At 60.5% G+C, this 57671-nt stretch carries 51 protein-coding genes and 1 other RNA gene (1 of these 52 running past the window's edge); 39 read left to right on the top strand and 13 right to left on the bottom strand.

Features of this window, described 5'->3' with window-relative positions; genetic code table 11:
- Together ldhH and RCH91_RS05240 are read right to left on the bottom strand one after the other, a co-directional pair.
- Positions 1 to 298 carry the beginning of an L-lactate dehydrogenase (quinone) large subunit LdhH gene (gene ldhH / locus RCH91_RS05245; RefSeq protein ID WP_306533530.1) on the bottom strand. 1826 nt of this gene lie to the left of the window's left edge, so 298 of the gene's 2124 nt are visible here — the first part of the coding sequence; it begins with the start codon at positions 296 to 298; its stop codon lies beyond the left edge, outside the window.
- 2 nt (positions 299 to 300) lie between these two features.
- Complete coding sequence (locus tag RCH91_RS05240; protein ID WP_306533529.1) at positions 301 to 804, bottom strand: lactate utilization protein; 504 nt, start codon at positions 802 to 804, stop codon at positions 301 to 303.
- A 187-nt stretch (positions 805 to 991) separates the two neighbouring features.
- On the opposite strand from RCH91_RS05240, the gene RCH91_RS05235 reads away from it, so the two are divergent.
- The 10 genes from RCH91_RS05235 (at position 992) to RCH91_RS05190 (ending at position 14751) form a co-directional block, all read left to right on the top strand.
- Complete coding sequence (locus RCH91_RS05235; protein WP_306533528.1) at positions 992 to 3007, top strand: L-lactate permease; 2016 nt, start codon at positions 992 to 994, stop codon at positions 3005 to 3007.
- 21 nt (positions 3008 to 3028) lie between these two features.
- The gene (locus RCH91_RS05230; RefSeq protein WP_306533526.1) at positions 3029 to 4402 is read left to right on the top strand and encodes an FAD-binding oxidoreductase; all 1374 of its coding nucleotides are present in this window, start codon (positions 3029 to 3031) and stop codon (positions 4400 to 4402) included.
- A 10-nt stretch (positions 4403 to 4412) separates the two neighbouring features.
- On the top strand, positions 4413 to 5660 hold the full coding sequence (locus tag RCH91_RS05225) for a (Fe-S)-binding protein (protein ID WP_306533525.1): 1248 nt from the start codon (positions 4413 to 4415) through the stop codon (positions 5658 to 5660).
- 74 nt (positions 5661 to 5734) lie between these two features.
- Positions 5735 to 6460, top strand: a complete 726-nt coding sequence (locus tag RCH91_RS05220; protein ID WP_306533523.1) for a FadR/GntR family transcriptional regulator — start codon at positions 5735 to 5737, stop codon at positions 6458 to 6460.
- Positions 6461 to 6727: 267 nt separating this feature from the next.
- On the top strand, positions 6728 to 7018 hold the full coding sequence (locus RCH91_RS05215; RefSeq protein ID WP_306533522.1) for an HU family DNA-binding protein: 291 nt from the start codon (positions 6728 to 6730) through the stop codon (positions 7016 to 7018).
- A 401-nt stretch (positions 7019 to 7419) separates the two neighbouring features.
- Positions 7420 to 8025: a transcriptional repressor LexA gene (gene lexA, locus RCH91_RS05210; protein WP_306533521.1), complete on the top strand. Its 606-nt coding sequence runs from the start codon at positions 7420 to 7422 to the stop codon at positions 8023 to 8025.
- A 6-nt stretch (positions 8026 to 8031) separates the two neighbouring features.
- Entirely contained in the window at positions 8032 to 9267 is a 1236-nt protein-coding gene (gene dinB, locus RCH91_RS05205; RefSeq protein WP_306533520.1) for a DNA polymerase IV, read from the top strand.
- A gap of 96 nt (positions 9268 to 9363) precedes the next feature.
- Complete coding sequence (locus tag RCH91_RS05200) at positions 9364 to 9699, top strand: TSCPD domain-containing protein (RefSeq protein ID WP_306533518.1); 336 nt, start codon at positions 9364 to 9366, stop codon at positions 9697 to 9699.
- Between the two features lie 76 nt (positions 9700 to 9775).
- Complete coding sequence (locus RCH91_RS05195; RefSeq protein ID WP_306533516.1) at positions 9776 to 11023, top strand: exonuclease SbcCD subunit D C-terminal domain-containing protein; 1248 nt, start codon at positions 9776 to 9778, stop codon at positions 11021 to 11023.
- Positions 11020 to 14751 carry an AAA family ATPase gene (locus RCH91_RS05190; protein ID WP_306533514.1) on the top strand — a complete coding sequence of 1244 codons (3732 nt, stop codon included), beginning with the start codon at positions 11020 to 11022 and terminating at the stop codon, positions 14749 to 14751. Before RCH91_RS05195 ends, RCH91_RS05190 begins: the two co-directional genes overlap by 4 nt.
- 9 nt (positions 14752 to 14760) lie before the next feature.
- Here the strand turns inward: RCH91_RS05190 and RCH91_RS05185 are convergent, their stop codons facing one another.
- Together RCH91_RS05185 and RCH91_RS05180 are read right to left on the bottom strand one after the other, a co-directional pair.
- A complete protein-coding gene (locus RCH91_RS05185; RefSeq protein WP_306533513.1) occupies positions 14761 to 15900 on the bottom strand; it encodes an HD-GYP domain-containing protein in 1140 nt (379 codons plus the stop codon).
- A complete protein-coding gene (locus tag RCH91_RS05180) occupies positions 15897 to 18101 on the bottom strand; it encodes a HEAT repeat domain-containing protein (protein ID WP_306533512.1) in 2205 nt (734 codons plus the stop codon). The genes RCH91_RS05185 and RCH91_RS05180 overlap by 4 nt, the downstream gene beginning before the upstream one ends.
- Before the next feature lie 166 nt (positions 18102 to 18267).
- On the opposite strand from RCH91_RS05180, the gene RCH91_RS05175 reads away from it, so the two are divergent.
- Entirely contained in the window at positions 18268 to 18699 is a 432-nt protein-coding gene (locus RCH91_RS05175) for a DUF1653 domain-containing protein (protein WP_306533511.1), read from the top strand.
- A 155-nt stretch (positions 18700 to 18854) separates the two neighbouring features.
- Here the strand turns inward: RCH91_RS05175 and RCH91_RS05170 are convergent, their stop codons facing one another.
- Positions 18855 to 19004: a hypothetical protein gene (locus tag RCH91_RS05170; RefSeq protein ID WP_306533509.1), complete on the bottom strand. Its 150-nt coding sequence runs from the start codon at positions 19002 to 19004 to the stop codon at positions 18855 to 18857.
- A 255-nt stretch (positions 19005 to 19259) separates the two neighbouring features.
- Between RCH91_RS05170 and RCH91_RS05165 the strand changes: the two genes are divergently transcribed.
- The 3 genes from RCH91_RS05165 to RCH91_RS05155 all read left to right on the top strand — a co-directional run bounded on the left by RCH91_RS05165 (position 19260) and on the right by RCH91_RS05155 (position 25044).
- Positions 19260 to 19724: a hypothetical protein gene (locus RCH91_RS05165; protein ID WP_306533508.1), complete on the top strand. Its 465-nt coding sequence runs from the start codon at positions 19260 to 19262 to the stop codon at positions 19722 to 19724.
- Between the two features lie 226 nt (positions 19725 to 19950).
- On the top strand, positions 19951 to 22425 hold the full coding sequence (locus RCH91_RS05160) for an AMP-binding protein (RefSeq protein WP_306533507.1): 2475 nt from the start codon (positions 19951 to 19953) through the stop codon (positions 22423 to 22425).
- Between the two features lie 3 nt (positions 22426 to 22428).
- Entirely contained in the window at positions 22429 to 25044 is a 2616-nt protein-coding gene (locus RCH91_RS05155; protein WP_306533506.1) for a cation-translocating P-type ATPase, read from the top strand.
- Between the two features lies 1 nt (position 25045).
- On the opposite strand, the gene RCH91_RS05150 is transcribed toward RCH91_RS05155, so the two are convergent.
- Positions 25046 to 25477, bottom strand: coding sequence for an archease (locus RCH91_RS05150; protein WP_306533504.1), 432 nt, complete (start codon positions 25475 to 25477; stop codon positions 25046 to 25048).
- A 20-nt stretch (positions 25478 to 25497) separates the two neighbouring features.
- Positions 25498 to 26589, bottom strand: coding sequence for a phosphotransacetylase family protein (locus tag RCH91_RS05145; RefSeq protein ID WP_306533503.1), 1092 nt, complete (start codon positions 26587 to 26589; stop codon positions 25498 to 25500).
- 235 nt (positions 26590 to 26824) lie between these two features.
- Here RCH91_RS05145 and RCH91_RS05140 point away from each other — a divergent pair, with 235 nt between their 5' ends.
- Both RCH91_RS05140 and RCH91_RS05135 read left to right on the top strand, forming a co-directional pair.
- Positions 26825 to 27172, top strand: coding sequence for a hypothetical protein (locus tag RCH91_RS05140; protein WP_306533502.1), 348 nt, complete (start codon positions 26825 to 26827; stop codon positions 27170 to 27172).
- A gap of 3 nt (positions 27173 to 27175) precedes the next feature.
- Complete coding sequence (locus RCH91_RS05135) at positions 27176 to 27631, top strand: YaaR family protein (protein ID WP_306533501.1); 456 nt, start codon at positions 27176 to 27178, stop codon at positions 27629 to 27631.
- Positions 27632 to 27646: 15 nt separating this feature from the next.
- Here RCH91_RS05135 and RCH91_RS05130 read toward each other — a convergent pair whose 3' ends face one another.
- Positions 27647 to 29104 carry an RtcB family protein gene (locus RCH91_RS05130; protein ID WP_306533500.1) on the bottom strand — a complete coding sequence of 486 codons (1458 nt, stop codon included), beginning with the start codon at positions 29102 to 29104 and terminating at the stop codon, positions 27647 to 27649.
- A gap of 96 nt (positions 29105 to 29200) precedes the next feature.
- Positions 29201 to 29746 (bottom strand): HD domain-containing protein, encoded by a 546-nt coding sequence (locus tag RCH91_RS05125; RefSeq protein WP_306533499.1) that lies wholly within the window; start codon positions 29744 to 29746, stop codon positions 29201 to 29203.
- Between the two features lie 110 nt (positions 29747 to 29856).
- On the opposite strand from RCH91_RS05125, the gene RCH91_RS05120 reads away from it, so the two are divergent.
- From RCH91_RS05120 to RCH91_RS05080, 9 genes are all read left to right on the top strand, one after another.
- The gene (locus tag RCH91_RS05120) at positions 29857 to 30180 is read left to right on the top strand and encodes a peptide chain release factor-like protein (protein ID WP_306533498.1); all 324 of its coding nucleotides are present in this window, start codon (positions 29857 to 29859) and stop codon (positions 30178 to 30180) included.
- 77 nt (positions 30181 to 30257) lie between these two features.
- Entirely contained in the window at positions 30258 to 30722 is a 465-nt protein-coding gene (locus RCH91_RS05115) for a cytidine/deoxycytidylate deaminase family protein (protein ID WP_306533496.1), read from the top strand.
- On the top strand, positions 30719 to 31171 hold the full coding sequence (gene nrdR, locus RCH91_RS05110; protein WP_306533495.1) for a transcriptional regulator NrdR: 453 nt from the start codon (positions 30719 to 30721) through the stop codon (positions 31169 to 31171). The genes RCH91_RS05115 and nrdR overlap by 4 nt, the downstream gene beginning before the upstream one ends.
- Positions 31172 to 31174: 3 nt before the next feature.
- Complete coding sequence (ribD, locus tag RCH91_RS05105; protein ID WP_306533494.1) at positions 31175 to 32287, top strand: bifunctional diaminohydroxyphosphoribosylaminopyrimidine deaminase/5-amino-6-(5-phosphoribosylamino)uracil reductase RibD; 1113 nt, start codon at positions 31175 to 31177, stop codon at positions 32285 to 32287.
- A complete protein-coding gene (locus RCH91_RS05100; RefSeq protein ID WP_306533492.1) occupies positions 32269 to 32919 on the top strand; it encodes a riboflavin synthase in 651 nt (216 codons plus the stop codon). The genes ribD and RCH91_RS05100 overlap by 19 nt, the downstream gene beginning before the upstream one ends.
- Positions 32920 to 32962: 43 nt before the next feature.
- A complete protein-coding gene (locus tag RCH91_RS05095; RefSeq protein ID WP_306533491.1) occupies positions 32963 to 34165 on the top strand; it encodes a bifunctional 3,4-dihydroxy-2-butanone-4-phosphate synthase/GTP cyclohydrolase II in 1203 nt (400 codons plus the stop codon).
- A 91-nt stretch (positions 34166 to 34256) separates the two neighbouring features.
- Positions 34257 to 34724 (top strand): 6,7-dimethyl-8-ribityllumazine synthase, encoded by a 468-nt coding sequence (ribE, locus tag RCH91_RS05090; protein ID WP_306533490.1) that lies wholly within the window; start codon positions 34257 to 34259, stop codon positions 34722 to 34724.
- The gene (nusB, locus tag RCH91_RS05085) at positions 34724 to 35140 is read left to right on the top strand and encodes a transcription antitermination factor NusB (RefSeq protein WP_306533489.1); all 417 of its coding nucleotides are present in this window, start codon (positions 34724 to 34726) and stop codon (positions 35138 to 35140) included. The genes ribE and nusB overlap by 1 nt, the downstream gene beginning before the upstream one ends.
- Positions 35141 to 35188: 48 nt before the next feature.
- Complete coding sequence (locus RCH91_RS05080) at positions 35189 to 36499, top strand: homoserine dehydrogenase (protein WP_306533488.1); 1311 nt, start codon at positions 35189 to 35191, stop codon at positions 36497 to 36499.
- 54 nt (positions 36500 to 36553) lie between these two features.
- Here the strand turns inward: RCH91_RS05080 and yrfG are convergent, their stop codons facing one another.
- Together yrfG and thrC are read right to left on the bottom strand one after the other, a co-directional pair.
- Positions 36554 to 37240 carry a GMP/IMP nucleotidase gene (gene yrfG, locus RCH91_RS05075; RefSeq protein WP_306533486.1) on the bottom strand — a complete coding sequence of 229 codons (687 nt, stop codon included), beginning with the start codon at positions 37238 to 37240 and terminating at the stop codon, positions 36554 to 36556.
- A 29-nt stretch (positions 37241 to 37269) separates the two neighbouring features.
- Positions 37270 to 38655: a threonine synthase gene (gene thrC / locus RCH91_RS05070; RefSeq protein ID WP_306533485.1), complete on the bottom strand. Its 1386-nt coding sequence runs from the start codon at positions 38653 to 38655 to the stop codon at positions 37270 to 37272.
- A 166-nt stretch (positions 38656 to 38821) separates the two neighbouring features.
- Here thrC and RCH91_RS05065 point away from each other — a divergent pair, with 166 nt between their 5' ends.
- The 4 genes from RCH91_RS05065 to RCH91_RS05050 all read left to right on the top strand — a co-directional run bounded on the left by RCH91_RS05065 (position 38822) and on the right by RCH91_RS05050 (position 44668).
- Positions 38822 to 39763 (top strand): MoxR family ATPase, encoded by a 942-nt coding sequence (locus tag RCH91_RS05065; protein ID WP_306533484.1) that lies wholly within the window; start codon positions 38822 to 38824, stop codon positions 39761 to 39763.
- Positions 39764 to 39876: 113 nt separating this feature from the next.
- Positions 39877 to 40626: a DUF58 domain-containing protein gene (locus RCH91_RS05060; protein ID WP_306533482.1), complete on the top strand. Its 750-nt coding sequence runs from the start codon at positions 39877 to 39879 to the stop codon at positions 40624 to 40626.
- Entirely contained in the window at positions 40613 to 42547 is a 1935-nt protein-coding gene (locus tag RCH91_RS05055) for a DUF3488 and transglutaminase-like domain-containing protein (protein ID WP_306533481.1), read from the top strand. The genes RCH91_RS05060 and RCH91_RS05055 overlap by 14 nt, the downstream gene beginning before the upstream one ends.
- A gap of 111 nt (positions 42548 to 42658) precedes the next feature.
- The gene (locus RCH91_RS05050; protein WP_306533479.1) at positions 42659 to 44668 is read left to right on the top strand and encodes a tetratricopeptide repeat protein; all 2010 of its coding nucleotides are present in this window, start codon (positions 42659 to 42661) and stop codon (positions 44666 to 44668) included.
- Between the two features lie 43 nt (positions 44669 to 44711).
- Here RCH91_RS05050 and RCH91_RS05045 read toward each other — a convergent pair whose 3' ends face one another.
- Both RCH91_RS05045 and RCH91_RS05040 read right to left on the bottom strand, forming a co-directional pair.
- Positions 44712 to 45419, bottom strand: coding sequence for an energy transducer TonB (locus tag RCH91_RS05045; protein WP_306533477.1), 708 nt, complete (start codon positions 45417 to 45419; stop codon positions 44712 to 44714).
- 140 nt (positions 45420 to 45559) lie between these two features.
- Positions 45560 to 47818 (bottom strand): NADP-dependent malic enzyme, encoded by a 2259-nt coding sequence (locus tag RCH91_RS05040; RefSeq protein ID WP_306533475.1) that lies wholly within the window; start codon positions 47816 to 47818, stop codon positions 45560 to 45562.
- Positions 47819 to 48107: 289 nt separating this feature from the next.
- Here RCH91_RS05040 and RCH91_RS05035 point away from each other — a divergent pair, with 289 nt between their 5' ends.
- The 10 genes from RCH91_RS05035 to ssrA all read left to right on the top strand — a co-directional run bounded on the left by RCH91_RS05035 (position 48108) and on the right by ssrA (position 57394).
- Entirely contained in the window at positions 48108 to 48623 is a 516-nt protein-coding gene (locus tag RCH91_RS05035) for an HIT domain-containing protein (protein ID WP_306533474.1), read from the top strand.
- Positions 48616 to 49593, top strand: coding sequence for an ROK family protein (locus RCH91_RS05030; protein ID WP_306533472.1), 978 nt, complete (start codon positions 48616 to 48618; stop codon positions 49591 to 49593). Before RCH91_RS05035 ends, RCH91_RS05030 begins: the two co-directional genes overlap by 8 nt.
- The gene (locus RCH91_RS05025) at positions 49590 to 50681 is read left to right on the top strand and encodes a 6-phosphofructokinase (RefSeq protein ID WP_306533470.1); all 1092 of its coding nucleotides are present in this window, start codon (positions 49590 to 49592) and stop codon (positions 50679 to 50681) included. The genes RCH91_RS05030 and RCH91_RS05025 overlap by 4 nt, the downstream gene beginning before the upstream one ends.
- Before the next feature lie 125 nt (positions 50682 to 50806).
- Positions 50807 to 52798, top strand: a complete 1992-nt coding sequence (locus RCH91_RS05020; protein WP_306533469.1) for a methyl-accepting chemotaxis protein — start codon at positions 50807 to 50809, stop codon at positions 52796 to 52798.
- A gap of 274 nt (positions 52799 to 53072) precedes the next feature.
- On the top strand, positions 53073 to 53876 hold the full coding sequence (gene panB / locus RCH91_RS05015) for a 3-methyl-2-oxobutanoate hydroxymethyltransferase (protein WP_306533467.1): 804 nt from the start codon (positions 53073 to 53075) through the stop codon (positions 53874 to 53876).
- 1 nt (position 53877) lies between these two features.
- Complete coding sequence (gene panC / locus RCH91_RS05010) at positions 53878 to 54729, top strand: pantoate--beta-alanine ligase (protein WP_306533465.1); 852 nt, start codon at positions 53878 to 53880, stop codon at positions 54727 to 54729.
- A 1-nt stretch (position 54730) separates the two neighbouring features.
- Positions 54731 to 55129, top strand: coding sequence for an aspartate 1-decarboxylase (gene panD / locus RCH91_RS05005; protein WP_306533463.1), 399 nt, complete (start codon positions 54731 to 54733; stop codon positions 55127 to 55129).
- Positions 55130 to 55211: 82 nt separating this feature from the next.
- Complete coding sequence (locus tag RCH91_RS05000; RefSeq protein WP_306533461.1) at positions 55212 to 56477, top strand: amidohydrolase family protein; 1266 nt, start codon at positions 55212 to 55214, stop codon at positions 56475 to 56477.
- An 85-nt stretch (positions 56478 to 56562) separates the two neighbouring features.
- The gene (gene smpB, locus RCH91_RS04995) at positions 56563 to 57024 is read left to right on the top strand and encodes an SsrA-binding protein SmpB (protein ID WP_306533460.1); all 462 of its coding nucleotides are present in this window, start codon (positions 56563 to 56565) and stop codon (positions 57022 to 57024) included.
- Positions 57025 to 57038: 14 nt separating this feature from the next.
- Positions 57039 to 57394: a transfer-messenger RNA gene (gene ssrA / locus RCH91_RS04990) on the top strand.
- Positions 57395 to 57671 lie beyond the last annotated feature (277 nt).

Genomic DNA, 57671 nt, shown 5'->3' with positions numbered 1-57671 from the left:
GAAAATCTGCCCCTTTTCCCTTGATGATATCGTGGATGGTCCGGTTCGCCTCCTCCGGTGTGCTGCAGAGGTGGACCGTGGCGCCGGCCTTCTCGGCGCTGGCGGTGAACTGCCGCACCAGTTCCGGCAGCTTCTTCAGTCCCTCCTGCTTGAATGCGGAAATTCTTTCCCGCAGTTCCTCAAAATCAATCCCTTCGAACGCCTTGGCCCGGGCCACCGGGTAGGCAGCCGCGAAGTTTTTCAGGGCCCGGCGGAGAAACGCGTCGTTGATCTTCTGGCTTATTTCTTTCTTCGCCATGGCTATTCACCCTCCAGGATAAGGATATGGAGTTCCTTCGGCCCGTGGACGCCGATGGTGAGGACCCGCTCGATGTCCGCCGTTCGGCTCGGTCCGGTGATGAGGGAGAGGTAGGCCGCGTTGGCCGAAGAGAGGAGCGTGCTCAGGGTTGGGCCCAGGGCTGAGAGTTCGGGCACGATGGTTGAGGCTTTGAGTAGCACCGCATGGACAGGGGGGAGGGCGGTGGCGCTGCGGTCGACGGGGTCTGCGAGCGCCAGGAGAAGGGTGCCGGTCTGGGCAATGCCGGCTTGGGCGAAGCTGATACCAATCTCCGCCGTTTCCATGGCGCCGGCGGGAACGAAGGAAAGCCCTTCGAGGGCGCCGCTCACGCTGGCGGGTAGTGCGGATGCCGCAACTGATCTGCCGGCGGCATGAGATTGAATCGCGGCAATGGCTTCGTTCAGGGTGGGAAAGCGTTTTACCTCTGCACCGACCGCCTCGGCAGCCGCTGTAAACTGCTCGACCATGGGGCACCTCTAAACATGTAATACCAACTGATGTTTTGAGGATAGTTGAAGCTAAAGCATTGTGTCAAGGCAATTTGCATGAAAATAAAAAATCGGGTTGACATAAAATTGGCAATTTGATAATTGGTAAGACAACAAGCTAAAACTGCATTTTATTTACAGCGTCAGCAGCGAAAGGAGTCTCTGTATGCCATGGATCCAGACCTACACCCCGGTCGGAGGGAGTCTCGGACTTTCGGCCCTGGTCGCCGCCGTTCCCCTCGTCGTCATCTTTATCTGTCTTGCCCTTCTCCGGATGAAGGCCCACAAGGCAGGACTTCTCGCCGTCGGCTCCGCCGTGACCCTTGCCGTCGGCGTCTGGGGAATGCCGGCGAAGCTTGCCGGGCTTGCCACCCTCCAGGGGGCGGGCTTCGGCCTCTTTCCGGTCTTCTACATTGTTATCACGACACTCTTTCTCTACAACATCACGGTGAAGGGGGGGCAGTTCGAGATTATCCGCGCTTCGCTGGCGGGTGTCACTGGTGACCGTCGGCTCCAGGCTCTGCTGATCGCCTTCTGTTTCGGAGCCTTCATCGAGGGAGCCGCTGGTTTCGGAACGCCGGTAGCTATTGCGGGTGCGACCCTGGTGGGGCTCGGATTTCGCCCTCTGTATGCCGCTGGCGTCTGCCTGGTGGCCAATACTGCCCCCGTCGCCTTCGGCGCCATCGGCATCCCGGTGGTTGCATTGGCCGGAGTCATGGGGTACGGCGATGACGGCATGATGAAACTCTCTACCATGGTTGGTCGCCAGCTCCCCTTCATCTCGGTATTCATCCCGTTCTACGTCATCATGATCATGGTTGGCTGGAAGAAGACCATCGAGGTCCTGCCGGCCATCGTGGTCTGCGGGGTGACCTTTGCCGTTGCCCAGTGGGCGACAGCCAGCTACCTCGGCCCCTATCTCCCCGATGTTACTGCGTCGCTTCTCTCCATCGTTACCCTTGTGCTCCTGCTCCGCGTCTGGCAACCAAAGACGGTCTGGACCTTCGATCACGAGCCCGATTTTGCCGGCAAGGAGCAGCACGACTATACAACGGGGGAGGTTGTCCGCGCGTGGACCCCCTATCTGGCACTTACCGTCATGGTGCTGCTCTGGGGCATCCCCTCCATTAAGACGTCCCTCGACAAGAGCACCGTTGAAATCCCGGTGGCCGGTCTCCACAATGCCATTGTAAAGAAGGTCTCGAACCCTGAGGCGGGGATAAAAAAACTCGTCAAGGTCACTGAGGAGATCGACAGGCAACTGGCGATCCTTTCGCCGGCGGACCCGAAGCTGGCCGCCCTGACTGTGAAACTTCAGGAGTTGAAGGGGGCCGAGGCACAGCTTCTTGACATCGAGCAGGCCCTTGTCGGCACAGAAGCGGTGCTGACCCCAGAGCGGCTAAAGGCCTTCGACGCGGTAGCCAAGAAGAAAGATGACCTGCAAAAACTTGCCAAGGAAGCCTTGCAGGGTAGCAGTGCGGCGGTGGGTGGATCTTCGGTCGCTTCCGGTGTTGCTCTGGCTGCAAATGCTCCGTTGCCGTCCCTTGCCAAAGACCAGTTCAAGCCCCTCGACAAAGTTCTGGCCGACCAACTTCCAGCCAAGGTTGCCGCCAAGTACAAGTTCAACTTCATGTCAGCCGCCGGCACCGCCATACTCATTGCCGCTTTCCTCTCCGCTCTGCTCTGCGGGGTCGGGATGGGAGATACGCTCAAAATCCTCGGCAAAACCCTCTTTGATATGCGCTACCCGGCCCTCACCGTCGCGTCAGTGCTCGGCCTCGCCTACGTCATGAACGCCTCCGGCATGACCAACTGCCTCGGCCTCATTTTCACCAAGACCGGTCACTGGTTTCCCTTCCTCGCCCCCGTCCTTGGTTGGCTCGGCGTCTTCCTCACCGGTTCCGATACCTCGTCCAACGTCCTCTTTGGGGGCCTTCAGAAGGCCACCGCCGAGCAGTTGGGGATCAGCCCGATCCTGACCGGCGCTGCCAACACAAGCGGAGGCGTCATGGGGAAGATGATCTCGCCCCAGTCCCTGGCCGTGGCCACCGCCGCCACCGGCATGGTGGGAGAGGAGGGGACCCTGTTCCGGTTCACCCTGAAGCACTCCATCTTCCTGACCATTATCGTGGGGATCATCGTCTATCTCCAGGCATACGTCGTGCCGTGGATGATTCCGTAGGGACAGACCGGAGGTAACGCCATGAAAAAAAGCTTTGTCAAGGAACTGGCTGCCATCGTTGGCGCCGAATATACCCTCATCGACCGGGAGAGTCTCGCCTGCTACGGCTATGATTCGACCCCCGAGCATGAAAGCCGCCCCGGTGCCGTGGTGGTGCCGGCCCGGGAGGAGGAGATCTGCCGGGTTATGGCCCTGTGCCACCGGGAAGGGGTGCCGGTGACCCCCCGAGGGTCGGGAACCAACCTCTCCGGCGGCTCCCTGGGCCGCCCCGAGGGGATCGTCATCCAGACGAGCCGTCTGAACGGCATCGTGGAGATCGACGAGGAGAACCTGACCGCCACCGTTCAGCCGGGTGTCATTACCAGCACCCTTCATCGTGCGGTGGAGGCCAAGGGGCTCTTCTATCCCCCGGACCCCGGCAGCATGAACATCTCAACCATGGGGGGGAACGTGGCCGAGAATGCCGGAGGACTTCGCGGCCTCAAGTACGGCGTCACGGCCGATTACGTCATGGGGCTCCGTACGGCGCTCCCCGACGGAACCCTCCTCAGGACCGGCGGTAAGGTGGTGAAGGATGTGGCGGGCTACAACCTGAATCAGCTCCTTGTCTCCTCCGAGGGGACCCTGGGACTCTTCACGGAGATCACCGTAAAGCTTATTCCCAAGCCCCGCACCAAGAAGACCATGCTCGCCCACTTCCCGGAGCTGGAACAGGCGGCTCTGGCTGTTTCCCACATCATCTCCGCCAAGGTGATTCCCGCCACCCTCGAATTCATGGACCGGGTCACGATCCGGTGCATCGAAGAGTACGCGAAGGTGGGGCTTCCCCTCGATGTGGATGCGGTGCTCCTCATTGAGGTGGACGGACACCCCGCCCAGGTTGAGGAGGAGGCCGCCGAGGTCAGGCGGATCTGCGCGGAGCACTGCTGTTCCTCCTTCCAGACAGCCGCCGATGCCGACGAGGCCCTGAAGCTCGCCACCGCACGCCGGGTGGCGCTGTCGTCCCTGGCCCGGATGAAGCCGACCACCATCCTGGAAGACGCCACTGTCCCCCGCAGCTGCATCGCCCCCATGGTCACGCTCATCCAGGAAACAGCACAGAAATACAACCTCACCATAGGCACCTTCGGCCACGCCGGCGACGGCAATCTTCACCCCACTTGTCTCACCGACGAGCGGGACAAGGACGAAATCGGCCGGGCCCACCGGGCCTTCGAGGAGATCTTCGACGCTGCCATCGCCATGGGGGGGACCATCACCGGCGAACACGGGGTCGGCCTCGCCAAGAAGAAGTATCTGCCGCGTCTCGTGGGGGAGCCGGGGCTCAAGGTGATGCGGGGGATCAAGCAGGCCTTTGACCCGGCGGGGATATTGAATCCCGGCAAGGTATTCTAGGGGGAGCCCCATGGACTACGTCAAACTGATCAACTGCATGCGCTGCGGCATGTGCCTCCCCGCCTGTCCCACCTACAAGGAGACGTTTCTGGAGACCGCCTCTCCCCGGGGGAGGGTGGCCCTTATGCGGAAGCTGTCGGAAGGCGACCTGGAGGTGAGCGAGCGGCTCCTGGAATACCTCTCCCTCTGCCTCGACTGCCAGGCATGCGCGTCGGCCTGTCCCAGCGGCGTGAACGCCGGCGAGATGGTTGCCGATTTCCGGTGTGAGCAGAAGGAAGGGAAGGGGCTCTCGGTGATGGAGGACCTCATCCTGCGCAGACTCCTGCCACACCCGGACCGTCTCGAGACGGCGGTGGCTCCCATGCGGGCCTACCAGCGGAGCGGTCTCCAGAAGGTTGTCCGGAAGCTGGGGCTGCTCAAGATGTTCCCCCCCCAGTTCGAGCGGATGGAAGGACTTCTGCCGGAGCTTCCCGAACGCCCCCTGCGCCAGACCATCGACGAAGTAACGCCGGCGGTTGGGGATGAGCGGGGTACTGTCGGCTTCTTCCTGGGGTGCGTCATGAGCCTCGTCTTCTCCGAGGCGAGTCGTGCCACGGTGCGGCTCCTGTCGGCCCTTGGCTACCGGGTGATCACCCCCCGGGAGCAGAAGTGCTGCGGCGCACCCAACGTTCTTGCTTCCGACCGGCAGGGGCTTCTGGATGCGGCCCGCTTCAACGTGGATCTCTTCGGCGGCCACGACGTGGACTTCATCGTCACCGACTGCGGCGGCTGCGGCGCCGAGCTGAAAAAATACGGTCACCATCTGGATGGCGACAGCAATGCCACCGTTTTCAGCACCAAGGTGCGAGACATATCACAGATCCTTGCCACCCACGCGGATGAGTTGCAGCAGAAACTCAGGCCGCTTCCGCTCGCGGTTACATACCACGACCCGTGCCACATCGCCCATTGCCAGGGGATACGCCAGGAGCCGCGACGGTTGCTCAAGCTTGTCCCGGAGCTCGATTTCCGCGAACTTCCCGAGGCCGACGCCTGCTGCGGCAGCGCCGGCACCTACAACATCGAGAAGCCCGGGATGTCCGATCGGGTGCTTCGGCGCAAGGTGGAGAACGTGAAGTCCACCGGCGCCCAGGTGCTCGTTACCTCCAACCCGGGCTGCCTCATCCAGCTCAAAAAGGCCCTGGCTGAGGACAATCCGCCGGTCAGGGTCATGCATCTGACCGAGGTTTTAAACAAGAGTCTTGCTGGTGAGGAGTAACTAATCCGTTTGCCTTCCGGGGGGATATGGTGTATTCATAATGGGATTTTTTTACCACCTCACCCGGATGGACCATGAATTTCAAGCCGATCAAACCCAAGAAAATCTCGGTGCAGATTTCCGAACAGATCCGTTCTTCGATTCTTGCCGGAGAATTTGCCCCCGGCGACAAGCTCCCCCCCGAGCGGGAGTTGGCCGAGATGTTCGGCGTCTCCCGCCCCTCCGTCCGGGAGGCCCTCAACATGCTCGCCGCTGCCGGACTCGTGGAGTCCTACCAGGGGGGCGGCACCGTAGTGAAATCCCTCGTCGAAACGACCACCGGCTCCCCCCTCTCCGAGCTGATCAAGGCGGAAAGCGAGCGTGCCCTCGACGTTATCGAGGTCCGCAAGGGGATGGAAGCGTGGACCGCCTACTATGCGGCCCAGCGTGCGCTTCCCGACGATATCCGGAAGCTTGAGACGATCATCGGGAGCATGGAGAAGAATCTCGAAGAGCTGAAATCGTCCGAAGACATGGACGCCAACTTCCATATCCTGGTGGCCCGTGCCACCCACAACGTCGTCTGGCTTCACCTCATGCAGACCATCTTCGACGCCATGAAGGAGTTTCAGCGAGGGGTCTGGCGGGCAGTCTACCTCACCGACGAGGATCATCGAATCCTCTTTGCCCATCACAAAGCGGTTTTCGAGGCGATACGTGACCGAGATTCAGACCGTGCCAGGGAAGCGATGCTTGCCCATCTCACCTTTGCCGAAAAGCGGAGCATTGCCTATGTGAGCCAGGTCAGAAAAGGAGAGTAACAGTTTCGCTCTTCGGTTGAGACTCCGTAAAAACCCGCGCCATGGTTATCCTGGTGCGGGTTTTTTGTGGGCATTCTCCGGAGGTGCAGCCGTAACGCGACAACGTGCAGCACCAGGTATAACCAGCAATTTAAGGTAGTTACCACTGTCTGCCTGTCTTGTCTTTGCGCAAATAAAGGATTCTGCTTAGAGACGATCATAAAATCCCTTGCAAAATGGACAGTTGCCGTTATAGTAGCCGTAGAATCCCATAAACAGGAGGGCTATATGACTAAAGCAGAACTCGTGGACGCCGTAGCAAAATCCGCAGAACTCACCAAGGCCGCTGCCGACAAGGCAGTCAACGGGGTGATCGAGGCAGTGACCGCTGCTCTCAAGAAGGGTGAAAAAGTGACGCTGGTTGGTTTCGGCAGCTTTGAAGTCACCACCCGTAAGGCCCGTACCGGTCGCAACCCCCAGACCGGCAAAGAGATCAAGATCGCGGCCTCCAAGGTCCCCAAGTTCCGTCCGGGCAAGGCCCTCAAGGATGCCGTGGCCGGCCCCAAGAAAAAGAAGTAACCTGTTTCTTCAGGAACAGCAGCAAGAAGGCCCCGCGTGTCATGCACGAGGGGCCTTCTTATTGTATTACCGTACCGTAACAGATATGTGTATTCTGAAAAAACAACCTTTCCACGGGGGGTGTGGATAAGTGCCCCGTTGCTGTGGATATGTTTCGGAATTCCTATGTATCCTTCGGCACTTTTTCAGCTTGCACAATGAATAGGCAGTGTTTGTAACATGCTGTAATTGCGTGTCAATGATTATTTTGCCGGTCATTGGAGCCCGTGCTTTTACGGTTGCTGGATGACGGGTCGCAGGAAGGTTGCGTAAAGTGGATAAGTGCCACTCCTTGACAGAGGTCCTCTGGAGTGGTAGGTTGTCAAAAGACAACTATTTCATTTGGCAACCTGGAGGGCGCCATGCAGCCGATTACCACCCGTCAACGGGAAGTCCTGGACTATATCGCCGGTTTCGTCAACTGCAATGGCTACCCCCCGACCCTCAGGGAGATCGCCGGACATCTGAAGATAAGCGGTACCCTTGGCGTCATGAAGCATCTGGACGCCCTGGAGCACAAGGGCTACCTCAGGCGGGATGCCGGCAGCTCCCGGGGGATCGTCCTTGCCGGAAGAACTGCCCCGACCGCATCGCTCCCCGTCGTGGGGGTGGTTCGAGCCGGTCTGCCGCAGCCGGCCATGGAGGATATCGAGGACCATCTGTCCATCGACCGCTCACTGGTGAGGGGGGGGACCTTCTTCCTTCGGGTGAGGGGGGATTCCATGATCAATGCCGCCATCGTGGATGGCGATCTGGCCCTCATCCGCCCCCAGGCCACGGCCGAGAACCGGGACATTGTGGTGGCCATGATTGAGGGGGAGGCAACCCTCAAGCGCTTCTACCGGGGGAACGACCACATCCGCCTCCAGCCTGAAAACCCCAACCTGGAACCGATCATCGTCCGCAAAGGGGAGGGGGAGGTAACCATTGTCGGCAAGGTGGTGGGAATCTACCGCCCTCTGGAGTAAGGCGCCATGGAACCCGTGAACGGGCGCACCATCCTCCATGTGGACCAGAACGCCTTCTTCGCATCGGTGGAGCAGCAATCGAATCCAGAGTTGCGCGACAGGCCCATCGCAGTTATCGGCAGGGGACGCACGGTGGTAACAACCGCTTCCTACGAGGCCAGGGCCTTTGGCGTCAAAACAGGCATGACCACGTGGGAGGCGAAGCGGGCCTGCCCCCCGATCATTCTCGTCGTTGGCAACAACGCCGCGTACACCAGGATCTCCACCCAGATCAAGAGAATTTTCCTCGACTACACTCCCCTGGTGGAGACGTTTTCCATCGACGAGGCGTTTCTCGATGTGACCGGCTCCCTCCGGCTCTTCGGCTCCCCGGAGCGGATCGCCCACCTGATCAAGGCCCGGATCCGACACCACTTCGGGCTTACCTGCTCCATCGGCATTGCTCCCAACAAACTCCTCGCCAAGCTTGCTTCGGAAATGAAGAAGCCCGACGGGCTGACCATTATCAGGCCGGAAGAAACGGCCGGAGTCCTGGAGACTGTTCCCATCGAAGACCTCTGCGGGATTGGCCGGAAGACCCACCGCCAGTTGGCGCTTCTGGGCATCCGGACCTGCGGCGACCTGGGGCGCTTCCCCGTGGAGATTCTCCGGCGCAGGTTCGGGGTGATCGGCGAGCGGCTGGTGACGATGGGGCAGGGTAGTGACGACTCTCCGGTGGTTCCCGATGAGGAGGCCGAGGAGGTGAAGAGCGTCGGCCACAGCGCGACCCTGGATCGGGACATCACCGACCGGCACGAAATCCTCAGGTATCTCCTCCAGCTTTCCGAAATGGTGGGACGACGGGCCCGACGCTATGGCGTGGCGGGAAAAACGGTTCATCTGACCGTCCGCTATCAGGACTTCACCACCTTCGGCCGACAGCAGACGCGGCCACGGCCCACCAACGCCAGCGAGGAGATCTACGGGGAGGCGGTGCGAATTCTCGATACCTTCGTTCTGGAGCAGCCGGTGCGGCTTCTGGGGGTGAGGATCACGAACCTCTCCTACCAGCGGGAACAATTGCCCCTCTTTGCCGAGGAAAGACGCAGGGCGCTGGCAACGGGGGCCATGGATGCGGTGAACGACCGGTACGGCGACTTCTCGGTCACCTTCGGCAGCCTCCTGGACAGCGAGGAGAAGGGGTCCTTCGTTATCTCGCCGGCCTGGAGGCCCGAGGGGATCAGGAATGTGGACGTGAAGTGAAAAAAATGTCAGGCTACCAGCTTGGCAAGATTTTGTGACACATGGTGTCGCATTACGTTGGTAGGCTGCACGCACCGTGTCTGGAAGGGTGCCCTTATGAATGCTCGATCGGAACGACCCCATGCCCTGCCGGGCAAAACCCTCGCCCTTACTACCAACTGCGGCAAGCTCTATGTCACGGTGAATTGCGACCCCGTGAGCGGCCTGCCGGTGGAGGTCTTCTGCCGCTTCGGCAAGGCGGGCGGCTGCGGCAGCGCCGTTATGGACGGAATGACGCGGATGATCTCCTGCGGACTTCGGGCCGGCATGTCACCGGAAGAAGTGGTGGCCCATCTGCGGGGCATATCGTGCCATCGAGGGCCGGGCACCTGCATGGACGCTGTCGCCCTGGCAGTGGAGTCGGCATTGGAGAAAGAGGATGAGGAATCCTGATCAAACAGAATTATGTGCTTAGGTAAGTATGTATTGTTGCGGGCAATGGCAGCGAATCTGCGAGGGAGCTACTCTGATGCGCATCATCCATACTTCTGACTGGCACCTGGGGCACACTCTCCACGAGGTTTCCCGCGAGAAGGAACAACAGTCCTTTCTGGACTGGCTCCTGGATACCATTGGTGAACACCTGGCCGATGCGCTGCTGATCTGCGGCGACATCTTCGACAGCGCCAACCCGCCGGCCAGCGCCCAGCGGCTCTGGTACGGTTTCCTTGCCGGGGCGCGCCGCCGTTTTCCCCGGCTTGCCATCGTGGCAATGGGGGGGAACCACGACTCGGCCGCCCGGCTCGACGCCCCCGACCCGGTGCTGGGCGAGTTCGGCATCCGGGTAGTGGGTGGGGTTCCCTACGGTGAAGACGGCACCGTCCTCTGGGACCAGTTGGTGATACCCCTTCACGACGCAGGTGGCGCCGTCAGTGCCTGGATCGCCGCAGTGCCGTACCTGCGCCCGGCCGACCTGCCGCCGGTCCCGGAAGGGGAAGGGGACCCCCTCGTGGAAGGGGTGCGCCGCTTCTATGTCCAGGCCATTGCCGCAGCCAGCAGACACCGGCAGCCCGGCCAGCCCCTCATCGTCACCGGCCACTGCTACATGACCGGCGGCACCCTCTCCGAGCTTTCCGAGCGGAAGATCCTCGGCGGCAACCAGCACGCGCTGCCGGCCGATCTCTTCGGCGAGGGGGTCGCCTACGGGGCCCTCGGCCATCTCCATCTCCCCCAGACCGTCGGCGGTCGCCCGCACATCCGCTACAGCGGTGCTCCGATCCCCCTCTCCCTCGGGGAGGCGGACTACCCCAGCCAGGTGGTGCTTGTGGAACTTCATGGCGAAGCCTGCACCGCCGTCCAGCCGATCCGGGTCCCCCGCACCGTGGAGATGCTCCGAATCCCCGCACGGGGCGCGCTCCCCCTTGACGAGCTCCTCCCCCTTCTGGTTGTCCTGCCGGAAAGTAATGGTAATGACATCGCCACTGCCCCCTATCTGGAGGTGAGCGTTGCCCTCGACCGTCCCGATCCGTCCCTGCGGCAGCGTCTCGCCGCCGTCCTTGCGGGCAAGGCAATCCGCCTCATGAAGATTACCCCCGTCTACCCGGGGAGCGCCGGTCCCCTGGCCTCCGCAGCCCCGGAGCGGAGCCTCCGGGACTTCACCCCCGAAGAGGTTTTTGTCCAGCGTTACCGAAGCACCTATGATGATGATCCGCCACCGGAACTCCTGGCGGCCTTCCATACCCTGGTTGAGGACGTGACCCGGGAGGTAACGCCGTGAGGATCATCTCTATTTTCGGCAAAAACCTGGCGAGCCTCGAAGGGGAGTTCCACATCGATTTCGAAACGGGACCGCTGGCAGGCACGGGGCTTTTTGCCCTCACGGGCCCCACCGGCTCCGGCAAGAGCACCATTCTCGATGCCCTCTGCGTGGCCCTCTACGACAGGACACCCCGGCTGAGTCAGCGGGGCGGACCGCTCATCGGCGGCGGTGACGACGACAGCGGCAAACTCGCCGCCTGGGACGTGCGGAGCCTCCTGCGGCGCGGCACCGGTTCAGGCTACGCCGAAGTGGTCTTTGCCGGCCGCAACGGCCAGCGCTACCAGGCCCGCTGGGAGGTGCGCCGGGCCCGGGAGTCGGCCACCGGCAAATTCCAGAACCAGAGCATCACCTTTCGCAACCTCACCACCGGCCAACTCCTCGGCGGCTCCAAAACAGAAACCCTGACACTCATCCAGGAGACGGTGGGGCTCACCTACGAGCAGTTCTGCCGCTCGGTCCTCCTTGCCCAGGGGGAGTTCGCCGCTTTCCTCAAGGCCGATGGAAGGGAACGGGCCGAGCTCCTCGAGCGGATCACCGGCACCGGCATTTACAGCCGGATCTCCGTGGCCGCCTTTCGCCGGATGACCGACGAGAAAGGGCGCCTCGACAACCTCCTCCGCCAGCAGGGGGATATCGTCATCCTTACCGATGAGGAGCGGCGCGGAACCGAAGGAGAGGTCACGGAGGTCATCAGGGAACTGGAAGCCTGTCGGGAGCGCCTCCGGGCCGCAGAGCAGGCCGAGTCATGGTACGGCCGCCGGGCAGCTCTCCGGCAGGAGGCGGATGGGGCACGGCAAGCACTGGCCGAGGCCGAGGCCGCCAGCGCGGCGGCGGAATCCCTTCGACGGGAGGTTTCCGCAGTCGAGGCTGCCCTGCCGCTTCGGCCCCTGCTGGAAGGGGCCGACCGGACAAGGAGGGAGCACGGGGAGGCATTGCGCATCCTCCATGAACTCATCACCCAGTTGGAGGGCGTCAATCAGGCGGTTGCCCGGGATGAGGCAGCAGTTGCCTCTGCCCGGGAAGCAAAACAACGGGCTGAGGAGAGGAGGGATGCAGCGCGCCCCCTCCTGGACCGGGCCCGGGAGCTGGATACCCGGCTCGCCGATGGGCGGCTGCGCCTGGCAAGTGTCGAAGAGAGCGTCGCAACGGCCCGTATTGCCCATGTTGATGGTGCCGCGGCCCTGACTCTCTGCCGGCAGGAGGCCGGGGTGGTGGCCGGAGAGCTGGCTGATGCCGGGGGCTGGCTTGACGCACACCGGCACCTGGAGCCCCTGGCCGGGGAGTGGAACCTCTGCCGGCTGGAGCTTGAGCGTTACGTTGCGGCCCACGGCGCCCTGCAACAGACAGGCGTCGAGCAGGACCGACTGGCGGGTGTGGAGCTAATGGCCCGACAGGCGTGCGCCGACGCACGGGAGCGTCTCGCCATTGCCGATGAAGTTATCGCCGTTCGCCGTCAGGAATTGGCGCTGGCCGACGAACGCCTTCGGCTCTACGACGGCCCCGGACTGCGCGAAGACCGGCTTGCGCTTGAAGTGCGCCGGGAAATCGTGCGGGAGATGCTTGCCGCGGCCCGGTTCGCCGCCGATGCTGCCAGGGACGCCGCCGACGCCGGTGCTGCCGCCGCAGCGGCCCGGCAGGAGGCAGCCATTGCCGAACAGACGGTGCGCGCGGGTGCGGACGAAAAGATCCGGCTCGACGCAGCCCTTACGGAGGCAGAGTTGGCCCTCCGGATGGCCCGCTCCGCCCTCGATCTGGAGCAGTACCGCCCCGGCCTGGTTGCTGGGGAGCCCTGTCCCCTGTGCGGCTCCCCCGACCATCCCTGGGCCGGGGAGCTTCCCCCCGCCGTTGCCCTTATTGGCGAGCAGGAGGCTCGGGTCGCGCTGCTTCGTGGTGACAAGGAGGAGCTCGATCGACGGATCGCCGCCGCCGGGGTGACGACGACTGCCGCAACCGCCCGGGCCGAGCGGGAAGAGGAGCGTGCCCGGGATGCCGCGGCCCGCCTCGATCAGTGCCGGGAGGGGTGGGAACGACTCAGGGCCGAGAGCGCCTGTCCGGAGCTGCCGACTGAGGTGGCCGAACCATCGGCCACCGGATGCGTCGAGGGGATTCTCCTGACCATGGGTAAGGGTCTCGAGGCCATTGGCCGACAGGAGCGGGAGCTGACCGAGGCACAGCAGGCCGAGCGGGCCGCACGGGAGGCCTTCGAAGCCGCCCGATCGGAACGGGAACGAACTGCCGAGGCCCTGACCCGTGCCGAGGAAACGCGCCGGACGGCGCTCCAGGCGCTGGAGGCGGCGGACCGCTCCAGAAGCCAGGTCGCAACGGAACTCGAACGGATCACCGGGATCATCGCTCCCTTTCTGGCGGGGATCGACGGCTGGGAAACGAAATTGGGCCAAGATCCGGCCCAATTACTGGTGTTCTGTACCACGACTGTTGCCGCATGGGGCGACTGTACCACCCGCCGTGACGGGGCAGCCCGCCGCGCGGCGGCCCTTGAGGTGCGCCTTGCCGAACTGTGGACCCGATGCGATGGGTTTGACGCGGCGCTACGCCAGCGAGAGGAGGAGCTGACCCAGCATCGTGAGGCTGTGCAGCGGCTCCAGAAGGAGCGCCATGGCGTCCTTGGGGGGCGGACAGTGCAGGAAGTGGAAGAGGAGCTTCGCAGCGCGGTCCAGACTGCCGAGGGCCTTCTGGACGCTGCCCAGAAGGCCCTCGGTGCCGCTCTTTCCCGTCAGGCCGACCTGAACGGTCGTGTCGGGGAGGCCCGACGGCTCATCGTGGAGCGCGAACAGGCCATGACGATGGCTGCTGCCACTCTCGCCGAGGCTCTGGCACGACGCGGCGCGGAGGAGGATGAACTGCGGGCGCTGATTTCCCAGGGCAGCTGCTGGCTGGGAGAGACGCGGGAAACGCTTCGACTCCTGGACGAAGGACTTCAGCATGCACGTATCCTGGTGGCAGAGCGGGACCGGGTTCTGGCGGACCATGAGGCCGCAGGCGCTCCCGGTATCGCCGAGCCGGAACTCCCGGCGGTCAAAGCCGAGCGGTCCCGGCAGGTCTCGGTGCTGGAGGAAAGACAGTTCGCGCTCCGGCACCGCATCGAGACCGACGATGGCGCCCGCCGCAAACATGTTGAAATCCTCCCCCGGATCACCGTTCAGCGTGCCACCACCGAACTCTGGCAGGGTCTCTCCGAGCTCATCGGTTCGGCCGACGGCAAAAAATTCCGCACCTACGCCCAGAGCCTCACCCTCGACGTGCTCCTGGGCTACGCCAACGAACACCTCTTCTCCCTGGCCCCCCGCTACGGGGTCATGCGGGTCCCCCAGGCGGAGATGGAGCTCCAGATGGTGGACCGGGATATGGGGGACGAGGTCAGAAGCGTCAACAGCCTCTCCGGCGGCGAGAGCTTCCTGGTCTCCCTGGCCCTGGCCCTGGGGCTCTCCTCCCTCTCGGCCCACATGACACCGGTGGAGTCGCTCTTTGTGGACGAAGGGTTTGGCACCCTCGACCAGGAGACCCTTGAAGTGGCCCTGGCCACCCTCGACTCCCTCCAGGCCTCGGGCCGCAAGGTTGGGATCATTTCCCACGTCCCCGGCCTGGCCGAGCGGATCGGCGCTCGGGTAGAGGTGGTTCCCCGGGGCGGGGGACGGAGCATCGTGCGGGTGGCGGGGGCGGCATAATTGCTCCCTTTACCCGGTCCGTCGAAGCATCCCGACAAAATTCCGTGCGAGGAGCGGATGGAGCTCGGTTCCCGCGGCGTCGAGCAGATACGACGTGACTACGTCAAAATCGATACTTTCCTGGTAGGCACGGTGTGTGCGGGTCGCATCGAAGAAATCTGAGATGGCCGTCATCTGGCTCACGGGATGCTGTCGCCACCCCTTCCGTACCTGGGGGTACCCCTCTTGGTTATACTTCATGTGGTGTTCGAAGGCGACGACCGCCGCCAGGTGAGGTACCCCCGGCGTGTTAAGGAGGTACTGGGCCCCCTTCAGGGGGTGCTGGCGCACGATGTCCCACTCCTGTTCGGTGAGCTTACCGGGTTTGGTGATGATCTCCTCGGGGATGAAGAGTTTGCCGATGTCATGCATCATCCCTGCGACGCCGATCTCGTGGAGCAGCTGTCCGTCCATTCCGAGGGACATGGCCTGGGAGACGTTGAGGAGGCAGACGTTGGTCGAATGGGTAAAGGTATACTCGTCGATAGCCTTTAGGGGCGAGATGGTCATGAGAGGATCGAGCTTGTCTTTGAAGATTTTGATAAAGGAGGTCACGACTTCGTTGATGCCCGACATCTTCAGTTTGCGGTACCGTCGGACCCCCTCGTAGATCTCCACAAGCCTCAGCAACTCCTCCTTGGGCATGGCGGCGAAGGAGGGGTGTGCCCGAAGCCCCTCCATGCTGTCTTTGCCGTCCTCAGCCCCGACGAAGCGGACTTCCACGGAGCCGAAGCGGATGTGTTCGGTGGAACGAAGCTCTTCCCTGGCGAGGGCACGCTTTGTCATCCCCGCGATGAATGAGTTCAATTCCTCGGCGGCAACGCCGGGGAGCAGTCTGATATGACCGATTCCCCGTGCCCGGAGCCCCTGGGCGAAACGTTCCAGCCCCAACCCCACCTCGAGCGGTGTCCCGTCGACGATGATCTCGCCATCAAGGATGAGCATGTTCGTTTCTCTTCCCTCAGAAAGGGCGGTCGAGACGCTTTCAAGGGCATCGGCGCAGCGTCTCTGGGTCTGGTCGTGGCCCAGGCCATAGAGATCCGCATGGGTGGCAGCGGTGACCACATGTTTGACGAACGCGAGGAGATGCTGGTAGTTGTCTGATTTCATGGAGATTTTCTCTTCATGCGCACCCGGGTAATGGCTGCCTGCCGTGCCAGCTCGACACCGCCCCGTTCCGCCGCCTGGAGGATAGCCCCGACCGAGCCGTTCGGATACCGGTCAAGGGTCTGGAGGATCTCTTCCTTGATGCGCTTCAGCGGCAGGGAAAGGAGTAGGGTCCGTTGCCCCATGAGCCGCTCCAGAGCCGGGAGCACCGTTGGGTCTGCAATGTCCGCAAGAGCTCGCACCGCAGCACAGCGCACCTCCACGGGGGCTTTCACGCTCACCCCCCCCACAAGCTCCGCCAGCCGTGTGAGGACGGCAGGCCCAGGGTGGATGACCGCCAGCTGGATGGCCAGCATTTGTGACTCCGGGTCCGCGTCTGTAAGCTCCCGGCAGAGGACCTCTTCGGCATCCGACGTGCGCAGCTCCAGAAGTGCCTTGATCACTTCGTGCCTGACCCGGTGATGGGGATGACGGGCCACACGTCGCAGATGGGTTGCCACGGCCGGATTCTTCATGGCGCGCAGGACGACGACCATGTTGCGCACCATGAACCATCGCGGGTCGCGCAGCCGTGCCGCAACGCCGTCGATGGCCGCCTCGCCGATGCCCGAGAGGCAGTCGATGTAAAAGCGCCTCAGGGCCATGCGGCTTTCCGTGGCAAGGCGTTCCAGAACGGGTTCCACGAAGGGTTTGCCTACGCTCGTGATGAGTCCGCCGATCTCGGCAAACCTGTCCTTTCCCCATACATCCAGCTCATCGAGCACTGCCGCCACGGAGGCAGGATCGGCAAAGGCCCCCAACAACGCTTCGTGGACCGGCATCAGCCCCATTGAAGGTCCGCTGCACCGCCGACTCAACTCGGTATGCATCAGGGTAAGGGAGCGAAAGTCGGACGTATCCCTGAAAAAGGTATAGAGATCGAAGAGATGGCGCTGCATGGTCTCGGGATCGTAATCATCGGACAGCTTTTCCATGATCTCGAGGATAATCTCCGACATCCGGGATTCGATGGTCAAAGCCGAGATTTCAGCATGAATGGCGTGGAGTTCTTTTTCCTCCAGCACGGACGCTATGTCGTCCTGGGCGAGCCGTCGCAGGGTCTGCTGGTAACCCGAGGGGAGAAAGCTGTCGGGCTCATCCTCGCGGAAAATCACCCGAAGCCGCTGACCAAGCTCCCGTTCGGTCAGCGTATCGAGCAGCGTCGACGGTTCCTCGGTGGCTAATCCCTGGCGGTTGCGGGAAAAGGCCTGAAGGATGTTGAGGACCCCGGGGGAAAGGTATGAGCGCCGGGTGCTCACATCATCGAGGGCCTCAAGGATCATCTCATCGGGGTAGCTTGAGAGGAGCTTTTCAGCGGCGGTCTGCCGCTGCGGGAGATTTTCGAAGGTGCTCTGGAGGAATTGACTCCTGAGTTCAGGGCTGAGGTATTTGACAAAGAAGCCGATTTTTTTGAACGAATCGGCGTCGTGCTGCTCGGCACGCTCATCCTTGTCGAGCTCACTCAGGAAACGCGAGATGGCCTTGTCGTAACTCTCCTTGAGGCGTCCCCCAAGCCGCGCCTCATTCTTTTTGATGAAGGCGGCCAGTTTTTCGGGGGGAATCTCTTCGTCGGCAATGACGCGCGTCCCCTGGGGAGAGAGGGTTCCTTCGAGGAGACCCTGGACGAAACGCCCCCAGAGTGCGCCACCGCTCTTCGCCAGCTCCGTGGTGAGGGGTTGTGCCTGGGCCTCCTCTGTGATGCGGAAGGCGGCGTAATCGATCCTGTTCACGGTAATGTGGCGAATCTCTTCTTTCTCCAGTACCGCCTGCATCCCACCCTGGGCGGCAATGTGGTCGCGGGGTGTGCAGAGCAGGCCGAGGAACCGGCTCAGCTCTTCCCGGGATAGCTCCCGGTGAAATGTCACCGTGGCCATGCCCCGGCCGAAGAGAACGCCGGCCATGTCGCGGTACACGGGGTTCTGGCGGTCGAGATGTCCTTGCCCGATGAGCAGGGTGTCACGGGCGATTCCCACGGTGACTTCCGGAAGAGTGGCGACGAGGCCGTCGAAACGTTGCACGGCAAGATCCACTGCTGCCTCTACCGAGGGGTGCTGCGTGGGATAGGCAATCATCTGCCTGCGTGCGATGTTCAAGGCATAGATGAACTGGGAAAGCTGTTTGAGGTCAACGGCAGGGTTGTTCTCGCCGGTATGAGATGGCTCCACGCAGGGACTCCGTAGGCAGACATGGGTGTTCTACGGGGATACAGCACGATTAGTGCCAATGACTCTTTCTGGAAAGAATCGTTCTGTTGCGACGGTAATAAAGTTCATGGAAGCCGGCAGCTTCATGGTAGTATTTGACGCCGACCGAACAGAGGGAGTGAGATGCATGGAAGAACGGATTCGCCCCGGATTGTACCGGCATTATAAGGGAAATTTCTACAGGGTGATTGGCGTGGCCCGCCACAGTGAAACCAGGGAGGAGGTGGTGGTCTACCTCTGTCTGTACGACGACTGTTCCCTGTGGGTTCGTCCCCTGTCGATGTTCGTGGAGACGGTCACTGTCGAGGGAAGAGATGTGTCGAGATTCGAATGGTATGACGGGAATAAAGCCATGCTCGAGGTGGATCGGGAACGCTGCAAGGGGTGCGGACGCTGCGTTTCGGCCTGCGGGGGGCGGCTCATCAGCCTGGAAACATTCGAGGGGAAGAAGATTGCGGTGATTGGGAGGCCCCAACAGTGCGATCTGTGCGGTCGGTGCATCGCGGAATGCCCGTTCGGAGCCATCTCGCCCCGCGCGGTGCCATCGGAAAGCCGCTGATCTCACTCAGCGCGCGGGAGCTTTCCACGAGGCCTGTGGATAACCTCCGCGCAGCTGTGGGTATGTCCCGGGATTTCCGTGTATCCTTCAGTACTTTTTCAGTTTGCACAACGGATAGGCATGAGTTGCAACCCATTGAAATGCTGTGTCAACAACTATTTCATGTTTTCGTAGAACAGAAACACCAGGAGTACAACGAGCGCCGAAGCGACGATCATCAGCACGAAGGCAATGATGGTGTTTATGGTGTCCTGGACCTTTTCCTTCGGTGTCCTGGTTTCCCTGATATATCGGCCCATCGGCATCCTCTGGCTCGGCACGGTATTTCAGCCTGTTCATCCACTATGTACCCATATATGTTTCCACAGTATCGGAAAATATCCCCAAGATCAAGTTCCCATGTCGTTATCCGAACCAGGATTCCCCGGAGGTTTTTTGTTTTTCATTAGCTTCTGCTTTTAAAATATTGCAAGGCTGGGGACTCAGGTATAAACTGTTTTTGATTTCGAATCATCAAGGCCCAAGCGATCGTGAAACTATCGGCGACGTACGGAGTTGGCATGGCGTGCGTTTCACTGGAAAAGTTCATAATTGCGGAGAGTCAGCTCGCCCATGTCCATTTCCTTCTCAAGACGAAGGCGCAACGTGGTGATCGTTCCGCCTTCATCTATAATGCCGAACGCTTCTTTGATCTCCACGAGACGAATAACCTCTCCGATCTCATCACCACCCGCACGGATCACCTTGAAAATGCCATGTCCCGCGGGCTCATCCGGCTTGGGGCTCTCATTTTGATGGGCGGGTTCGCCGCCCTTGCGAAACCTCCCCTGAGTCTCTGTACGCTCCCCTTTGCTCTGTATCTGATCTGGGAAGAAATCGGACTGATCCGGCATGCCTATCTTCTCGACCGCTCTCTTAAGGAGTACGTCAGGACGCTGCGGGAGACTATGCCCACAAGAAAAAATGAGTTCGTGAGGGAAATGATTGAAAAGACCGATGCCGTAGCGTCGTGCATCCGCACCTGACCCGATTCCCCGGGGCATCCTGAGCGAAATGACCGATCCGGCCACGGCCGGTTTTTTTGTGTCTTTCTTACCCCAACGTCCCCCATGTCCCGTACCCTTTACATGCATTCAGGGTTGCATCGGCCCGTTGCATCCTTATACTTGTTTTCTACCGTTCGCCGGCAAACGCTTTGAGAACACAAGCGCAACGGCGGCGGAATCTACACTACAGGTTGGCCGGAACCCGATGGAAAACCTTGCCGATATCTTCGCCACCTTTGCCCAGCGCGGGAATACGACCGCTTTCGTCTACCGGACGGGGGTGCGGCGCCATACCTTTACCTACCGTGAGGTGCATGATCTCTCGCTTCGCATGAACCGCTGGCTGGCCGAGCAGGGGGTAGGTGAGGGGGACCGGGTGCTCATCTGGGCGCCCAATTCCCCCTGGTGGGCGGTGGCTTTCTGGGGAATCGTGACCCGGGGGGCAGTAGCCGTGCCGGTTGACTTCATGTCGGGGACCGAGCGGGCCGAGACCATTGCCGGCCTTACGGAGGCGAAACTCGTCATCCAGAGCAGGGACAAGCTCGACCGGATTACGGGTCGGCCGTCGGTGTTGCTGGAGGAACTTGGCTTTCTCCTCGAAGGGGTAGAGCCCCTCGCTACCATCCACCGGCCGGCCCCCGGCGACATGGCCGAACTGATCTACACCTCCGGCACCACCGGCAACCCCAAGGGAGTGATCCTCACCCACCGGAACCTGGTTGCCAACCTGCTTCAGGTGAACGGTCACATTCCGGTCGTCACCACCGATTTCACCTTTCTGTCGCTCCTCCCCCTTTCGCACATGTTCGAGCAGATGGGGGGCTTCTTCACCCCTCTCTACCGGGGGGCAACCATCACCTACATCCGTACCCTCAAACCATCGGCGATCATGGAGGCATTGGATGAAGAGGATATCTACGCCATCATCGCCGTGCCGCGGCTCCTCCAACTCCTCAAGGGGTCCGTTGAGCGGGAGCTGGAGGCCAAGGGGCTTGGTTCGATCTTCCGGCGGCTCCTGAAGGCGGGGGAGCGGATGCCCCGAGGACAGCGCTCGATCCTCTTCTGGCCGATATCACGGAAGTTCGGCCGCAACTTCGCCCTGTTCGTTTCGGGCGGCGCTCCCCTTGACCCGGAAGTTTTCCGTTTCTGGGACACCCTCGGATTCACAGTAGTCGAGGGGTACGGCCTTACCGAGTGTGCGCCGGTCCTGACCGCCAATACCGTGGAGCACCAGGTGATGGGCTCTGTGGGACTCCCCCTTGCCGGGGTGGAGTTGCGGCTCGAGGGGGGTGAAATCCTTGCCCGGGGCGATAACATCTTTCCCGGCTACTATCGCAACGACGAGGCGACTCGCGGGGCCTTCGCCGACGGCTGGTTCCGGACCGGCGACCTGGGGGAGTTGGACCAGGACGGCTGGCTCCGGATCAAGGGGAGGAGCAAGGAACTCATCGTCACCGGAGCCGGGGTAAACGTCTACCCTGACGAGATCGAGGCGATCCTCAACCGGACCCCCGGGGTGCGGGAGGCGTGCGTCATCGGACTTGACCGGGGAATGGGTGAGGAGGTCCACGGGGTCCTTATTCCGGACGACAGCGGCCGGCCGTTGGAAGAGATCATCCGGGAAGTGAACGGACAGCTCGACCAACTGCATCAGATCACCGGCTTTACCGTGTGGCCCGATGGGGAGTTCCCCAAAACAACCACCCTGAAGATCCGCAAATTCCAGGTGAAGGAACGGGTTGAACAGGGTGGGGGCGCCGCGGGAAGCGGCCGTGGTGCCGACCGGCTCGCGGCCCTCATCGCATCAATAACCGGCTCTCCCCCGGAGCGGGTCACGGAGCAGGCGCTGCTGGTCGCCGACCTGGGGCTCACCTCCATTGCCCGGCTCGAACTCGTGAACGCTCTGGAGATGGAATTCCGCCTCGACCTGGAGGATTCGTCCATCGGTCCCCAGACCCGCGTGTCTGATCTTCGGGAGATCATCCGGCGGCGTGAAAAGATCAGCACCCGCGAGCATTTCAGACCCCGGGCAACCAGGGGGCTGGCGCTCGCGGTGCGGCGCCTTCTCGATACGGTGCTCCACGGCCCACTCCTGCGTGCCTTTGTCGCCCTCGATGTCGTGGGGACCGAGAACCTTGGCCATGTGGATGGACCGGTCATGTTCGTTTCAAACCACCTAAGCTACCTGGACCAGCCGGCCATCATGTTCGCACTCCCCGAGGCGTGGCGCTACAATACGGCCAGCGCCGCCTGGGAGGAGTTCTTCTTCCGCAATTTCAGGAACCTCCCCCAGCGACTCTGGAAGCGGTTCACCTACGAGTACGCCAGCGTGGCCTTCACAGCCTTTCCGCTTCCCCAGACCCGGGGATTTCGAGGGGCGCTCCGTTTCATGGGCACACTGGTCGACCGCGGCATGAACATCCTTCTCTTCCCCGAGGGGGAGCGCTCCCGGCACGGCGCACTACTGCCGTTCCAACAGGGGCTTGGGATCATGATTCGCGAACTGGGGGTGCCGGTGGTGCCGGTCAAGATCAGCGGGCTCGAGGCGGTTTTACCCCGGGGGGCCCGGTGGCCGAAGCGGGGCAGAGTTACTGTGACTTTTGGCAGACCGGTTCACTTCCGGGGAGAAACGCCGGCCGAGATTGTGGATATCGCACGGCGCGCTGTGGAGGAACTGTAGCTCATGGGATGGCACCTGAAAACCATCGAAGAAACCATCGCAGAGCTTGGCACCTCCCCGCAAGGGCTTTCAGCTGATGCGGCTCGGCAACGACTCGTCGAGAACGGTCCCAACGAGCTCCAGGAACAGGCCCGCCGGACCCCGGTCGCCATGCTCCTTTCCCAGTTCACCGATTTCATGATTCTCATCCTCATGGGGGCGGCAGTGCTGGCAGCGGTGATCGGCGATCTGGGCGACGCCATGCCGATCATTGCCATTGTCATCCTCAATGCCGTGATCGGTTTCGTCCAGGAGTTTCGGGCCGAGCGGGCCATGGCGGCCCTGCGGGAAATGGCGGGGAACAGCGCCACCGTGATGCGGGACGGGAGCCCCGTTGCCATCCCTGCCCGGGAGATCGTGCCGGGGGATCTGGTGCTGCTAGAGGCGGGAAACGTGGTACCGGCCGACCTTCGGTTGGTGGAGGCAGCCCAACTGAAGGCGGTGGAAGCGGCCCTCACGGGGGAGTCGCTGCCGGTGGAGAAGGTGACGGAGCCCTTCGCCGATCCGGACCTCCCCCTGGGGGACCGGCGGAATATGGCCTACAAGGGGACCGTGATCTCCTACGGGCGCGGCGCGGGGATTGCCGTGACGACGGGCATGGGCACGGAGCTGGGCCGCATCGCCATCATGCTCCAGAACGAGGAGGAGACCAGGACCCCGCTCCAGAAGCGGCTCGCGGTCTTCGGCCAGCGTCTTGCGGTGGCGATCCTCATTGTCTGCGCCATCATCTTCACCCTCGGCTTTTTACGGGGAGAGCCACTGCTCCTCATGCTCCTCACCGCCATTTCCCTTGCGGTGGCCGCCATTCCCGAGGCGCTCCCCGCGGTGGTCACCATCACCCTCGCCCTGGGCGCCCGGAAGATGGTCAGGCAGAACGCCCTCATCCGGCGGCTTCCGGCGGTGGAGACCCTCGGCTCGGTCACCTACATCTGTTCGGACAAGACCGGAACCCTAACCCTTAACCGGATGACCGTGGAGAAGGTCGCGGTCAACGGCGGCGAACTGCCGCTGGAGGATATCTGCGGTGCCGGCGGTGGCGAGGCGGGCCGTCACTTCATGATGGCCCTCGCCCTCTGCAGCGACGCACGGCTCGACGGCAAGGGGAACCTTATGGGCGACCCCACCGAAACGGCCTTGTCAGCCGCAGCCCTTTCCTGCGGGTACGACCGCAAGGAGCTCGAGGGAGATCACCCGCGCGTGGCCGAACTCCCCTTCGACTCCGAACGCAAGCTCATGACCACCTTCCACCGGCAGGAGGACGGGTTTATCTCCTACACCAAGGGGGCAGTGGAGTCGATTGTCGACAGGTCGTCGGCAATGCTCGCGATGGAAAAAGAGAGTCCCCCCGACAGTGAGGGAATCGTCCGATTGAGCGAGGAGATGGCGGCGGAGGGGCTACGGGTCCTGGCCGTGGCCATGCGGCGCTGGGAGGAAATTCCCCAGCGCCTGGAAAGCGACCTCGTGGAGGAGGAACTCGTTTTTCTCGGCCTGGTGGGGATGATGGATCCGCCGCGGGAGGAGGCGGCTGAGGCGGTGGCCAACTGCAGGAGTGCCGGCATCACGCCGGTCATGATCACCGGCGATCACCCCCTTACGGCCCGGATCATCGCACGGCGCCTTTCGCTCATCGAAGATGACGACAGCGCGGTCATAACCGGTCGAGAACTCGCCGACCTCCCCCTGGAGGAATTCGAGCAGCGGGTGGAGGATATCCGGGTCTACGCCCGGGTGGCGCCTGAGCAGAAGCTGAAGATCGTCAAGGCCCTCCAGGACCGGGGGCATTTCGTCGCCATGACCGGTGACGGCGTTAACGACGCCCCGGCCCTCAAGCGGGCAGACATCGGCATTGCCATGGGGATCACCGGCACCGACGTGTCCAAGGAGGCGTCTGCCATGATCCTCCTGGACGACAATTTCGCCACCATCGTCAAGGCGGTGCGGGAAGGGCGCCGGATCTACGCCAACATCCTGAAGTTCATCATCTACTCCATCACCTCCAACGCCGGAACCCTGGTGGCCATAACCCTTGCCCCCTTCTTCGGGTTGCCGCTGCCGCTCCTGCCGATCCAGATCCTCTGGCTGAACCTTTTGACCGACTCCCTGCCGGGACTGGCCCTGGCGGCCGAACGGGCCGAGCATGACGTCATGAACCGCCCCCCGGTGGACCCAAAAGAGGGGATATTCTCCGGCGGCCGGGGGTATTACGTGGTCGGTTTCGGCATCCTCATCGGCGCCGTCGCCCTGGCGTTCCAGGCCTTTGCCCTGCGTCGGGGACTTCCCTGGCAGACCATGGTCTTCACCTTCCTCGTCCTGAACCGGATGGCGGTGGCCCTGGCGGTCCGCTCCGACCGGCAGTCGCTCTTCCGGATCGGCCTTCTCTCGAACCGCCCCCTCTGTGGGGCGATCGTCATTACCTTCCTTCTGCAGCTGATGGTCGTCTATACGCCGGTGCTCAACCCGGTTTTCTCCACGACGCCCCTCTCCGGAGAAGCCCTTGCCCTGACGGTGGGACTGGCGCTCGGGATGATCCTGGTCTCGGAACTTCACAAAGTAATCAAGCGGATGGTGCGACGGGGCTGAATCAGATGTCGAGGACGACCGTTGCCCGCCATGTCCCGTCCCGATGTTCGACGGCGAATCGGTGGAGGGTGACGGCCTTCACGTCCACGATCATGGAATGCCGGCCGGGGTCGATCTCTTCGCCCCGGGCCGTGGCCCGGAGCTTCAGGACGGACCCCGTGTCGGCAATGGTGAGGGATGATGCCCGGAGAAGGAGTCTCCGGGCATCCTTGTAATAGATGAGTTCCTGCAGGAAAGCGAAGAGGAGGAGGTCAAGGTCCTCGTGTTCGAGGATGATCTCAATCTCCTGACGGGGATGGACGGTGGCGAGATCCTCCACCATCACATTCGTCAGGGCGTCGGCAGCCGCAACGAACATCTCCTCGCGGGTGGCGCCGGTGGCCTCGAAGGCGGCGTCGGCGGTGGCAATGTCGGGCAGGTAGCGGTAGGGCATGGTTGATAGGGGAAGGCGCGTCAGAGAAGCGCGTCGATTGCCTCGAAGTCGATCTCGTTCTCCGCATTGGCCCTGATCCAGTTGAGCTTTTCCTGGTCCTCGGAGGTAATTTTTGCCACGTCCTCCATGAGGGTGGTGAAGACGCTGGCCGTGGAATCGTGAACCCTGATGTAGGGGATATTGCTGTCGTCGAGGATCTGCTGGCTGATCTCCGAAGCCGGCACATGGCCTGCGATGACGAGCCCCACGATTTTCTCCCGGTAGGCGGGGATGTGGTAGAGGGAGGAGAGGGTGACGATCAGTTCGTCGCGGGAGCTGGTGATGACGATGAGCGTCGACTCTTCCAGGGCGTCCACCACCCGCTGGGCCGAGGCGGCCCCCAGGTGGATGTGGTGGATGATGCGGCTTTGCCCGTCGGGATCACCGTGGACCGGAAGAGTGAGAAGCTTGCCGATGTGGGAAAGGGTGGGGTTCGCCAGGATAGGGGAGTAGTTGAAGCCTCCGCTGATCTTGAGGGACCGTCCCGGAAAGCCTCTGCCGAGGAAACTGATGATCGACTCCCGTTTGTCGGCCCGGAGCTTGTTGACAATCACCATCCGGACGTCGGCTTCCTCTTTCTCGTAGAGCGCCAGGTTCAGGTGAACCGCGTCGATGGAGCTGCCGATGCCGCTGTCGGTTACGATGATGACCGGAGCGTTCAGGGTATGAGCCACGCACGCATTGCTGAGGCCGATGACCGAACCGACACCGCCGTGTCCAGCCCCTTCGATGATGAGAAAGTCGTACTTTTTATCGAGGATTTCGAAGGATTCGAGGATCTTTGTCCTAAGGGAGCCGCAGTCGATCTTACCGCTCAGGTAGTCGCGGGTGAAGTTCTTGTGGAGCGAAACCGGGTTCATGAGGGGAAGATCCTCCTCAAGCCCGAAGGTTCGCGCCATGAGGATTGCATCCATATCGACGGAGAGGCCGTTGTATCCTTCGATCTTGGGGCCGATGGGCTTGATAAAGCCGACTTTGCGGTACTTCTGCCGTGCCAGATGCATGAGTGAAACGCTCATGGTGGTCTTGCCACAGTTCTGTCCCGTTGCGCCGATGAAGACTCTCTTCGCCATGCGTTCCCCCCCCGCGGTATATGGATTCAGTCAAAACTGCAAGGCACAGCTCCTGCCTACGGTTTGTGTCACGGAAACTGAAATGAGTATACACCATTGATTTCAGGGGGCGAGTGAAAAAACACCCCCTGTTGCGGGACAACACAGCGCATCCCACCAGTCGCCCTGCTCCATACAATGTCTTTGGCCCGCTTTGTGCTTGAAGCCCAGTAACATCACTCCCGAAAGGTGACCCGTGAAATTTCTCCGATTGCTTCTTCCCGTCGTCATGGTTGTGGCGGGGTGTTCACCGGTTCGCGAACAACTGAACGCCTGGCAGGGTGCCCGGCTCGACCAACTGATCGAGCAGGCCGGTCCGCCGTCATCCGTTTCGGCTGATATGGCCGGAAACAGATTCTACCACTGGCATGAAGACCGGGGCGGAGTCTACACCTACAGTGGTCCGGTCAACCTCAAGTGCGAGCGGGTATTCGGCGTTGACGACCAGGAGATCATCACCTCATTCACCTGGTCCGGCAACTGTGTCGCCATCCCCGACTCCCCCTGGCAGCGCCTGCCGCAGGGCAAAGAACAGGGGGAATGACCCATGCGGATCAATGACAAAATTTCGTCACGGGATGTCGAGAAGAAGGCAGGGAAGGGAACGCTCGTAAGATCGGGTGGCGGAGAAGGCAACTCACCCTTCGTGCGGGCGCTGTCATTGCGCCGGACTGAGATTGACACTTATGAGCAGCAACTTCTGGACCTGAAGGATGAGATTGACCGGGCCGGCACGGAACTCGAGCGCGAACCGACCATCGCCAACTTCAGAAGCTTTCGCGACCTCATTGCCACCCTCGCCAAAACGGTGACCTCCAACGCCTACCGCCTCGAGCGCGTGGGAGGAACAACCATCAATCCCCGTTGCTTCGAGATCGTCACGGTGATCGACCGGGAGGCGGACAGCCTCCTGCGCCTCATCATGACGGAAAACAAAGACCGTCTGGCGATCACCAACAAGATCATGGAACTCAAGGGGCTGATCGTCGACTTCCTCACCTGATCGCCCGACAGCATCCTATCCCTTGACGTTGCCGATGGGGAGCAGCCTCACCACCCGCCTGCTCAGGTGGGCCCGCTCCGTCGCCTCGGCCACGTCGTCGATATCCTTGTAGGCCCGACCCGCCTCTTCGGCAAGCCCGCCCCACGAGGCGGTCCGCACGTAGATACCCCGCTCCTCCATGTCCCGCTGCAGTTTCTGTCCCTTCACCATCTTCTTGGCCTGGTGCCTGCTCATGGTTCGTCCGCTACCGTGGGCGGTGGTAAAGAAGGTTTCACTACCTCCCGACTCTCCCGCCAGGAGGTAGGAGCCGGTCTCCATGCTCCCGCCGATGATGACCGGCTGACCGGTTTCCCGGTAGCGCTCGGGCAGCCCCTCCATGCCGGGACCGAAGGCCCGTGTCGCCCCCTTGCGGTGGACGAGGAGCTCCCGCCTCTGCCCGTCAACCGTGTGGGTCTCCAGCTTTGCAGTGTTGTGGGCCACGTCGTAGACCATCTCCATTCCCAAGTCGTTGGGGGAGCGGCCGAAGATGTCAGAGAAGACCTCGCGGATGCGATGGAGGATCACCTGTCGGTTGGCAAAGGCCATGTTCACGGCGCACTTCATGGCGGCGAAGTAGTCCTGCCCTTCGCGGGAACGGAACGGCGCGCAGGCCAGTTCCCGGTCGTTGACGGAGATGCCGTACTTCCGTTCCATGACCGAGAGGAAGAGCTGCAGGTAGTCGGTGGCCACCTGGTGGCCGAATCCCCGGCTGCCGCAGTGGAACATGACCACCACCTGGTTCGGGATAGTTATGCCGAAGGCGCGGGCAAGTTCTTCATTATAGATGTTCTCGGGCCGTGCTACCTGAATTTCCAGATAGTGGTTTCCCGAGCCGAGGGTGCCGATCTGGTTGTAGCCACGGTCGATGGCTTTCTGGCTGATGGTGGCGGCGTCGGCTCCGGCGAAGCATCCCCCCTCTTCAGTCATCTCCAGGTCTTCGGGCCAGGCGAACCCTCTCTTGATGCACCAGCGTGACCCCTGTTCGGCCACATTGCAGAACTCGTCATGGGAAAGCCGCACGAAACCGTGGCTCCCGACCCCCGCAGGCACCTGGTAGAACAGGGAGTCCACCAGCTCCTTGAGGCGCGGTTTGACCTCAGCTTCGGTGAGGTTGGTAAGGACGAGCCGCATGCCGCAGTTTATGTCGAAGCCGATTCCGCCGGGGGAGATGACGCCGGTTTCCGGATCCATGGCGGCCAGGCCACCGATGGGGAAACCGTACCCCCAATGGCCGTCGGGCATGCAGAAGGCGTATTTCTGGATGCCGGGAAGGCAGGCCACGTTCGACACCTGGTCGAAGACCCCCGCGTCCATGGCATTGATCAATTTCTCCGTGGCGAAGATCCGGGCTGGAACGAGCATCCCTGGCTTGTAAGAGGTGGGAAGCTCCCAGATCGTTTCGGTTATCCTCTTGAGGGCCGAAGGCACTGGCATACGTGATCCTCCTTTCGCGGACTTACTACACTATACCACGGGGATCACTATTCGCTGAAGAAGAATGAAGTGTTTAGGTAAGTATATGAATACGTACTACAGGCCGAATTCCACCAGCCATCTGTCGAAGATCTCTACGCGATGCTCCCCATGCCTGCTGAGACCCCTGCGGATTTCGTGGGGGGCTTTTTCATGACGAAGTGAATTCCCCTTCTTGGAGAAGAAGAGATCGGCGTAGCAGACGATCCTTTCCTCCCGCGTGACGGGCACCATATCCCGCAGGGGAAGGGGAAGCCCTTGGCGGACGATATCGTCAATGGTGAGACCGACGCCGATATGACGTTCGCAGACCAGCGCGTGCCGGGGCAGCCCCTCAGCTTCAAGTATCTCACGGCCGATGATGCCGTGGAGGATGTAGGGTGCGTCGCCGGAACAGCCGATGCCTGGCGAGTCGGTACGGCAGACGCCGATGTCGTGCAGGAGCGCTGCCTCTTCGATGAACAGGAGGTCGAGGGTCGGATCATCAAGGGCGCGGGCGATGCGCAGCGACATGTCCGCCACCATACGGCTATGCTCGAGCACAATTGCACAGGCCGCCGTATCGCCGCCGAAATGTCGGGTAAGTATGTTTTCAACATCCATCTGTTTGCCTCCGCAGGGTTATATGGTTATTATTGATTTTCGTATCATTGCCTGTCAACCTTGGTTAACCACGAATCCAATCCTTGTTCACCTGTCCGGAGAGGACCGCTATGATCGAGATCAAGGAAGCCGATCTGAAATTCGAGTTTTACCGCGGCTCGGGCCCCGGCGGTCAGCACCGTAACGTCACCGAAAGCGGCGTCCGCATCCGTCACATCCCCACCGGCATCGTGGTACAGGCATGCGAAAACCGCTCCCAGGCCCGCAATCGCGAGATTGCCCTGGAGCGCCTGCGTCAGGTCCTGGAACGCCGTGCCCGCCGTGAGAAAAAGCGGGTGGCAACCTCTATTCCCCGCAGCCAGAAAGAGAAGCGGGTCGACGAGAAAAAACGCCGCTCCCAGACCAAGCGCCTGCGCACCTCGCCCGAAGATTAGCCGAAGCCGGCTAATCCCTTGACGTTGCGGCACTCCTCGGGTATTCTGACCCACCACTTTACCCCACGGAGCTCCCCATGACCCGACCCACCTGGGACGAATATTTCATGGAAATCACCCACCTGGTTGCCAAGCGCTCCACCTGTCTGCGTCGGCAAGTTGGTGCGGTGATCGTGAAGGACAAGAATATTCTGGCCACGGGCTACAACGGGGCTCCTTCGGGAGTTGCCCACTGTCTCGATGTGGGATGTCTGCGGGCGAAGCTCGGCATTCCATCGGGGGAGCGTCACGAGCTCTGCCGGGGCCTGCACGCCGAGCAGAACGCCATCATCCAGGCGGCCAAGCACGGCACCAACATCGACGGGGGTACTCTTTACTGCACCACCATGCCGTGCATTATCTGTTCGAAGATGCTCATCAACGCCGGCATCCGGCGGGTCGTCTACGAAGAGGGGTACTCGGACGAACTGGCCCGGGAGATGATCGGTGAATCGGGGATCGTGGTGGAAAAATTCAGCGACTTGAAGGGCGAAACTCCGTGAAATGTCCGTTCTGCGCCCATCCAGACAGCAAGGTTGTCGACTCCCGTCCCGACAAGGGGGGCGCCGCCATCCGCCGGCGGCGGGAGTGCGAATCGTGTGCCAAGCGCTTCACTACCCACGAACGGATAGAGGAAACCCTTCCTTTGGTCCTGAAAAAAGATGGCCGCCGGGAACCCTTTGACCGGATGAAGATTATCGGTGGCATTCTGAAGGCATGTGAGAAGCGCCAGGTGTCGCGCGAAACCATTGACCGGCTCGTGGACCGCCTCGAAGGACGGCTCCAGGAGTGGAGCGAAAAGGAAGTGCCGAGCACCACCATCGGCGAATGGGTCATGACCGAGATCCATGACATTGACGAAGTTGCCTATGTGCGCTTTGCCTCTGTCTATCGCTCCTTCAAGGACGTGAACGAGTTCATGGTCGAGTTGCAGGATCTCTTGAAGAAATAGAACATGGATCTTTTACACGGAAAAATGATGCGTCGCGCCCTCGTCCTGGCGCGGCGGGGCGTCGGCAAGACGTCGCCGAACCCGACGGTCGGATGTGTGGTCGTGCGGGGAGGAGCCATCGTCGGTGAAGGATGGCACCGCCGGGCCGGCACCCCTCATGCCGAGGTTCACGCCCTGCGGCAGGCCGGCGATCTGGCCCGTGGCGCCGATGTCTACGTGACACTGGAACCCTGCTCCCATTTCGGCAAGACCCCCCCGTGCGCCGACGCCCTCGTCAAGGCTGGCGTGGGACGGGTCTTCGTCGGCATGGTGGACCCGAACCCCAAGGTTTGCGGACGTGGCATCGAGCGGCTCCGCTCTGCCGGAATCGAGGTGGCCGCGGGTATCCTGGAAGCGGAGTGTCGCAGACTCAACGAGCCCTTTGTGAAGCACGTGACTACCGGCCTCCCCTTTGTGATTCTCAAGTCTGCCATGACCATGGACGGCAAGACCGCCACCGCCACGGGGGATTCCCGCTGGATAACCAACGAAAAATCGAGGCAGTACGTCCACAAACTTCGGTCAATGGTTGATGCGGTGATGGTCGGTGTCGGCACCGTCATGGCCGATAATCCGCAGCTGACGGCGCGTACGCCACGGGGGAGGGATCCCCTCCGGGTCGTGGTGGACAGTTCCCTCAGAACCCCACCCGATGCCCAAATGCTTCACCAGGAGTCAACGGCAGCAACTCTCATCGCCACCGTATCGGCAGACGTGAAGCTTATCACAAGCCTGGAATCCCGTGGTGCCGAGATTCTCCGTTGCCGCGAGCGCCAAGGGCGCGTTGACCTGCGCGATCTCCTTGCCCAACTCGGCTCCCGGGGGGTGCAGTCGGTCCTCCTCGAGGGGGGGAGTGAACTCGCCGGCGAGGCGCTTCGCGCGGGCCTCATCGACAAATTCGTTCTTTTCTACGCCCCCAAGGTTTTGGGCGGAGCCGATGGTTTCGGACTCTTCGCCGGCCCATCGGCCTCACGGATGGACGAGTGCCACAGGTTTGAGAGGGTAAGTGTTCGGCGCTTCGGCGATGACGTGATGATCGAGGCCTATCCGGAGGGATCATGTTTACCGGGCTCATAGAAGACGTGGGATCTGTCAGAAATCTTGCGCGGGAGGGCGCTGCGGCGCGGCTCACCGTCGTCACCAGTCTTCCTCTGGAGTCCATTGTTCTCGGCGACTCTGTGGCGGTGAACGGTGCCTGCCTGACGGTTGTGGCAAAGGGGGGAGGGGAACTTACCTTCGATGCCTCCCCCGAGACCCTGGAGCGAACCACCCTTGGTACTCTGGGCAGCGGCGCCCCGGTGAATCTGGAGCGGGCCCTGCGTCTCGGCGACCGGCTTGGTGGGCACATCGTCACCGGGCACGTGGATTTTATCGCCCACGTCTCTGAACGGCGCGAGACTTCAGGAAACATCGTCTTTGGCTTCCGCATTCCCGGCCAGTTCGCCCGGTATCTCGTTGCCAAGGGTTCGGTCACCATTGACGGAATCAGCCTCACGGTCAATACCGTCTCCGATGACGGTTTCTCGGTCAACATCATCCCCCACACTGCCGCCAAGACCACCCTCAACGGCATGAGGCCGGGGGGGCGGGTCAACATCGAAACAGACATTCTGGGCAAATATGTCGAGCGCCTCCTTGCCTTCGGTTCCGCCGGGCAGAAGGAGGGTGGCCTTACCCTTGAACTGCTTGCAAAGAGCGGCTTTCTGTGAGATATACGATTTTTGTCACATTATAGAAACGGAGTTAACGACAATGCCCGTTGCAAAGATAGAAGAGGCCATAGAGGACATCAAACAGGGGAAAATGGTCATTCTCGTGGATGACGAGGACCGCGAGAACGAAGGTGACCTCACCATGGCAGCCGAGATGATCACCCCCGAGGCGATAAACTTCATGGCCAAGTTCGGCCGCGGCCTCATCTGCCTCACCATGACCTCCGACCGGTGCGATTATCTGCGACTCCCCCTGATGGTTTCCGACAACACCTCTTCCTTCGGCACCGCCTTCACTGTTTCCATAGAGGCAAAGCGGGGTGTTACCACCGGCATCTCCGCCGCCGACCGTGCCCATACGATCCTCACCGCCGTGGCCGATACCACGAAGCCCGAAGACCTTGCCCGCCCCGGCCACATTTTCCCGCTGCGGGCCCGCAATGGCGGCGTGCTCGTTCGCGCCGGACAGACCGAAGGGTCCGTTGATTTGGCGCGGCTGGCGGGGCTCAAGCCTTCCGGTGTCATCTGCGAAATCATGAACGACGACGGCACCATGTCCCGGATGCCGCAGCTCAAGAAATTTGCCAAGGAGCACGGGATCAAGATCTGCACCATCGCCGATCTGGTCGCCTACCGGCTCAAGCACGAGTCCCTGGTCCGCCGGGCCGCCGACGTTCTGCTTCCCACGGAGTTCGGCGATTTCCGCGCCATCGCCTTTGAAAACGACGTGGACAAGCTGGAGCACCTTGCACTGGTGAAGGGAGATATAAAAGGAGATGAACCTGTGCTCGTGCGGGTCCACTCGGAATGCATGACCGGTGACGTCTTCGGGAGCCTGCGTTGCGACTGTGGCGGGCAACTCCACCGGGCCATGGAGATGATCGAGGCCGAAGGGCGAGGGGTTATCCTGTATATGCGCCAGGAGGGGCGGGGGATCGGCCTTTTCAATAAGCTCAAGGCTTACGCCCTCCAGGACCAGGGGAAGGATACCGTAGAGGCGAACCTGGAGCTCGGTTTCAAGCCCGATATGCGCGACTATGGCATCGGGGCCCAGATCCTTGTGGACCTCGGAGTCAAGAACATGCGCCTCATGACCAACAATCCCCGAAAGCTGATCGGCCTCCAGGGATATGGGATCAATATCGTCGATCGGGTATCCATCGAGATTCCCGCCACTGATTCCAACCTCGGCTACCTGAAGACTAAGCGCGAAAAACTGGGACACCTGCTGGAAAATATCTGAGGCACGGAGTGTAGAACCACGGGCACACGGCAGTTACGTGTGGTGAACCCGTTCATTCTCGCCCGTTGCCCTTTTTGGGGAGGAATTCATCATGCCGCGATTCATTGAAGGAAAACTGGATGCCACGGGGATCAAGTTCGGTATCATCGTGAGCCGTTTCAACAGCTTTATTGCCGAGCGCCTCCTGGAGGGGGCCATCGACGCCCTGGTCCGCCATGGGGCAGACGAGGCGGCCATCGACGTGGCACGGGTGCCCGGGGCATTCGAGATTCCGCTCACCACCAAGAAAATGGCCCAGTCAGGGAGCTATGACGCCATTATCTGTCTTGGCGCCGTGATCCGGGGGGCAACCCCCCACTTCGATTTCGTGGCATCCGAGGTTTCCAAGGGAGTTGCCCACGTGTCGCTGGAAACCGGCGTACCGGTCGCCTTCGGCGTGCTCACCACCGACACCATCGAGCAGGCTGTGGAGCGGGCGGGCACCAAAGCCGGCAACAAAGGTTTCGACGCCGCCATGACAGCCATAGAAACTGCCCGCCTCTTCCGGGAGTTCCGCTAGTGGGAGCCCGACGCCTGGGGAGAGAGATCGCCCTCCAGCTTCTCTATTCCCGCGATTACGCCATCGGCGAGGCATCATCCATCATGGAGATGGTCTTTGACGAGGCCGAACCGGGGACCGCTGCGGGGCGCGCCTTTTCCGACGAGCTGGTTCGAGGAGTTCTGGAGCACCGTGAGGCAATCGACTCAAAGATTTCCGAGAAGTCGAAGAACTGGACCATCTCCCGCATGGCCAAGGTGGACCTGAACATTCTCCGGCTAGCAGTTTTCGAGCTCCTCTATCGGGACGACATCCCCAAGAACGTCACCATCAACGAGGCAATCGAGGTGGCGAAGAAATTTGGCACCGAGGAGTCGCCGGCTTTCATCAACGGCATCCTTGACGAAGTCGCCTCGGCCCTTCCCGACAAGGGGTAGGGCATCCTATCCATTGCGTCGATTCATTTCCACACTGAGCGAGGACGTATGAACGAGATCAAGGTAGGCCTTCTCGGCCTGGGGACCATCGGCACCGGAGTCGCCAAGCTGCTCATGAATAATGCCGATCTGATTGCCGCCAAGGTGGGTGCCCGGATTACCCTGAAAAAGATCGCCGACCTGGATATAACCACCGACCGGGGCATCACCCTTCCCGCAGGCATTCTCACCACCAACGCCGACGAAGTGCTCACCGATCCGGAGATCAGCGTGGTGATCGAGCTGATCGGCGGATACGAACCTGCCAAGCGCTTCGTACTCAAGGCCATCGAAAACGGCAAGCATGTGGTTACCGCCAACAAGGCGCTTCTGGCGCTTCACGGCGACGAGATTTACCCGGCCGCGGCCCGCAAGGGGGTCGAGGTGCTCTTCGAAGCAGCGGTTGGAGGGGGCATCCCGGTGATTTCCGCCATCCGGGGTAATATGGCCGCCAACAACTTCTCTACTATTTTTGGTATCTTGAATGGCACCTGCAATTACATACTTACCCGAATGACCAAGGAGGGGGCCGACTTCGCCGAGGTGCTCAGGAACGCCCAGGAGCTTGGCTACGCCGAGGCAGACCCCACTTTCGACATCGAAGGGGTGGACACGGCCCACAAGCTGGCCCTCCTCGTTTCCCTCTGCTTCGGTACCCGCGTCACCTTCGGCGACATCCACACCGAGGGGATCAGTTCCCTGTCGTCGGTGGACATCAAGTTTGCCCGGGACTTCGGGTACAAGATCAAGCTTCTGGCCATCGGCAAGCGCGACGGCGACCGGGTTGAAGCCCGGGTTCATCCCACCATGATCCCGGTCAACAATCCCCTGGCCGACGTGGACGGGGTCTTCAACGCCATTCGCTTCACCGGTGACTTCATCGGCCCGGTCATGTTCTACGGCCGCGGCGCCGGCATGGACCCGACTGCCAGTGCCGTGGTGGGCGACATTATTGACGTTGCCCGCAACATCATGGCCGGCATCGGCCGCCGTTGCGCCCCCCTCGGCTACCGCGACGAGGCGGTCGCCACCCTGACGCTCAAGCCCATGGGAGAAATCGAGAGCAAGTACTATATCCGCTTCAGCGCCGTGGACAGGCCCGGCGTTCTGGCGAAGATCTCCGGGGTCCTCGGCAGGTACAATATCAGCATCGAGTCCATGGTCCAGAGCGCCCGCATGGCCGGGGAAGAGGTTCCCATCGTGATCATGACCCATGAGGCCTTCGAACGCGACGTGAGGAAAGCTCTGGACGAGATCGACACCTTCGACATCATCACCCAGAAAAGCCAGCTCATCCGGATTGAGGATAATCTGGAATAGGCGGAAGTGACTACGATGGAATAAAGGAAGGCGGCCCGAAACGGCCGCCTTTTTTCATGGTTCGAGGCACACGGCGGTGGTACCCTGCGGGGGCATGAGCTGGTGGAAGTAGTGGATCGACGCATAGCGTTCAGAGGGAAGGGGATGAACCGTGGAACTGAACCGGCTCACGTAGATGAGGTGGCGGATACCGAAGGTTTCGGCCGTGCCGAGGTTTGTCTCGCTGTCTTCACCAAGCATGGTCCGGGCCGGGTCGTAGGGCACGGTCTGCTGGAGCTTCCCCCAGAAGGCGACCTCCTCCTTGGGGAGGCCGATGTCGTGGGCCGAGACGATGCCGGTGAAGTAGGGACCGAGGCGGGTTTTGCGCATCTTGAGGTCGAGGGTCTTGCCGTGGGCGTTGGTGACGAGCCAGATCTGCTTGCCATGCTGCCGGAGAAAAAGAAGGAACTCCACCACGCCGGGATGGACGGCAATGAGGTGTTCCACTTCAAGCTTCAGAAGAGGGATGTCGAGCCCGAGACGGTCGGACCAGTAGTCGAGATCGGTCCAGTTGAGGGTCCGTTCCTGGGAGCGGAACAGGGCATAGAGGGACTCCTTGGCCGTGCCGAGGGGGATGCCGTTTTGGGCCGCGTAACGCTTCGGCACATGCTCCATCCAGAAGTGATCGTCGAAATGGCGGTCCAGAAGGGTGCCGTCCATGTCGAGGAGAACGGTGTCGATATGGTTCCAGTCAATGATCATTGATGGTCAGTCAACAATGGAAAAGGCCCTCACAGGGCCCTTTCCTCAATGAATGCTTTGATGGCATCCCGGTCCGCGTCGAGCACCTCGCATCGGCTTGGGAGCTCTTCAATCCCTTCGAGAGATGGGGGCCGAGGCGGCTCGAAGCCCACGGCCCGGACCACCGCGTCGGCAAACTTGGCCGGGTGCGCCGTGGCGAGACAGACGACGGGAGTGCCGTCCTGCACGAGTTCCAGAGCCGCCTTGACGCCGACTGCCGTGTGGGGATCGAGAATGTAGCCGGTCTCCCGGTGGAAGGCAGCGATTGTCGCGATGGTCTCCTCCTCGTTCACCGAGCAGGAGAGAAAATCCCCCCCCACCTGCTCCATTTCGTCTTCGGTGAAGGCAATCCGACCCGTGGTAGGGAGAGCGGTAAACGCCTCGCGGACCCGGCCGGGGTTCTCGCCGAAAAGATAATAGACGTACCGTTCGAAGTTGGAGGCCAACTGGATATCCATGGAGGGGGAAACAGTCGAGACCACGTCACCAAGGGAGTAATCGCCTCCGTTGATGAAGCGGGTGAGGATATTGTTCTCGTTGGTTGCCAGGAGCAGCCGCCTGACCGGCAGTCCCATCCGCTTTGCCACGAAGCCGGCGAAGATGTCGCCAAAGTTGCCGGTCGGCACCGAGAAAACAACCTCTTGGCCAAAGGGTTTTGCCACCCGAAAGTAGGCGTAGAAGTAGTAGACCACCTGAGCCAGCACCCGGGCCCAGTTGATGGAGTTCACGGCGCCCAGGGCATGCTTCTCCTTGAAGGGGAGATCGGTAAAGAGGTTCTTCACGATGTTCTGGCAATCGTCGAAGGTACCACGCGCAGCGATGTTATGAACGTTCGGATCGAGGACCGTGGTCATCTGCAGGGCCTGGACCGGCGAGGTCTTTCCCTGGGGATGGAGAATGAAGATGTTGATATTCTCCTTCCCCCGCACGCCGTAGATGGCAGCGCTGCCGGTGTCTCCCGAGGTGGCGCCGACGATGTTCATCTTTTCCCCGCGCTCCTTCAGCAGATACTCAAAGAGATTACCAAGGAGCTGCAGTGCCACATCCTTGAAAGCAAGGGTAGGCCCGTGGAAAAGCTCCAGGATGTGGACGCCGTCCTGCTTCACCACCGGCGTGATCTCAGGGTGAACAAAGGTGGTGTAGGAGCGGTCGATGAGTTCCTTCAGGTCAGCGGCCGGGATGTCGTCGGCAAAGAGTGATATCACGTTGAACGCCAGGTCCTGGTAGGAAAGCGTTCGCCACGATTCGAGGGTGTTACGGTCGATTGCCGGGATGGTCTCCGGCAGCAGAAGCCCGCCGTCGGTGGCGAGCCCCATCATGACCGCGTCCTTGAATCCTATGGGGGCAATGGCGCCCCTGGTGCTGATATAGTTCATGATTGGTCAATCTCCGCAATGTGTAGTGCCAGGCCGGGGCATCTTACCAGCAAACCCGCGAAAAGGGAAGGGGGCGGACCGCTGCCGCAACGGGTCTTCTCGCGGGTTGCGTGAGTATGGTAGTATTGAAGGCAGTCCACGTCGATTATTTGAAAGGCTTACTCCCATGAACCTTGCAAAACGGGCCGAGATGCTCCATGTCATCGACACCCTGGCCACCCACTACCTGAAGGGGAAGGTGCGGGCGGTGCGGTTGTCGGTCATTGCCCTCCTTTCCGGGGGGCACATCCTCCTGGAGGATATCCCCGGCCTCGGCAAGACGACCCTGGCCCTGGCCCTGGCCAGGGGACTGGGGCTCTCCTTCGGCCGGGTCCAGTGTACGAGCGATCTCCTCCCCACCGACATCACGGGGCTCTCCATCTTCAACCGGAAAGAGAGCCGGTTCACCTTCATTCCGGGGCCGATCTTCAACAACGTGGTGCTCGTGGACGAGATCAACCGGGCCATGCCCAAGACCCAGAGCGCGCTCCTGGAGGCCATGGAAGAACGGAAGGTGACCGTGGAGGGGACAACCCATCCCCTGCCGGGACCCTTTCTCGTCATCGCCACCCAGAACCCCGTGGAGCAGGTGGGGACCTACCCGCTCCCCGAGTCCCAGCTCGACCGCTTCATGGTGCGGAGCGGCATTGGCTACCCGCCTGATGCCATCGAGAAGGCGATCATCAAGGGGGGAAGCATCCGGGACGGGATCCAGAGCCTTGCACCACTTGTGACGGCAGACGACATCGCCGAGGCCCAGCGGGCCGTGAAGGAAAACATCTACCTCTCCGACACGGTCGTCGACTACCTCTACGCCATCGTCGCCGCCACGCGGAATCATCCAGCCATGTCGTCGGGCATTTCCACCCGGGGGGCCATCGGCATGGCTGAAACCGCCAAGGCCCACGCCTACCTGGAGGGGCGCGACTACGTGATTCCCGAGGACGTGAAAGCCATCGCCGCGCCGGTGGGGGCCCACCGTCTCATCCTCACCATGGAAAACGAAAACCTCGACAAGGGGGAGCTATTAAACGCCGTCCTGAACGCCATTCCGGTTCCGCTGGCCTGAAACTCACCCGGGCGGGAGCCGCCTACATCGCCATCACGCTCCTGCTCGGTTTCGCCGCGGTCAATACGGGCAACAACCTCCTCTTCCTCGTGGTATCGGCCCTCCTCGGTTTTATGACCGTCTCCGGTATCCTCGGCTGGCTCAACATCCGGTACCTCTCCCTCGCGGTCCGTCTTCCCGACGAGATCTATGATGGCCAGGAAACCTACGTGTCGCTCCAGGTGGAGAACCACAAGCGGTTTGTTCCCTCGTTTCTGCTGCGGGTGGAGCTCGAAGGAGCATGCGGCGGCTTCCACCTGGTGGACCGCACGGGAAGCGAAACCACTTCTCTGGCAGTGACGTTCCAGGGAAGGGGGCGGAAGGAGCTGAGTCAGGCCGTTGTCAGTTCACCGTTTCCGATCAATTTTTTCATCCGGAGTACGACGCTTCCCCTCAATGCTCATTGCGTCGTCTTTCCCCGTCCGGTACCCTGCGGCCCGCCAGCGGGTCCGGCAGACGGGCGGAGCAGGGGAGTGGTCGAGAGCCGCGGCCGGGGCTACGAGGGGGAAATGGAAACGATTGCCGAGTACACGGGCGTTGAACCGTTGAAGCTCGTCCACTGGCGCCTATCGGCCCGCCACGAGAATCTGAAGGTAAAGCAGCTGACCGCCATGGCCGACGTACCCCTCATGCTCGATCTGGCCAAACTTCCCGGCCGCAGTATGGATGAAAGGCTTTCATGCGGCGTCTGGATCGTTAACCGTTCCATCAGGGCCAACCGGCCGGTGGGGCTCATTGCCGGCTCGAAGGTTTATCGGCCCGACATCTCCCGGTCACATCGGCTAAGGCTCCTCACGGAGCTCGCTCTCCATGGTTCCCGTTAGCTCTCTCATAACGGTCCTCGCCTACGCGGTCGCCATCCTCGGCTACCTGCCGGTGGCGCCCCATGTGGACCTTACGGTCCGGCTCGCCTTTCCCCTGGCCATGGCAGCCGGGATTGTCTTCGACCGTAAAGGTAAATATCCTCTTACCGGCATTCCCTCCACCATCGCCACCATCATTCCCTTCGTTGTCTACCTTCTTCAACTCAGTATGGCGAACCCCGCGGCACCGGTCGTCAACTTCCTGGTGGTGCTCCTCTGTGTACGAATAGTGAACGAAAAGAGCCCCCGCAACCTCCTCCAGACCTTTGCCCTGGCCCTCTTCGCCCTGGCAAGTTCGTCCCTCTTCAGTCTGAGCGCCCTATTCCTCGTCTACCTCTTCCTCCAACTCGCCCTGATTGCCGTTTCCCTTGTGCTCCTCACCTTCCTTTCCGTGGATACGCGCCTGCGCCTTACTCGCCAGGGTCTCTCGCGGGTGGTCGGCGTGGCCCTCGCCATGCCGGCGGCTTCGGTGCCGCTGCTCCTGATCTTTTTCACCATTCTTCCCCGGACCCAGTATCCGCTCCTCAATTTTCTCAATGTCCCGGGAGAACGGGCGGCCGGCTTCAGCGACCGGGTCGAGCCGGGCAAGACTGCGAGCGTAGGAGACGTGAAGACCGTTGCCTTCCGGGCTGAATGCCCGCAGCTTGGCCGCAACGATCTCTACTGGCGGGGAATCGTCTTCGACGCTTTGGCCGGTGCCACCTGGGTGCGAAGCGAGAAGCGCCCCGACGAGGTTCCTGCCGCTCCCAAGGGGAACGAGGTTCGCCAGGTCATCTACCCCGAACCGTCACGAAACGCCTATCTCCTTGCCCTGGATATCCCGACCCGTATGGACGGCGTGCGGGCAAGCCAGGACGCCGACTTCACCTTCACCCGCCGGGTGAGCGGGAGCGGCCGGATACGTTACGAGGCGTGGTCGGTCCTGTCCGATGCCATTCCGGTTCCCCGGGGAATCGACCGTGACCACTACCTGCGCCTCCCTGACCAGGTTTCCCCCCGGATCGCCGCCCTGGCCCGCGGGTTCACGGCTGGCAGCCCGACCGATGCCGAGCGGTTGAGTCGCGTGGAGACATGGTTCACGCAACAGGGATTCCGTTACGCCACCAGCGGACTTGCCGTCGCTGCGGACCCCGTTGACGCCTTCCTTTTCCAGCGGCGGACCGGGCACTGCGAATTCTTCGCCTCATCCTTTGCGACCCTGCTCCGCCTGGCAGGGGTGCCGGCACGTCTTGTGGGAGGATACTACGGCGGCGACTTCAACGAGATTGGCGGCTACTATGTGGTCACCGAAGACCGCGCCCATGTCTGGGTTGAGGCGTTTATCGAGAAGAGGGGATGGGTGAGGATTGATCCGAGCTCCTTTGCCGCCAACTTCGATCGCGCCACCCCTTCCCGCCGCAGTTTTGCCACGAAGCTCGCTGCTTTTGCCGATTCTCTCACCTGGTACTGGAACCAGGCGGTCATAACCTACGACCTACAGAAGCAGGTGGAACTTGTGCGACGCGCCAATCGGCAATTCAGAGGGCTTAACCTTCCCGTCGTCAGCCGGTGGCTCCTTCCGGTTGCCGGTGGCGCCGCTGCCTTTGCCGTTGCGGTCTGGTGGATCGTGACCTTTGGCGGGAGCACCCGCGAAGAGCGACTCTTGAGGCGTTTCCGTGCCCGGATCGAAAAGTCTTACGGCGTCCCCCGTAACCACCGGTCGCGGGGGCTCAAAGAGCTTGCGGATATTGTCAACGACCCGGCCGTAACTGAATTTGCCGCCATCTTTGGTGGGGCAATCTACCGGGATCGGCGACTCACGGCCGAAGAATGCCGGCAACTCTCCCTGCTCGTCAACGCCATCGGCGTCCCGGTCCGGCGAGAGGATGACAAATCGAGCTGACGCCCTGATTTCAGGCGGTTTCGGTCGTTTCATATGCCTTGACAAGGTGGTCTCTTTACTTTAGTTTACAAAGACATTCGTTACCATTTCACCGTAGAATCCGGACAGGCCTTGAGTTCAAAGAAAGAAAAACTTCTCGACAGTGCACAGAAATTCCTCGTGAAGGGTCAACTGGACCGCGCTCTCCGGGAGTACGAACAGGCGGTCACCATTGACCCGAAAGACGTACGGGTTCGACAAAAATACGCCGAGTTGCTGGTGCGCGCAAACCGGAAAGAGGACGCGCTCCGGGAATTCGAGGTGATCGGCAAGTACTATTCAGACAATGGTTTTTACCTCAAGGCGATCGCCGTCTATAAACAGATACAGAAGATTACCCCCTCCAACCTGGATATTTCGCTTACCCTCTGCACCCTCAACGAAAAGCAGGGACTCATCGGCAACGCCCTTGCAGAATACAAACTCGTCTTCGATCAGTACGAGCGGAGCAATCGGCTCGACGACGCCGTGGCAGTCCTTGAAAAGATGCTTGCCGCCGACCGGGAAAACCTGAATATTCGGCTGAAGCTTGCCGATACGCGGTACCGGGCCGGTTTGCTCGATGATTCTTACCGCGACTATACGGAGCTTGCCCGCGAGCTCAGGTCGCGTGGGGACGAATCGGCCTACGGTCGCCTCTGCGAACGGATCGGGAGCCTTTTCCCGGACCGCAAGGACTTTCTCCTCTCCGTCGCCGAACATCACATCAAAGAAGGAAAAGCTGCTGCCGCCATTTCCATCCTCAGACAGATTGTCGGCGATGACCGGTGGAATCCCAACGCGCTCTATCTCCTTGCAGATGCTGCCCGCGCCGCGGGTGATCCGGCCATGGCCAAGGGCGCCTATGGCCAGATCGTCAAACGGTTCCCGGGAGAGGTTGCCGCCATCAAGGGTTTCCTCTTCAGTCTGCGAGCTGAAGGCAATGTGGAAGAAGGGTTACGGGTGCTTCGCCACGTGGAGCCCGATCTCATGGCGGCGGAGCCGGAAACCCTTGAGCAGTTCTATCTCTCCTTCAGGGATCTTGCGCCAGACCATCCAGGTATCACCGAGGGGCTGCGGAGAATACGCGAGGTGGTCGGTCAGCAGGCCGGGCCGTCAGAGGAGTCCGAGGCCCCGGCTGTGTCGTCCCCCGCGATTATGACGATAGAAGAAACTGACGTTATCCCGCGGCCCGCCGAAGAGGATTCTCCCCAGGAAGAGCCCGCTGCCGAGGAGATTCCTTGGGAAGAAGAGATCGACATCTCTTTTGACGATGATGCCTCCACTGATAGAAGCCAGTCAACTGACGGGGAGACATCTGCACCTGCCTTGCTCCTGCACGATGATGGTCTGAATCTTATGGACGTGGACGAGGGAGCGGTCAGGTTTGATGAGCCGGCGCCAGAGGAGACTCATGAGGTTGAAATCGAATTGGCTGATTTCCCGGGGTTAACGGACGATTGGCTTGGCGGAACCGGTGACGGCACTGCGGATCAGCCGGTGGTGGAAGTGTCTGCCGGAGAAGGCTTTTCACTCGATTTCACCGAAGAGGACCTGGATGAAATCATTCCTCCGCAAAACCTTGACTCATCGGTGCCAAAGACAGACAAGTATGGCCTCGACGGTCTCTTCTCCGCCTTCAAAAAGGGGGTTGGCGAGCAGCTCTCCCAGGATGACACCGAATCTCACTATAGTCTCGGTATTGCCTACAAGGAAATGGGGCTTTTCGACGACGCAATCGCCGAATTGCAGTCAGCTGCCCGCGATCCGCGGCGCCGTGCCGACTGTATTACCCTTCAGGGCATCTGTTCTCGGGAGAAGGGGGACTCGGCGAGGGCCGAGGAATTTTTCCGCGCGGGACTCGAGCTTGCGGAGCTTTCAGCCTTGGAGCGGCTTTGCCTCACCTACGAGCTGGCTCTGCTCCATGAGTCGGCCGGCCAGGGGGACCGGGCCCTGGCCGGTTACCGAGAGGTCTTTGCGCTCAATCCCGCTTTCCGGGACACGGCACAGAAGATCGCCCGTCTCCAGTGCGACGACAATTCATTGGAAACGGCCGATTTAGAACTTGTAGATCTTGATGAAGTTGAGGAAGGGGCGGGGTAACTCCCGCCCTTTTTTCGTAGGACCCGCCTGCAGCAGAAGGCGTTCAGGAAAAGAGGAGGCCGCGGGGCGCCATGAGGCGCAACGGTGCCTGAAAGAACTCCCCGGGATAGCTCTCCGGAAGGGGAGGAAGGTGAGACGCGGCCTGGAGGGCATCCAGGATCATCCGGTCGTACTCGTCATTACCCGAACTCTTAACCAGCCGTACATCGAATATCTCTCCGCTTTTCCGAACGATTATTGTGACGAGGGCCTCCCGTCGCCCCGGTTCCACATCGGTGCCGCCCGCCGCCGACCACCACTGTTCGTTGACCCGCTCCACCAGTGCAAAATAGTACTCACGCACATCACCGCGCAGGGTTTCCCCGTCGGCGAGGCTTCTGAAAAAACCCCGTGTGAGGCCAAGGGAGAGGGATGGGCCAGTGGCTTGGGGGGGCGGTTGAGGAGAGACTTCCTCCACGGGAGTCGGCAGAGGTGCCGGAAGGATCTTTTCAGTGGGGGAGGGAAGGACCATCTGTCGCTGCGGAATCGAGGCGGAAGGTTGAACAGCGGTTGTTTTTGGACTTACTTGCGGTAACGGGGTGCTGGCGTCCGACAGGTCAACCATAACGATCTGTTCTGGGGCAAGACGGGCAAGACGACCGGGGAAGAGCACAGCGACGACAGCAAGGGCAAGGTGTAACGCCAGGGAGAGTGTCAGCGTTCTGGCGAACAGGTTCCTGGCAGGCCGGTACAGGGGCGGGTGATGCTCCATCGCGGTTAGGCTCCCAATTGTTGATTGTTGAACGTTGGACAGCGCGCAATGGGAAATTCTAGCAAAGTATCCTGAAGGATGGCAAGCGAAAGGGGGCCTCACGGCCCCCTTATTGTTTCTGCGATACAGGTGATGAGTACTTACGAGTTCTGGGCGTCTACCACGGCGATTGCGGCCATGTTAACGATGTCGGTCACATCGTCACCCCGCTGGAGGACGTGAACCGGCTTCTGCATTCCCATGAGGAGCGGCCCAATCGCTTCGGCCCCGCCCAGGTGGTGGAGAAGCTTGTAGCAGATGTTTCCGGAGTTGAGGTCGGGGAAGATCAGGATGTTGGCCGCTTCCTTGACGGATGCAAAAGAGAAGCTCTTCTGCAGGATCTCCGTAACAACAGCGGTGTCCGACTGCATTTCGCCGTCAACGATGAGATCCGGAGCCTTTTGCTTGACGATCTCAACGGCCCGCTTGACCTTCTGGGCCTGGGGGTGGTTAACCGAGCCGAAGTTCGAGAAGGAGAGCATGGCAACCGTCGGCTCGATGTCGAGCATGCGGACTTTTTCCGCGGCAAGAATGGCGGTTTCGGCCAGTTCCTCAGGAGTCGGCTCGATGCAGACCGTGGTGTCGGCCATGAAATAGATCCCCTTCTTGAAGACCATCATGTAGAGACCGTGGACGCTGGACAGGCCGGGCTGCTTGCCGATGACTTCCAGTGCCGGGCGGATGGTCTCGGGATAGTGGGTATCGATGCCGGAGAGGAGGCTATCCGCATCACCCATATGCACCATCATGCAGCCAAAGTGGGTGCGGGATTTTCGGGTCATGATCCGCCGGGCTTCGGAGAGGGTGAGGCCCCTGCGTTGCCGCAGGCGGTAGAGCTCCTGGGCATATTCTTCAGACCGCTCGAAGGTGGCCGGGTCGATGATCTGCACACTGCCGTTCAAGTCGAGACCCAGTTCAGCCATGTTTGCCCTGATCTTGTCCTGGTTACCGATGAGGATCGGTTTGGCAATCTCTTCTTCAATGAGGATCTGGGCCGCCCTGAGGATCTTTTCGTTGTCCCCCTCGGGGAAGACGATCTTCTTGGGATCGTTTTTGGCCTTGTTGATGATTATGCGCAGGGTTTCTTTTGCTTTCCCCTGGAGCGACTCAAGGTGCTCGACGTACTTCTCCATGTCCTCGATGGGCTGGCGGGCCACTCCCGATTCCATGGCTGCCTTGGCGACCGCCGGTGCTACCCGCAGGAGGGCCCGGGGGTCGAAGGGTTTCGGGATGATATAGTTGCGGCCAAAAGAAAACTTGACGTTGCCGTAGGCGCGACAGACCGAGTCGGGGCACTCCTCACGGGCCAGTTCGGCCAGGGCGAACACCGCAGCCTTCTTCATTTCTTCGTTGATGGTGGTGGCCCGGACATCGAGAGCGCCGCGGAAAATGAAGGGGAATCCGAGGACGTTGTTGACCTGGTTCGGATAGTCGGAGCGGCCGGTGGCGATGAGCACGTCGCCGCGCACGGCATGGGCCTCTTCCGGCGTGATTTCCGGATCGGGGTTGGCCATGGCGAAAATGACCGGGTTGGCGGCCATCTTGCGCACCATGTCCTGGGTGATTGCCCCTTTGGACGAGAGGCCATACAGTACGTCTGCCCCTTCGACGGCCTCTTCCAGCGTGCGAAGCGGCGTGTCCACCGCAAAGCGTTCCTTGTACTTGTTCATCCCCTCGGTGCGCCCCTTGTAGATGACCCCCTTGGTATCGCACATGATCAGGTTTTCTTTTTTCAGACCCAGGGAGATGGCCAGATTGGCGCAGGCAATGGCAGAGGCACCAGCCCCGTTCACCACAAGCCGTATTTCATCGAGTTTCTTGCCGATAAGCTCAAGAGCATTCATGAGACCCGCGGCGGAAATGATGGCAGTGCCGTGCTGGTCGTCATGGAAAACCGGGATATTCATGGTTTTCTTGAGTTCTTCCTCGATATAGAAGCACTCGGGGGCCTTGATGTCCTCCAGGTTGATCCCGCCAAAGGTGGGCTCCAAGAGTTGACAGACCTTGATGACTTCATCGGGATCTTCGGAATTTACCTCAATGTCGAAAACATCAATATCGGCGAAACGCTTGAAAAGGACCCCTTTACCTTCCATGACCGGCTTGCCGGCAAGGGCGCCGATGTTCCCAAGGCCCAGGACCGCGGTGCCGTTGGAGAGGACTGCGACCAGATTCCCTTTTGCGGTGTACTTGTAGGCATCTTCGGGATTCTTCTCGATCTCGAGACAGGGCTCGGCAACGCCGGGGGAGTAGGCGAGGGAGAGATCCCGCTGGGTCAGGCACGGCTTCGAGGCAACGACTTCAATCTTTCCTTTGCGTCCACTCGAATGGTAATCCAAGGCATCCTGTTTTTTACTCATGCTGGTCCTTGCTCCTTTCTTCGTTGGGGGCTCAATTTTTATTCACGGTAAAAATAGTTTCGCGTTGTTGAGCCGCTATTACAGGGTTCTATTCTATAGATTTCTCATAAATTATGTCACCTTAGACCGTGTTTTGCCTTTTTGTCAAGGGCAAATTACAGTGTCGCTAAAAAAACATTTTACTCAGCAGGCGGATCGTCAATATAACGTGAAAGCTTGTATTTGGAGCGAAATTCGATGATAATTTCTGGGTTGTCACACTTAGATTATCTCGGGGCAGGGGGAAGCGATGGAGAGGATATGGGCGCCCTGGCGCATGGATTATATTCTCGATGAAAAACCTCACGGGTGCATCTTTTGTCTGGGTGAACGGAGCGAAGAGGACCGGCAGAATCTAGTCCTTCACAGAACGCCGTTATCCCTGGTTATGCTCAACCGTTATCCCTACACGAATGGCCACCTGATGGTGGCGCCCCGGCGCCATACGGCGGATTTGGATGCCCTGTCGAACGACGAGATGCTCGACCTCTTCCGGACCGTCAGGCTCTGTCGCGGCGTCCTTGAGGAAGAGGCTTCACCCCAGGGGTTCAATATCGGGCTTAATCTCGGCCGCGCAGCCGGCGCCGGGATCGAGGACCACCTCCATATCCACGTCGTCCCCCGTTGGAATGGCGATTCGAATTTCATGACGGTCGTTGCTGATGTGCGTGTCGTCCCCGAGGGACTTCTGACCGCCTACGACCGCCTTTATCCCCATTTCGCGACCCCGTGGCATGAGTCGCCAGGAGATCTTCTGAATGGATGAAATCAGCGACCGCGCCTACATCGGCATAGACGTCGGAGGGACCAATCTCCGCATGGCCCTCGTGGACGAGCAAGGTGTCATCATCCATAAAACCAAATCCCGGACCGAAATCCATCATGGCCGGCAGGCTTTCTTCTCGCTCCTCGGCAGAGGCATCGAGTCCCTACTGCGCATTGCCAGGGACAACGGCAGGGAGACGGTGGCCGTGGGGGTAGGGGTTCCGGGACTCATCGCCAACAACGGCCACGTGCATGTCTCGGTGAATCTCCCCCCCCTGGACGGCTTGAACCTGCGGGATGAACTCCAGGCTATGACCGGACTCCCCACAGTGGTGGCAAACGATGTGAACGCGTTTGCTTTCGGAGAGAGTGTTTACGGCGCAGGGAGAGGGTACAGGTCGTTCCTGATGGTGACCCTCGGCACTGGCGTCGGCGGCGGGTTGATACTCGATGGGAAGATCTGGACCGGCATCGACGGCGTGGCGGGGGAGTTCGGCCACATGACCGTGGAGCCTGAAGGAAAACCCTGCCCCTGCGGCAACCATGGCTGCCTCGAGCAGTACGCATCCGCAAGCGCCCTGGTGACTGCAGCCAGAGAGGTCATGTCTCGACAGGGCTCTATCCTGCTGGCAGGACACCGGCTCGACGGCATAACCACCAAGATGGTTGCCGATGCCGCGCGGGAAGGGAATCCGACTGCGCTGTCCCTCTTCGCCGAGGCCGGACGGTATTTGGGGATAGCGGCCGCGTCCGTTGCCAATCTCCTCAATCTTGAAGCGCTCATCATCGGAGGCGGAGTCGCCGCTAGCTTTGACCTTCTTCAGGAAAGCATCGAGCGGGAGATTCTCGGGAGGGCGTTTCCGATTCCTGGCAGACGACTGCGAATCGATCGGGCCACCTTGGGAGACGATGGCGGTTTCCTCGGCAGCGCGGCACTGGTAATGAACCATTATCAAAAGGGAAACCCATGAAACGAAAAATCGGCATCCTGACCGGAGGGGGCGACTGCCCCGGCCTCAATGCAGTCATCCGGGGCGTTGTGAAAAGCGCCATCATCGGGAGAGGGTGGGAGGTGGTCGGTATCGAGGACGGATTCGACGGTCTCCTCTACGACCGGAGCCCCAGGCCCCTGGGGCTCAACGATGTGCGGGGGATTCTGCCGCGGGGCGGAACGATCCTCGGCACCTCTAACCGGGGCAATCCCTTTTCCTACCCCATGGAAGTGGACGGCAAGACAGTGCTGACCGATGTCTCCGACCGGGTGGTGGCGCGGATCAGAGAGATGGGCATCGACGCCCTCGTGGCGGTGGGGGGCGACGGCTCCCTCAAGATCGCCCTTGAGCTGATGAAGAAGGGGGTGCCGGTCGTCGGCGTACCGAAAACCATCGACAATGACCTCATGGAAACCGACGTCACCTTCGGTTACAACACGGCCCTGGAAACCGCCACCGATGCCCTCGACAAGCTCCATTCCACGGCGGAGAGTCATCATCGGGTCATGATTATGGAGGTCATGGGACGCTATGCCGGCTGGATAGCGCTCGAATCGGGCATCAGCGGCGGGGCCGACGTGATTCTCATCCCCGAGATACCCTTCGACCTTAAAACCGTCTGCAATTCCATTGATGCACGGCGGCGCCGGGGAAGCAAATTCAGTATCGTGGTGGCGGCCGAAGGGGCCTATCCGCGGGGCGGTTCACGGGTCGTACAGAAGAAAGCCGACGAGACCACTGCAATCGAGCGACTCGGCGGCATTGGCGGTTTCGTGGCCCATGGGCTCACCTCCTGTCTCGACATGGACATCCGGGTGACGGTCCTTGGCCATCTCCAGCGGGGAGGATCGCCTTCCACCTTTGACCGTTGCCTCGGGAGCCGTTTCGGCATCGGCGCTGTCGAGCTCATCGAAAAGGAGCAGTACGGGGAGATGATCTGCCTCAGGGGGAGGGCCATCCGATCCGTTCCCATCGAAAAGGCGGTCCGCAAGCTCAAACTCGTTGATCCCAAGGGGCAAATGGTGACCGCTGCCAAGGAGTTGGGAATCAACGTCGGAAGGGAGTGATAATTGACTTTGACGACCCTGCACTATAGAGTGCAGAGATATTTCTCTGAAGAAATTCATGCAGCGGCCGATGTTATTATGTAGCATCCCTTTTCGGGAACGATTCACATGGAGGGAAACCGTTTATGGATTCCGGGGCTGTCGTGAAGAACAGAAGCTTTCTCTACGGACTTTTCGGATGCATCCTGGGGATCAGTGCCCCCATAGGCTGGACGCTTATCCGCGTTATTTTTTTCGCCGACCCGGAACGGTCCCTCCTGTCGCAGATATTCGGCGACATTGTCAAGTCTCCCTTCAATATGGCGCTCTATGCCTATATGGGGATCGGCACAGCCTGTGTGCTCGCCATCCTCGGTCACTACATCGGCAAGACGAGCGATGAGCTCCACAGCCGCGCCGCGGAACTGGATGTCCTTCATCAGGAGGTCGCCTCCCAAAAGGAGGTCTTTGAGCAACGCTACCGGGCCCTCGACAGCAACATCAAGAATTTCCACCAGATCAGCAGTAAAATCCAGAAATCGATCGATATTGACGGGGTGCTGCGCCTGTGCGCAGAAGGACTCCACGACGTCCTCGGTTATGAGCGGGTCAGTATCCTGATGGCCGATGAGGGGCGCTCCAACCTTTCCTTTGTGGCGTCCGTCGGCACTCCTGACTTCAATCACAAGGGAGTGACCATCCCCATAGATATCCGCAGCGGGGTCATCTTCAAGTGTTTTGCCGATCGGCAGATCTACATGATAGACGATATCAGCTCCTATCCGTCTGACTTCCGGCTCAAGCCCCCCTATGATGCGATCCGGGCGCTCCGCTCCAGGAGCTTCGTCCTCTGTCCCATCATTGTAAAGGGAGAGACCGTGGGGATCTTCGGCATCGACAACCGGCAGAGCAGGCGCTCACTGAACGATACCGACGTGGACACTATCAAGCTGTTCGCCGATCAGGCCGCGTCGGCCATCGTGAGGATTAACCTTCTCAGGGCCATAGGAACGCTCACCTCTGAGTTGGAAACCACCTTCTCCGACCTGCTCAAGAACCGTGATCACTACTCCCGCTATGTGATGAACCTCAAGGACGCAGTCAACTCCGTTGCCGACGGCACCGCCCATATCGCATCCGCAGCCGAAAGCGTCCTTGCCTCCGTTGACGAGACGAGCTCCTCCGTGAGCAATATCTACGTATCCATCGAACAGGTGACGAAAAACCTGGACTACCTCTCAGAATCCATCGACAAGTCTGCATCGGCCATGGAAGAACTCAACTCCACCATCAAGAACGTGGAGCAGAGTGCCGCCATTTCCCACCAGGTGTCCAGCAAGGTGAAAGAAGAGGCCGACAGCGGCAGGCGGGTAGTGAAGGAAACCGTTGCGTCACTTGCCGAGATCCAGCGCTCGGTCGGGCTCTCCTTCGACGCCATGAAGCGGCTCACCGAAAACAGCGGCCGAATCGAAAGCATCGTCGGCGTCATCAACGACATCACCAAACGGACCAATCTCCTGGCGCTCAACGCCTCCATCATTGCGGCCCAGGCGGGTGAGTACGGCAAGAGCTTCGGCGTTGTTGCCGACGAAATCCGCAACCTCTCGCTCCAGACCGGCCAGTCCACCGGCGAGATCACCGGCATCATCGAGGAGATCATGAATGAATCCCGGAGCGCGGCCCAGAACATCTCAGCCTCCAAGGAGCTGGTGCAGAAGGGAGTGGAGCTGGGCGGCGTCATGGGGCAATCGCTACAGGTGATCCACGAAAGTTCGGCCCGCTCCATGGACATGACCCACGAGATTAAGACCGCCACCGAGGAGCAGGCCCGAAGCGTCCAGCTTGTCACCCATTCCATCGAGAACGTAAGCAGCATGAGCTCCCAGATCTTCAAGGCCTCCAAGGAGCAGTCCGACGCTGCCATGAGCATTGTCCGATCCGTTGACACCATCAAGGAGATGACCCAGGAGATGGTGCGGGCGACTGTCAAACAGGTGGAGGACGGCAGCGAGATCAAGCAGTCGGTGGAGGCCGTCGGCGAGATGGTCACCAAGATTTTCCAGGATATGGAGGTCCGCCGCGGAGAAAGCAGCGCCGTGGTAAGCGAACTTGAGATGATGAAGAAGATTGCCGGTTAATCTGATTTTTCTTCGCATGCACCGAACCGGTAATTGAAATATTGTATGGACAGCGTCGTCCGATTTGTGCTACCAATAACCGTGTTTTAAAATGATGGCCCGCAACACTGGCGGAGCCGAAAATCTGTTCACGACAAATTGATACTGCCTGGATTCGCAAGAACCGGGACGGATGGCAATAGCCGCAACGACAGGGGGGGCACTCTCTTCCCTTGGTCTTGTCACATGCGCCTCCGGAACCCCGGTGGCGCATTTTATTTTGAGTGGAGTTCCCGTGAATCCTAAGAAGACAATCCTCGATATCCAGAAGATGAAAGCGACGGGGGAGAAGATAACCGTCCTCACCAGCTATGACTACCCCTTAACTCGCGTCATGGATGATTGCGGCATCGATGTGATCCTTGTCGGCGACTCGGTCGGCGTCGTGTTTGGCGGGTACGATAACACCCTGCCGGTGACGATGGACGAAATGATCTATCATACCCGAGCTGTGGTGCGGGCACGGCCCAAGGCCCTCGTGGTCGCCGATATGCCGTTTCTTTCCTACCAGACCGACCTTCGTGATGCCCGTATCAACGCCGGCCGTTTAGTGAAGGAGGCAGGAGCGGAAGCGGTCAAACTGGAGGGGGGGACCCACGTTGCCGCCACTATCCGTGCCATTGTCGATATGGACATCCCGGTCATGGCCCACATCGGCCTCACCCCCCAGTCGATCCACCGGATGGGGGGATTCAGGGTCCAGGGAAAGAAGGAGGAGCAGGCTCAGCGGCTCATTGAAGATGCCAAGGCCGTGGAAGAGGCCGGTGCCTTCGCCGTGGTCCTGGAGGGGATTCCGCTGAGGCTCGCGGAACGAATCACCGCAGATCTTTCCATACCAACTATCGGCATCGGCGCGGGGCCCCACTGCGACGGCCAGGTGCTTGTTATCCACGATATCCTCGGCCTGTGCGAAAAATACTCCCCAAAATTCGTGAAACGTTACGCGGATGCCGGCGCCCTTATCGCCGGGGCGGTTTCCTCATACATTGCCGACGTGAAGAAAGGAGAGTTCCCCGACGAGGGGCACTCGTTCAGCTGAGATGAGAATCATTGAAACGGTTGTCGAGATGCAGGCCTTTTCCCGGGAAGCCCGGAAGAACGGCAAAACCATTGCCTTGGTCCCGACCATGGGTTACCTCCACGAAGGACACGCCTCCCTTATGGTTGAGGGGAAGAAGCGGGCCGACATCCTTGTGGCAAGCATCTTCGTGAACCCAACCCAGTTTGGTCCCACCGAGGACTTCGACGCCTACCCCCGCGACCTGGAGCGGGACCGGAACGTGGCCGTGGCGGCCGGGGTGGACGTCATTTTCGCGCCAAAGGCGTCAGACATGTACCCCCGGGGCTTCCAGACCTTCGTGGCCGTGGAGGAACTGACACGTCACCTCTGCGGCGCGAGTCGTCCGGGTCACTTCCGGGGGGTCACCACCGTGGTCGCCAAGCTTCTCAATATCGTCATGCCCCACGTGGCCCTTTTCGGCAAGAAGGATTTCCAGCAGCTGGCCGTCATCCGCCGCATGGCTGGCGACATGAACATGGACGTAGAAATCGTCGGCATGCCCATTGTGCGCGAAGCGGACGGCCTTGCCATGAGCTCCCGCAACGCCTACCTGGGTCCGGAGGAGCGAAAGAGCGCTCTCTGCCTCAGCCGTGCGTTGGCTACCGCCCGGGCCCTTTTCCGTGATGGGGAGTGCCGCGTTGCGACCCTGCGGGAGAAGGTGTTGCGGATCATCGGCGAGGTGCCCGGCGCCACCATCGACTACGCGGATTTCCGTGACAGTGAGACCCTTGAGGCAATCGAAACGGCAAACGGGCAGACACTCATAGCCCTGGCCGTAACGATAGGAACAACAAGGCTGATTGACAACTGTATCTTGGGGGAGGAAAATTAACATGGAACGCAGGATGCTGAAGAGCAAGATCCACCGCGCCACGGTCACCGGCGCCGACCTTCACTACGAGGGAAGCGTCACCATCGACCTGGACCTCATGGATGCCGCCGACATCATCCCTTACGAGGCTGTGGCCATCTGGAACGTGACCAATGGCAGCCGGCTGGAGACCTATGCCATCGAGGGCGAACGGGGTTCTGGGGTCATCTGCCTGAACGGTGCGGCAGCCCGTCTCGTGGCGCCGAAGGATCTGGTCATCATCGCCAGTTTCGTGAATATGGATAATAAAGAGGCCCTCAACCACGAGCCGAAGCTTGTTTTCGTGGACGACCAGAACCGGATGCTTTCCACCCGCAAGGAAGTGGCGGGGCAGGGGACACTCAAGAAGGTGGCCTGGTAATGCCAGGCGTTCGCTGAAAGGCGATGGGCAGGGGGATTTCCCCTGTGTCAATTGCCTTAACCCGTTGCCGAGAGGCAGTTCGATGGAACTCTACGCCGCCTCATACCTGCTGCCCATATCATCTCCCCCCATCCCTGGCGGTGCCGTGGCCATCGACAACGGCCACATAGTCGAGACGGGAACGCTTGACGAGCTTCGTTCGCGTCACGGCGGTCCCGTCCACGATTTTCCCGGCTGCGCCATTCTCCCCGGGCTCGTCAACGCACACACCCACCTTGAGCTCACCCACTTCCCTTCCTGGAAGATCCGCAAGGGGATCGACTACTCGCCCCGAACCTATATCGACTGGATCATCCAGGTAATCAAGATCCGACGGGCCCTGACACCCCAGGAACTGGAACTTTCCGTGCGCGAGGGGCTGCGCATCTGCCTCGAAGCGGGAACAACTGCCATTGGGGAGATTGTCACCGACCGCTCGCTCCTCCCCCTCTATGCCGGCTCCTCTTTCACAGGAAGGCTCTTTTTCGAGGCCATTGGCCACGATCCGGTTCGTTGCGCCGAACTCATTTCAGATATCGACACTGCCCTCTCCGCCTTTTCCGGAGGGGCCTTCCTTCCGGGGCTCTCCCCCCATGCACCTCACACCGTTTCCGAGCATCTCCATCGGGATGTCAACCGGTTGGCTGGTGAGCGGAACGTGCCAAGGATGATCCATTTGGCCGAATCACGCGAGGAAAGTGATTTCTTCTTCAATTCTTCAGGAAGGATTGCCGAGATTTTGTATCCCCACGTCCGCTGGGAGCCGTACCTTCCCGCTCCACGACGCACCACCGCCACTGCCTGGCTCGACGGACTCGGCGTTTTGAACGGCCCCATCTCGGCTGTCCACTGTGTCCACCTCACGCCGGCCGACGCCGAAATACTCGCCAAGCGTGGCGTCGGCGTGGTCCTCTGCCCCCGCAGCAACGACAAGCTCGATGTGGGACGGGCACCGGCTGCGCTCCTGAAAAAACTCGGCATCCCCCTTGCCCTCGGCACCGATTCACTGGCCAGCAACGACTCCCTCTCCCTCTGGGACGAAATGCGCTATCTCATTAACCTGTTCCCGGGCGTATTCACTCCTTCGGAAGTGCTTGCCATGACCACCCTCGGATCGGCTCGAAACCTCGCTCTCGCTGACAAGATCGGTTCCCTCGACAAAGGCAAGCGGGCCGACCTTCTCGTCATGAAGCTCCCCGACCAGTACGGCTCTGGCGAGGGGTTGTACGAGGCACTCATTCACTCGGCAGAACTTCTCCATGTTATCCCCTGCGGCAAGCATCCTGCCAGCCCGCAAGCCGTTGTCTAATCATTCACATCCATTATAAGAACCCATAATTACAGTTCTTTTTACTCCTTGCAATGATTTCGCCATATCTGTTACTATCAAAAACATGGGAGAGAAGCTGATTTGCAACAACAAGAAAGCGTTTCACGACTACTTCATAGAAGAGCGGTTCGAAGCGGGGATGGTTCTGAAAGGGACCGAAGTAAAATCGCTGCGAATGGGAAAGGCTAATCTCAACGATTCCTTCGCTTTGGTACGTGACGGCGAAATCTTTCTTCACAATCTCCACATCACTCCCTACGCTTTCGGCAACCGCGAGAATCACGACCCGGATCGATTGCGCAAGCTATTGCTCCACAAAAGCGAGATCGAAAAGCTCTTTGGCAAGATTCGCGAAAAGGGGTACTCGGTTGTTCCGCTCCGCCTCTACTTCAAGAATGGCCTTGCCAAGGTGGAGTTGGGTCTCGCAAAGGGTAAAAAGCTCTACGACAAGCGTGAAGACCTGAAGAAGAAGGATCAATCGAAGGATATGGCCCTGGCACTCAGGGAAAGAAGCAAGAACCAATAAAATCACGGATTCAAGGGGGTGTACAGGTTTCGACGGGGATAGGAAACTAAAGGTTGCATGCCGAGGTCCGGGCTGGCCTCGTAAAAAAGCCCGGGGCGCATTACACGCCGACAATTATAACTACGCCGTAGCAGCTTAATAACCTGTTACCGATCCGCCGAGCCTCTCCTACGGGTGAAGATGGATCGTCATTTAAGTGGGATAGTCAAGGGGAGTGCCTGCGGCCCCAAGGCGAAACCTTAGCAGGATCGCTTTCCGGAAATCCCTGCCAGGGGAGAGTCGGGCGGCTAAATCAATTCCTGGCATAAGCATGTAGACGCCTTCTGTGTATGATCTTCGGACGCGGGTTCGATTCCCGCCACCTCCACCAAGTTTCATGTAACTTGTTGTATTTGCACCTGAAAATGCAGATAAAGAAACCTTGTTTCGACATCCGGTACAAATGCCGGTACAAATCGGAGCGAGGTTTTTTTATGTCCACATACCTTCTTCAACGGCCTTCCGGTTGGTATTACTCCGGCAAATAAACAGAGCAATTAAGATGCATAGGCAGCACAGGGGTGCTCGAAGAACTTTTTCACTTTGGTTCGGTTGTTCTGTAAATGCCGCATATGCTTTCTGGCCTTTGACTCAAGTTGCTTGGCATT

Source organism: Geobacter sp., from assembly GCF_030834625.1.
In the GTDB taxonomy this organism is placed as follows: Bacteria; Desulfobacterota; Desulfuromonadia; order Geobacterales; family Geobacteraceae; genus Geobacter.
The sequence above is the reverse complement of the archived record's forward strand: the minus strand, read 5'-3'. Positions and strand labels throughout refer to the sequence as shown.

Bases quoted from the DNA above. Each gene is read 5' to 3' on its own strand.
- RCH91_RS05220 (WP_306533523.1), top strand. From the start codon at position 5,735: ATGAATTTCAAGCCGATCAAACCCAAGAAAATCTCGGTGCAGATTTCC.
- RCH91_RS05235 (WP_306533528.1), top strand. From the start codon at position 992: ATGCCATGGATCCAGACCTACACCCCGGTCGGAGGGAGTCTCGGACTT.
- thrC (WP_306533485.1), bottom strand. From the start codon at position 38,655: ATGAACTATATCAGCACCAGGGGCGCCATTGCCCCCATAGGATTCAAG.
- RCH91_RS05030 (WP_306533472.1), top strand. From the start codon at position 48,616: ATGGATGAAATCAGCGACCGCGCCTACATCGGCATAGACGTCGGAGGG.
- RCH91_RS05130 (WP_306533500.1), bottom strand. From the start codon at position 29,104: ATGCCAGTGCCTTCGGCCCTCAAGAGGATAACCGAAACGATCTGGGAG.
- RCH91_RS05160 (WP_306533507.1), top strand. From the start codon at position 19,951: ATGGAAAACCTTGCCGATATCTTCGCCACCTTTGCCCAGCGCGGGAAT.
- RCH91_RS05025 (WP_306533470.1), top strand. From the start codon at position 49,590: ATGAAACGAAAAATCGGCATCCTGACCGGAGGGGGCGACTGCCCCGGC.
- RCH91_RS05040 (WP_306533475.1), bottom strand. From the start codon at position 47,818: ATGAGTAAAAAACAGGATGCCTTGGATTACCATTCGAGTGGACGCAAA.
- RCH91_RS05175 (WP_306533511.1), top strand. From the start codon at position 18,268: ATGGAAGAACGGATTCGCCCCGGATTGTACCGGCATTATAAGGGAAAT.
- RCH91_RS05230 (WP_306533526.1), top strand. From the start codon at position 3,029: ATGAAAAAAAGCTTTGTCAAGGAACTGGCTGCCATCGTTGGCGCCGAA.
- RCH91_RS05035 (WP_306533474.1), top strand. From the start codon at position 48,108: ATGGAGAGGATATGGGCGCCCTGGCGCATGGATTATATTCTCGATGAA.
- RCH91_RS05045 (WP_306533477.1), bottom strand. From the start codon at position 45,419: ATGGAGCATCACCCGCCCCTGTACCGGCCTGCCAGGAACCTGTTCGCC.
- RCH91_RS05165 (WP_306533508.1), top strand. From the start codon at position 19,260: ATGGCGTGCGTTTCACTGGAAAAGTTCATAATTGCGGAGAGTCAGCTC.
- lexA (WP_306533521.1), top strand. From the start codon at position 7,420: ATGCAGCCGATTACCACCCGTCAACGGGAAGTCCTGGACTATATCGCC.
- RCH91_RS05150 (WP_306533504.1), bottom strand. From the start codon at position 25,477: ATGCCCTACCGCTACCTGCCCGACATTGCCACCGCCGACGCCGCCTTC.
- RCH91_RS05000 (WP_306533461.1), top strand. From the start codon at position 55,212: ATGGAACTCTACGCCGCCTCATACCTGCTGCCCATATCATCTCCCCCC.
- RCH91_RS05135 (WP_306533501.1), top strand. From the start codon at position 27,176: ATGCGGATCAATGACAAAATTTCGTCACGGGATGTCGAGAAGAAGGCA.
- RCH91_RS05120 (WP_306533498.1), top strand. From the start codon at position 29,857: ATGATCGAGATCAAGGAAGCCGATCTGAAATTCGAGTTTTACCGCGGC.
- RCH91_RS05065 (WP_306533484.1), top strand. From the start codon at position 38,822: ATGAACCTTGCAAAACGGGCCGAGATGCTCCATGTCATCGACACCCTG.
- RCH91_RS05060 (WP_306533482.1), top strand. From the start codon at position 39,877: ATGACCGTCTCCGGTATCCTCGGCTGGCTCAACATCCGGTACCTCTCC.
- RCH91_RS05100 (WP_306533492.1), top strand. From the start codon at position 32,269: ATGTTTACCGGGCTCATAGAAGACGTGGGATCTGTCAGAAATCTTGCG.
- RCH91_RS05170 (WP_306533509.1), bottom strand. From the start codon at position 19,004: ATGCCGATGGGCCGATATATCAGGGAAACCAGGACACCGAAGGAAAAG.
- RCH91_RS05240 (WP_306533529.1), bottom strand. From the start codon at position 804: ATGGTCGAGCAGTTTACAGCGGCTGCCGAGGCGGTCGGTGCAGAGGTA.
- RCH91_RS05215 (WP_306533522.1), top strand. From the start codon at position 6,728: ATGACTAAAGCAGAACTCGTGGACGCCGTAGCAAAATCCGCAGAACTC.
- yrfG (WP_306533486.1), bottom strand. From the start codon at position 37,240: ATGATCATTGACTGGAACCATATCGACACCGTTCTCCTCGACATGGAC.
- RCH91_RS05115 (WP_306533496.1), top strand. From the start codon at position 30,258: ATGACCCGACCCACCTGGGACGAATATTTCATGGAAATCACCCACCTG.
- panC (WP_306533465.1), top strand. From the start codon at position 53,878: ATGAGAATCATTGAAACGGTTGTCGAGATGCAGGCCTTTTCCCGGGAA.
- RCH91_RS05200 (WP_306533518.1), top strand. From the start codon at position 9,364: ATGAATGCTCGATCGGAACGACCCCATGCCCTGCCGGGCAAAACCCTC.
- panD (WP_306533463.1), top strand. From the start codon at position 54,731: ATGGAACGCAGGATGCTGAAGAGCAAGATCCACCGCGCCACGGTCACC.
- RCH91_RS05145 (WP_306533503.1), bottom strand. From the start codon at position 26,589: ATGGCGAAGAGAGTCTTCATCGGCGCAACGGGACAGAACTGTGGCAAG.
- RCH91_RS05185 (WP_306533513.1), bottom strand. From the start codon at position 15,900: ATGAAATCAGACAACTACCAGCATCTCCTCGCGTTCGTCAAACATGTG.
- ribE (WP_306533490.1), top strand. From the start codon at position 34,257: ATGCCGCGATTCATTGAAGGAAAACTGGATGCCACGGGGATCAAGTTC.
- RCH91_RS05125 (WP_306533499.1), bottom strand. From the start codon at position 29,746: ATGGATGTTGAAAACATACTTACCCGACATTTCGGCGGCGATACGGCG.
- RCH91_RS05080 (WP_306533488.1), top strand. From the start codon at position 35,189: ATGAACGAGATCAAGGTAGGCCTTCTCGGCCTGGGGACCATCGGCACC.
- RCH91_RS05225 (WP_306533525.1), top strand. From the start codon at position 4,413: ATGGACTACGTCAAACTGATCAACTGCATGCGCTGCGGCATGTGCCTC.
- RCH91_RS05055 (WP_306533481.1), top strand. From the start codon at position 40,613: ATGGTTCCCGTTAGCTCTCTCATAACGGTCCTCGCCTACGCGGTCGCC.
- smpB (WP_306533460.1), top strand. From the start codon at position 56,563: ATGGGAGAGAAGCTGATTTGCAACAACAAGAAAGCGTTTCACGACTAC.
- RCH91_RS05020 (WP_306533469.1), top strand. From the start codon at position 50,807: ATGGATTCCGGGGCTGTCGTGAAGAACAGAAGCTTTCTCTACGGACTT.
- dinB (WP_306533520.1), top strand. From the start codon at position 8,032: ATGGAACCCGTGAACGGGCGCACCATCCTCCATGTGGACCAGAACGCC.
- RCH91_RS05155 (WP_306533506.1), top strand. From the start codon at position 22,429: ATGGGATGGCACCTGAAAACCATCGAAGAAACCATCGCAGAGCTTGGC.
- RCH91_RS05195 (WP_306533516.1), top strand. From the start codon at position 9,776: ATGCGCATCATCCATACTTCTGACTGGCACCTGGGGCACACTCTCCAC.
- ribD (WP_306533494.1), top strand. From the start codon at position 31,175: ATGGATCTTTTACACGGAAAAATGATGCGTCGCGCCCTCGTCCTGGCG.
- RCH91_RS05095 (WP_306533491.1), top strand. From the start codon at position 32,963: ATGCCCGTTGCAAAGATAGAAGAGGCCATAGAGGACATCAAACAGGGG.